Genomic DNA, 55,836 nt, shown 5'->3' with positions numbered 1-55,836 from the left:
GCAGGCCAGCGTCATGGACGACGTGGACTGGTATGGCGCCAACGACCAGTCCGACCCCATCGCGGCCCTGCTGCGCAGCAAGGGCGCCCAGCCGACGGCCAGGAAACCCCAATCCGCCCGGGAAGACGCCGCGCAGACGCCTACGGGACTGGTCAGCACGGCCATGACGCTGCTGGGCATCCGGTACCGCTACGGCGGCAACACCCCCGACGAAGGCTTCGATTGCAGCGGCCTCGTCACCTACGCCTTCCAGCAGTCGCTGGGCATGAAACTGCCCCGCAATGCCGCCGAGATGGCCCGCCTGGGCAACCAGATCGACCGCGGCGACCTGAAGGCCGGCGACCTCGTGTTCTTCAACACGCTGGGCCGCCGCTATTCGCACGTGGGCATCTACGTCGGCGACAACAGCTTCGTCCACTCCCCCAGCTCGGGCGGCGTGGTGCGCGTGGAAAACATGGACATGCGCTATTGGAAGAAGCGCTATAACGGCGCGCGGCGCCTGGAGCCGGGCCTGCTGGCCTCGCGCTGATTCCCGGCCCTTCCCCCAGGCAACACCCAAAACAAAAACGGCGCACCATGAACTGACCCCCGAAAGTTGGACGAAATCCAATCTTCGGGGGTTTTTGCATGGCGAAGTACGACGAGCAGTTCAAGCTCAGGGTAGTCAGGCGGTATTTATCGGGCTCAGCGGGAGCCAAGACGGTCGGTGCTGAGCAGGGTCTTGGCCATGCGACGGTCAGACGCTGGGTGCAGAGCTACCGGGAGCATGGCCTGTCCGGGTTGCGCCGCAAGGGGGCAAGCTATGACGCAGCCTTCAAGCTGCAGGTGCTCAGGCGAATGCGGCAGGAGCACTGGTCACAGGCCCAGACGGCGGCCGCGTTCAACATTCGCTGTGCGACTCACATTGGCAAGTGGGCACGCCAGTATGATGCGGGAGGACTGGGCGCATTGGCGCCCAAACGTAGAGGTCGACCTCCGATGCCCCACAAGCCCCCGCCCGCGCCAATTCCCACGGACATGACTGCCGAGCAGATGCGCGAGGAGCTGGCCTATCTGCGCGCGGAGAATGATTATCTAAAAAAATTGAAGGCCTTGATCGAAGCGGAACGGACCGAAGCGCTGGTGAAAAAGCGCAAATTGTCCAAGGATTGAGGCCGACACATCCGCTGTCGCTATTGCTGCGGGCGGCCAAGCTCTCGCGCAGCACGTTCTACTACCATCTGAAGGCGCAGGGTGCGGTCGATCAGTACGCCGCGCTCAAGGCCAAGATCCGTGCTATCTACACACGTCACAAGGGCCGCTACGGCTACCGGCGCATCACGGCCGCGCTGCGCCAGGCCGGCCAGTGCGTGAACCACAAGACGGTGCAGAAGCTGATGCGGGCGTTGGGACTGAAGTCCTTGGTGCGACCGAAGAGGTATCGCTCGTACCGAGGCGAGGTAGGCCGCGTGGCGCCGAACGTGCTGGCGCGCCAGTTCGAGGCCGACCGTCCGAACCAGAAGTGGGTCACCGACGTGACGGAGTTCAACGTGCGCGGCCAGAAGCTGTATCTGTCGCCGGTGATGGACCTGTACAACGGTGAGATCGTGGCCTACGAGACCAGCGAACGCCCGCTGTTCGGGCTGGTGGGCAACATGCTCAAGAAGGCGATGCGCCGCCTGTCGCCGGGCGACCAACCGCTGCTGCACTCGGACCAGGGCTGGCAGTACCAGCAGCCCAGCTACCGGCGCATGCTGGCCGATCGTGGCCTCACGCAAAGCATGTCGCGCAAGGGCAACTGCCTGGACAACGCCGCCATGGAGAGCTGGTTCGCCACGCTCAAGACCGAGTGCTTCTACCTGCGCCGCTACGACAGCATCGAGCAGCTTCAAAAGGCCATCGGCCAGTTCATCCACTACTACAACCACCAGCGTATCCGGCTCAAACTAAAAGGCCTGAGCCCGGTGCAATACCGAACTCAGGCCTTGGCCGCCTGATCTTTTAAACTGTCCAACTTCTGGGGGTCAGTTCACCAGGCGCCGTTTTTGCTTTTCCCCCGCCGACCGTCAGTGCTGCGTGCGGGCACACGAATTCGCGTTGGGGCACAGGCCGCATTGCGTCAGCGCCTGCTGCATGCTGCACACCGAACGGCGGCATGCCACCACACGGATGCCGCCACGCTGCGCGGCGTTGCGGAAGGTCTTCATCACGTTGTGGCCCAGGAAGTCCGTGAGCAGGATGACCAGCTCGGTGCCCGAGGGCAGTTGCAGCGTCTTCTTCTGGTGCGAAGGATCACGTCCACTGATGTGGTGCGTGATGGAAATGTTGTGGCCCTTGAGGAGCTCAGGGATGTTGCCCAGGCGGTCCGCGCCTACCACTACTGCGCTCATCGATTGCGTCATGATGCCCTCGTTTGGGGTCGTTTGCGATAGATGAAATGATAATGATTCCTGTTTGAAGATCAACCGAAAATGGGAGCTATTCTCATTTGAATTTTTTAATCAAATGATCCGACCCCATAGTTCCAAGCTTCATGCCACCCTTGCCCCTGACGCAAAACGCCCCGCGCAGAGCCGATCCACGCGGGGCGCCGGGGCAAACCACGGAGAGGGGTCAGGCGTCCTTCGCGCCCTGCACCGCTTCCGCCACCGCCTTGCGGGTCAGCGTCGGCGTCAGCATTTCCAGGAAGGTATAGACATAGTCCCGCAGGAACACGCCCTCCTTGATGCCGACACGCGTCGTGTGCGTGCCGAACAGGCGGCCCACCGGCAGGCCGATCAGGCCCTGGTCGCGGCGCGGGTCATACGCCACGCCGGCAATGATGCCGATGCCCAGGCCGACGTCCACGTAGGTCTTGATGACGTCGGCGTCGATGGCCTCGAGCACGATGTCCGGATGGATGCTTTGCGCGGAGAACGCCTCGTCGATGGCCGTCCGGCCCGAGAAGGCGCGGTCATACGTCACGATGGGATACTCGGCCAGTTGCGCCAGCGTCAGCTTCTTGGCGGCGCTGGAAGTCAGCTCGGCCAGCGGATGATCCGGCCGCACCACCACCGTGTGCTCCCAGGTGTAGCAAGGCAAGGTGGCAAGGCCTGGCGTCAAGGCCAGCGACTCGGTGGCAATGGCCAGGTCGGCCTGCTCGTGCAGCACCATTTCGGCCAGTTGCGTGGGACTGCCTTCTGCCAGCGACACGCGGACCTTGGGAAACTGCTTGCGGAAGCCGGGAATCACGCCGGGCAGCAGGTAACGCGCCTGGGTGTGCGTGCAGGCGATCACCAGTCCGCCTTCGTCGCGGCGCGCGAACTCGTCGCTGACCTTCTTCAGGTTGTCGACCTCGCGCATGATGCGGTCGATCACCTGCGACACGGCTTGGCCGGGCTTGGTCAGGCCCTTGATGCGCTTGCCATGGCGCTCGAAGATCTTCACCCCCAGTTCATCCTCGAACTCGATGATGGCCTTGGAGACGCCAGGCTGCGAGGTGTAGAGCATTCTCGCCGCTTCGGTCAGGTTGAAATCGCGGCGGATCGTTTCCCGCACGAAGCGGAATTGTTGAAGGTTCATTATTTACCCCAATGTTTCAACCGAATTATAGGTAATAAGGAACCCTCCATATATTCAATATAGATATAAGCATTTACTCATTTCCCCAGGTCGTGGCGCCTGGCTGAAGGCCATTCGGCCGCGTCAGATTTCTTGCGCGAAGGCATCCAGGAACGCCAGCATGCTGGCGTGCCGCAACCCTGCCAGGCGGGCGCCTTCCGGGGTCTGGAAGTTGTCCGCCAGCATGAGCAGCTTCTTGGGAAAATGATCCAGCGCGTAGTGCGCATCGTCCAGCGGCCGCGCCTGCGCCTGCGGATCGGCCGGATGATAAAGCTGCGACCTCATGCGGCCCGCCACATAGAAACACCGCGCAACGCCCAGCATGCCGATGGCGTCCAGGCGGTCGGAGTCCTGCAGGATGCGGGCTTCCAGCGTGCGCGGCGCAATGGCGGCGGTGAAGCTGTGCGCCTCGATGATGTGCGCCACCTGCCCGATACGTGCGTCATCCCAGCCCAATCCTCGCAATATCTCGGACGCCTTGGCCGCCGACAGGCGCGATGCCTGGGCGCGCAAGGGGGAATTCTTCTCGACGGCCACGCAGTCGTGCAGCAGCGTCGCGGCCAGCAGGAGCTCGGTGTCCCCGCCTTCGCACGCGTGGATCGCGCGGGCGTTCTTCCAGACGCGCTGCAGGTGGGACAAGTCATGGGCGCCGTCGTCGCCGCCGGTCACGGCGGGCAGCAGCAAGGCGGCGAGTTGCGGATAGGGATCGAAGTCGGCATGCATCGCCGGCATGCTACCAAACGGCGCGGGGCCGCGGCTGGCGGCCCCGGCCTCCTCACGCAGACATCACTTCATCGTGATCGTGGTGTTCACGCCCGAGCCATGCGCCGACCAGCGCGCGGTCACGGTCTTGGTCTGGGTCCAGAACTGCACGGCCTGCTTGCCGTTGGGCCCCAGGTCCCCCAGCTTGGAGCCGCGCGACCCCGTGAAGCTGAACCAGGCCACCGGCACCGGAATGGGGATGTTGATGCCCACCTGTCCCACGTCGATGTTGTTCTGGAAATAGCGCGCGGCGCCGCCGTCCTGCGTGAAGATCGCCACGCCGTTGCCGTTGGGATTGCCGTTGATGAATGCCACCGCCTCTTCCAGCGTCTCGGCCTCCACCACGCACAGCACCGGCCCGAAGATCTCCTCCTGGTAGATGCGCATCTTGGCCGTCACGCCGCCGAACACCGTCGGGCCGACGAAATTGCCCTGCTCATAGCCCTTGACCGTCAGGCCACGGCCATCCAGCAGCAGCGTCGCGCCCTCTTTCTCGCCGGCCGCGATCAGGCTCTCCACGCGCTGCTTGGCGGCGGGCGATACCAGCGGGCCCAGGTCGGCGCTGCGGTCGGTGCCCGTGTTCACCTTCAGCTTGCGCGAGCGCTCGACGAAATCGGGCAGCCACTCGCGCGACTTGCCGACGAACACCGCCACCGAGGCCGCCATGCAGCGCTGGCCCGCCGCGCCGAAAGCCGCGCCGATCAGGTGATTCAAGGCCACTTCGCGATCGGCGTCGGGCAGGATCACGCAGTGGTTCTTCGCGCCCATCATGGCCTGGCAGCGCTTGCCCGCGTCCGAGGCACGCCGGTAGATCTCGGTGCCCACGCGCGTCGAGCCGATGAAGGACACGGCCTTGACGTCCGGGTGCTCGCACAGCCCGTTGGCGATGTCCGGCCCGCCATGCACCACGTTCAGCACGCCCGGCGGCAGGCCCGCTTCCAGCGCCAGCTGCGCCAGGAACAGGGTGGCGGTGGGGTCCTGCTCGGACGGCTTCAGCACGAAGGTGTTGCCGCAGGACACGGCGATCGGGAACATGAAGCAGGGCAGCATCACGGGGAAGTTGAAGGCGGTGATGCCCGCGCACACCCCCAGCGGCTGGACCAGCGTATAGACATCGATGCCGCCCGCCGCGTTCTCGGCATACTCGCCCAGTTGCAGGCTGGCGATGCTGCAGGCGTGCTCGACCACCTCCAGGCCGCGGCCCACCTCGCCCTGCGCATCCGGCAAGGTCTTGCCATGCTCGCGGGTGATCATCTCGGCGAGCTTATCGGTGTTGTCGCGCAGCAGTTGCTGGAACTTCAGCATGACGCGCATGCGCGCGCCCTGCCCCGTGTTGCGCCAGGTGGCATAGGCCTCGCGGGCATTGGCCACGGCCTGGTCCAGCTCTTCGCGCGTGCCGAAAGGCACGCGGGCCACCACCTCCTGCGTCGCGGGATTCACCACGTCGCGCCACTCCTTCGACGTCGACTCGACCAGCTTGCCGCCGATCAGGTGGGCCAGGCGGGGAATGTCTTTGCTCATGCGTCTTGACTCCAGGATCGATAAAGAAAACCAGGGAAGGCAATCAGGGTTTGGCCTGCTGCACCAGCGGGCAGGTCGATTGCGCAAGCGGCTGGAATGCCTGCTCCGCCGGGATCGTCGCCACCAGGCGCGAGTAGTCCCACTCGCCCTTGGACTCGTCCGGCTTCTTGACCTCGTACAGGTACATGTCGTGGATCACGCGGCCGTCCGGACGGATCGATGCATTGCGCATGATCGGGTCCTTGATCGGCAGCTTGCGCATGGCCTCGGCCACCACGTCGCCCTGCGTCGAGCCGGTCTGGGCGGCCGCGCGCAGGTAATGCAGCACGCTGGAATAGACGCCCGCATGCGTCATCGTGGGCTTCAGGCCCTTGTAGGCCTTCTCGAAGCGGCCTGCCCACGCCCGTGCGTCGTCATCGAAGTCCCAATAGAAGCCATCCACGTAGGACAGGCCCTGCGCATTGGGCAGGCCCAGCGCGCGCAGGTCGGACAGGAAAATCAGCAGGGACACGAGGCGCTGCCCGCCTTCGACGATGCCGAACTCGCGCGCCTGCTTGACCGCGTTGACCGTGTCCTGGCCGCCGTTGGCCAGCGCCACGACCTGCGCTTTCGACGCCTGCGCCTGCAGCATGAAGGACGCGAAGTCGGCGACGTTCAGGGGGTGCCGCACGCTGCCCACCACCTTGCCGCCCAGCGACTGCACCATCTTGGCGGTGTCGGCCTCCAGCGAATGACCGAAGGCGTAGTCCACCGTCACGAAATACCAGGATTTGCCGCCCGTCTCGACCGTGGCGCGCGCGCCGCCGGCGGACTGCGAATAGGTGTCGAACATCCAGTGAAAACCCACCGGCGAACACTGCGCGTTGGTCAGCGCGGTGGTGGCCGGCCCCGAGAACATCACGACCCGGTTCTTTTCCTTGGCGATGCCCTGCACGGCAATCGCCACGGCGGAATTGGTCAGGTCGGCAATCGCCGAGACGCCTTCCCGGTCGAACCATTCGCGCGCGCGCGCCGCGCCCACGTCGGCCTTGTTCTGGTGATCGGCCGACACCAGCGAAATCTGCATGCCCTTGCATTCGGCCTTCAGGCAGTCGTCGATGGCCAGTTGCGCGGCGGCCACCGAACCGGGTCCGCCCATGCCGGCATAGGTGCCGGACATGTCGCCCAGGATGCCGATCTTGATCGGCGGCTTGTCGGCCGCGGCGGCAGCCCCTCCCATTCCCAACCCCAGGCAAAGCAGCGCGGTTCCCAGACCGCGTGTACGTGTCGTCGCCATGCTTGTCTCCTCGTTGTGTGGGCTTGCCATCTGCGGGCAATGCCAGGCCAGTGTAGGTGTGTGAAAATGAACCAACAAGACTAGAAATGCACACTGCTTGTGCATTCATGCACACAGGAGACGGCCATGCCGGACTGGGACAGCTTGCGGTATTTCCTCGAAGTCGCCCGCACCCAGCGCGTCAGCGCGGCCGCCCGCCGCCTGGGGGTGGAGCACACCACGGTCTCGCGCAGGGTCAAGGCGCTGGAAGCCAGTCTGGACACCGTGCTCTTCGAGAAATCCCGCAGCGCGGGCTTCGTGCTGACGGCCGACGGCCAGCGCCTGTTCGTGCGCGCCGAACAGATGGAAAACACCCTGCAGTCCGCGCGCGAGGAATTGTCCGGCATCGGCGAGGCGATCTCTGGACACGTCCGGCTGGGCGCCACCGAGGGTTTCGGCACCTATGTGCTGACGCCGCTGCTGATGGACTTCCATCGCCGCTACCCGCACGTGACGCTGGACGTCCTGCCCGTGCCGCGCTTCGTCAGCCTGTCCAAGCGCGAAGCCGACCTCGCCATCACCATCGAACGGCCGCAACGCGGTCCCTATGTGTGCAGCAAGCTGTGCGACTACACCCTGCGCCTGTACGGCACGCCCGCGTATCTGCATGCGCACGCGCCCATCACGCGGCGCGCGGACCTCGCCGACCACACCTTCATCGGCTACGTGGACGAACTGCTCTTCAGCGACCGGCTGCGTTACCTGGAGGACGAGCTGCCGGGCAGCAACGTGGTCCTTCGCAGCACCAGCGTCATCGCGCAGTACCACGCCGCGTTGCAGGGCCAGGCGCTTGCCGTGCTGCCCTGCTTCATCGCGTCACAGGACAGCCGCCTGACGCCGGTATTGGCCGACGACGTGCGGATCATGCGAAGCTTCTGGATCTATTGCCACGAAGACGCGCGCAGGCTCAAGCGCGTGGCGGCGTTGTGGGAATTCCTGCGGCAGGCGGTGACGGCCAACCAGACCTTGCTGCAGGGCCGCGGCGGCCCCTTGCGGCGCGGCGCCTGACGGCAGGCGTGCCGCCAGGCATTGCGGCAGTTGGCCGCGGCGCTCAGGCAGCGGCCGGCGCGGGCGCGGACGGCCCGGCATCCTTCGGCGCCTTCACGCGCAGGCGGCGATACATCAGGTAGGCCGTCAGCAGGCCGAAGATGGCATGTACCGCCCAGACCCCGACGCCGAAGCCGACCGCCCCGCTGCTGATCCAGCCGCGCGACAGGTTGATGAGGTTCATGTAGAGCAAGGCCACCAGGCCGGCGATCAACAGGTCGCCCGAGCGGCCCAGGCGCGGATTGACCGCCCCCAGCGGAATGGCCAGCAAGGCCAGGTTCAAGGCCGCGATGGGCAAGGCGATGCGCCACATGATCTGGGCCCGCGAGCTGTCGGTGTCGTCCGTGATCAGTTGGCCCGTGGGACGCGCCTTGCTGCTGCGCTCCGCTGCCGCGCGGGCTTCGGCCAGCTGGTCTTCGCCACGGCTTTCCAGGCGCACGCCATATCGCTGGAAGTCGGCCAGGCGGAACTCGGCGGACCCCGGCTTCAGGTCATAGCGATGGCCTGCGCCCAACACCAGGAAACGGTCGCCGTTGGCTTCGTTCTGGATCCTTGCGTTGGTGGCGGTGACGACCGTCAGCCACTCGGGATCCTGCACGCGCACGAACACGCTGCCCAACTCATCGCCCACGATCGAGGGCTCTTCGGCGAAGAACACGCGTTCGCCGCCGCTGGCCTCCGCGAACTGGCCGGCGGTGACCTTGGACAGGTCCGAGCGCTGTTCATAACGCTCGCGGTATTCGGCGATCTGCCGGTACGCCCAGGGCGATGCAGCCAGCGTCAGCACGGCGATGAGCATGGCGATGGGGATGGCCAGGCGCAGCACGGGCCGCAGCCAATCAGCCAGCGACAGGCCGCTGGCGAACCACACGACCATTTCGGACTCGCGGTAGTTGCGCGTGACGGTGGTGAGCACCGCGATGAAGAGCGACACCGACAGGATGGTGGGCAGCGCGGTGATGGTGGAGAACGTGGCGAGGCCGAGCACGACGTCGGCGCCGATGGTGCCGCCTGCCGCCTCGCCCAGAAGGCGAACCAGCAGCACGCTGAGCCACACGATCACCAGTGTGGAGAAGACGACGCCTGCATGGCTGGAGATTTCCGCTGCGACCGAGCGTTTGAATAGTGACATGGGAGAATATGCGGGATAATCGTTGCATCCACTGACGCACACGGGGAAACCCTCATGGAATTTAGCACACACACCACCGCTTCCCTTCACCAAACCAAAACGGCCGCACTGGCCGTTGGCGTTTATGGAGATGGCGTGCTGACGCCCGCCGCCGACATCATCGATCGTGCCAGCGAAGGCCAATTGCGCGCCGTCGTGAAGGCCGAGTTCTCCGGCAAGGCTGGCGCCACGCTGGTGCTGCGCGCCCTGCCCGGCGTCACCGCGCAACGCGTGGTGCTGGTCGGCCTGGGCAAGGAAGACGACTACGCCCCGGCCGTGCACGCCGCCGCCGAGCGCGCCTTCGCCGCCGCCTGCGTGCAGGCGCAAGCGGCCGATGCCGTGTCCACGCTGGCCGCGAACAAATGCGAAGGCGCGACGCTGCGCGTGCGCGCGCGCAATGCCGCCATCGCCGCCGGCCAGGCCACGTATCACTACGACCGCACGTTCGGCAAGGCTGATCCGGCCGCGCGTCCCAAGCTGAAGAAGTTCGCCGTCTCGGTGGCGCGCGCGGACACCGCGCAGGCGCAGGCGGGCTTGCGCGAAGGCGGCGGCATCGCCAACGGCATGGACCTCGCCCGCACGCTGGGCAACCTGCCCGGCAACCTCTGCACCCCGGCCTACCTGGCGGACACGGCACGCAGCCTGGCCGCTGAATTCAAGGGCACGCTCAAGGCCGAGATCCTCGAACGCAAGCAGATCGAGGCGCTGAAGATGGGCTCGTTCCTGTCGGTGGCGCGCGGCTCCGATGAAGCGCCGCGCTTCATCGTGCTGAAGTACACGGCGAAGGAATCGGCAAAGGCAGCGGCCAAGTCCAAGGCCAAGGCGCGCGCGCCCATCGTGCTGGTGGGCAAGGGCATCACCTTCGATTCGGGCGGCATCTCGATCAAGCCCGCCGCCACCATGGACGAAATGAAGTACGACATGTGCGGCGCGGCCAGCGTGCTGGGCACCTTGCGCGCAGTCGCCGAGATCGAACTGGCGCACGATGTCATCGGCCTCATCCCCGCGTGCGAGAACATGCCCAGCGGCCGCGCCAACAAGCCGGGCGACGTCGTCACCAGCATGTCGGGCCAGACCATCGAGATCCTGAACACCGACGCCGAAGGCCGTCTGGTGCTGTGCGACGCACTGACCTACGCCGAACGCTTCAAGCCCGCCGCCGTGATCGACATCGCCACCCTGACCGGCGCCTGCGTCGTGGCCCTGGGCCACGTCAACACAGGCCTGTTCTCCAAGGACGATGCCCTGGCCGACGCGCTGCTGGCCGCCGGCCGCGACACGCTCGACACGGCATGGCGCATGCCCATGGACGACGCCTACCAGGAACAGCTGAAGTCCAACTTCGCCGACATCGCCAACATCGGCGGCCCCCCCGCAGGGTCAGTCACCGCCGCCTGCTTCCTGTCGCGCTTCACCAAGGCCTATCCCTGGGCCCACCTGGACATCGCCGGCACCGCCTGGCGTGGCGGCAAGGACAAGGGCGCCACCGGCCGTCCGGTGCCCCTGCTGGTGCAGTACCTGCTCGGGCAGGCGCAGAAGGCGTGAGCGGTCCAGGCCCGGCCGCGTCCGCCGTGACGCGCATCGACTTCGCCTTCGGCGCGCCCGACCGCCTGCCGATGGCCTGCCAGGTTGCCGGCAAGCGCTACCGCGCGGGCCAGCGCCTGGTCGTCTACTGCAGCGACGCGACGCGGCTGGCGGCCTTCGACAAACTGCTCTGGACGTTCGAGGACATCTCCTTCCTTCCCCATGTCCTCGCCAACGATCCGCTGGCCGCGAGCAGCCCCATCGTACTGACTGCGCAGGCGCCCGCCGCGCCCGTGGCCGACGCAGGCGGCGAACTGCCCTGGCTGATGAATCTAGACGACGATTGCCCGCCCGGCTATGCGCAGTTCGCCCGGGTGCTGGAGATCGTCTCGGGCGAACCTGCCGATCGCCAGACCGCGCGCCAACGCTGGCGCACCTATCAAGAGGCCGGCCACGACCTGCATGCCCACGACCTGAGCAAACCGGCAGGCGGCGCCTGAGGCGCCCTGCCCACGCCTGGAGAGCGCCGTGAACGATCCCCGCAACGACCCCGATATCCCGACCCTGACCGAAAGGTCCGACCTGCCCGCCCCCGATACGGCGGCCGCCTTCCGCCCGGTGTCCGTGGAAACCGCCACGGTGGAAGCCCTGGCGCGCGAAGCCGCCGCGGCCATTCCCGCCCCCCTGGCCGCGCCGTCCCCCCTGCCCCCGGCCGCCGGCACGGCAACGGCGTCCGCGGGCGACACCCAGGACGACGACATCTGGCGCGCCCAGGTCCGCCAGGAAATCGAACGCGCGCTGCGTCCCGCCGTGGACGCGGCGCTCGATAGCCTGCGCCGCCGCCTGGAACGCGAACTGCCGGCCCTCGTGGCCGCCGCCGTCGCGCAGCACGCCAGGAAGAAATAGGTCCTGCGACAGGCCCCTTCGGCCTGCCGCCCTGCACGGGCCAGCCCTTTCCCCTGGGGCAAATTGCCCTCTCCCTGTATTTTCAGGGAACTGTAAGGTATCCTGACGGTCTGAAGCCTGTCGCGCTTCGCCATGGGTGCGCGTCCCGCGTGCCCGCGAGCGGCTGCGACATCCCTTGCTTGCCTAGGAGCCTCCAACATGAACGATTTTCGTCAATCGCCCCTGGCCCGCACCGGCCCCTATACCGGCGCTGCGGGCGAAGTCGTGCGCAACCGCGTGTTGCGCAACACCTACTGGCTGCTGGCCCTGTCGCTGATCCCGACGGTGCTGGGCGCCGCCGTGGGCCTCTACACCGGCCTGAACCAGGTCATGGCGCTGAGCCCCGGCCTCAGCACCATCCTGTTCCTGGCTGGCGCATTCGGCCTCATGTACCTGATCCAGCGCAATCGCGACAGCTCGGTTGGCGTAGCGCTGCTGCTGGCCTTCACGTTCTTCATGGGCATCATGCTGTCGCGCCTGCTGGGCTTCGTGCTCGGCATGTCCAATGGCTCGCAACTGATCATGACGGCCTTCGGCGGCACGGCAGTGGTCTTCGCCAGCATGGCCACCCTGGCCTCCACCATCAAGCGTGACCTGTCGGGCATGCAGAAGTGGCTCTTCATCGGCGCCGTCGTCATCCTGGTCGCCGCGCTGGCCAACATCTTCCTGCAACTGCCCGCGCTCATGCTGACCGTGTCGGTGCTGGCGGTCGTCATCTTCTCGGCCTTCATACTGGTGGATATGCAGCGCGTCATCAACGGCGGAGAAACCAACTACGTTTCGGCCACGCTGTCCATCTACCTGAGCGTCTACAACGTCTTCGCCAACCTGCTGATGCTGCTGGGCATCTTCGGCGGCGACCGCGAATAAGCGGTTCTCAACAGTACCCCTCCTGCCCGGTGCGCACTTGCCGGGCAGCTGAACCCGCCGCAAGGCGGGTTTTTTTGACCGACGGGCCGCCCCAAGGCAAAAACGGCCCCCCTGGGGGGCAGCAAGCCGAAGGCGCGGCGTGGGGGCTTTTTTTATGCCTCGGATTGCTAGAATCGTCGATGTCATCTGCCATGCCCGCCAGGAGACCCTCATGACCGTCAGCCCTGCTTCCGTGGTCCTGCCCGATGGCCGCAGCGTGTGTGCGCTCGGCCAGGGAACGTGGTTCATGGGAGAGTCGCCGGACCGCGCGCAGGATGAAATCCGCAGCCTGCAAGCCGGGCTGGATGCGGGCCTGGCCCTGATCGACACGGCCGAGATGTACGCCGATGGCGGGGCCGAGGAAATCGTGGGGCGGGCCATCGCCGGCCGCCGCGACGAGGTCTTTCTCGTCAGCAAGGTGTTGCCCGAGCATGCCTCGCGCCACGGCACCGCGGCCGCCTGCGAGGACAGCCTGCGGCGCCTGAAGACCGATACGCTGGATCTGTACCTGCTGCACTGGCGCGGCCGCCATCGCCTGAGCGACACGGTCGAGGCAATGGAGGCGCTGCAGCGCGAGGGCAAGATCCGCGCCTGGGGCGTCAGCAACCTCGACATGAACGACATGCAGGAACTGCTGGGCGTGCCGGGCGGCAGCCAGGTGCAGGTGAACCAGGTGCTCTACAACCTGGGCCGGCGCGGCATCGAATTCGACCTCCAGCCCTGGTGCGCCCAACGCGGCGTGGCGATCATGGCGTATTCGCCGCTGGAACAGGGGCGGCTGCTGGACTCGCCAGCCTTGAACACTGTGGCGCAACGCCATGGCGTGACGCCTGCCGCCGTGGCGCTGGCCTGGACGATGCGCCTGCCCGGCGTGATCTCGATTCCCAAGACGGCATCCCTTGCCCGCCTGCGGGACAACCTGGCCAGCCTGACCCTGACGCTGAGCCCGGAAGACCTGGGCACGCTGGACGCGGCCTTCCCCGCCCCCACGCGCAGCCAGCCGCTGGAAATACTGTAGGCGGCACTGCCCCGGCTACAGGCGCTGCAATTCCATCAGCACCCGCCGCGTCGCCAGCGGCCTGCCGGCCAGTTGGTCGGCCAGACGCTCCCGCAGGCTGGCGCGCAGGGCAGGTTCGCGCTGGGCGTCGCCGAAATCTGGCTCTTCCTCGTCCACGCCATAGCCCGTCTCGCGCAGCAGCATCCATTCAAAGCGACGCAGGGCCGCCGCCGCGCGCTGGCCACCCGCCAGCTGGCGCAAGGCCTCGACATAGGCGTCGTACAGCACGGGATGGGGATCTTCGCGCGGCAGGAGCCGCAGCAGCAGTTCATTCATGTACCAGGCCGACATCAACGCGCCGCCTGCCAGCGCATGAATGCCGGCGCTTTCCGCGCGCGTCAGCGTCTTGACCTCGCCCATGCCCGTCCACGACAGCAGCAAGGGCTGGAAAGCGTTCAAGACGGGGCGCAAGGTGGAATAAGGGCGCTTCGCGCCCTTGGCGACCAAGGCCACGCAACCGTGTTCACGGGAAAAGGCCTGGACCACCAGGGAGGTTTCTCGCCACGGGGTGGCGTGCAGCATGTAACCGGCGGCGTCCTGGACGCGCGCGCCGCGTCTACTCATAGCCCAGGTCGCGCAGCGCGCTCTCGCGGTCGGACCAGCCCTTGCGCACCTTGATGTAGACCTCCAGGTGCACGGGCTTGTCCAGCAGCTTGGCGATGTCCTGGCGAGCCTCGGTGGCGATGCGCTTCATGTGCATGCCGCCGGTGCCCAGCAAAATGGGCTTGTGGCTGTCGCGCTCGACCACCACGCAGGCCGCGATGCGGGCGCCCTGCTCGGTTTCATCCCATTGCTCGATCACCACGGTGCTGCCGTAGGGCAGTTCGTCGCCGACCAGGCGGAAGATCTTCTCGCGGATCAACTCGGCGGCGATGAAACGCATCGGCCTGTCGGTCAGCGTGTCGGCCTCGAACATGGCTTCGCCGACGGGCAGGCGCTGGGCAATTTCGCCCAGCAGCACGTCCAGCTGCTTGTCCTTGGCCGCGCTGACGGGCACCACGGCGGCAAAGGGATGCAGCGCCATGATCCTGGAAACGTAGGCGAACAGGTCGTTGCGCTGCTTCAGCAGGTCGACCTTGTTCACCGCAAGGATGGTGCGCTCGGGCGCGGGCAGCAAGGGCAGCAGCTTCGCGTCGCCCTCGGACCACTTGCCGGCCTCGACCACGTGCACCACCACGTCGACGTCGGCCAACGCCTGCGTGACGACGCGGTTCATCATGCGGTTCATGGCGCCGCCATGGCGGGTCTGGAAGCCCGGCGTGTCGACGAAGACGAATTGCTCGGTGTCGCGGGTGAGCACGCCCTGGATGCGATGGCGCGTGGTCTGCGCCTTGCGCGACACGATGGAAAGCTTGGTGCCGACCAGCGCGTTGGTCAGCGTGGACTTGCCGACGTTGGGTCGGCCGACGATGGCGACGAAGCCGCAGCGGAAATCCTGGGTCATTTGGTGTCTTGCGCCACTGCCACGGGCAGGGTCAGTTGCGTGGTCTTGCGCGCCTTGCCGGCGCGGCGCTTCAGGGGAGTGGGGCTGGCGGCCTCGGCAGCCTCCAGCGCCAGCTTGGCGGCGGACTGCTCGGCCGCGCGGCGGCTGCTGCCGGGCGCCACGACCTTGATCTCGAATGCGGGAATGGCGCACTCGACCTCGAATTGCTGGCTGTGCGCCGCGCCGTGCGTGGCAATGACGGTATAGATGGGCAAGGCCATCTTGCGCCCCTGCAGGAACTCCTGCAGCAAGGTCTTGGCGTCCTTGCCCAGGGTCTGCGGATCGACGTTGGCCAGGATGGGCTGGTATTGGCGCACGATGACGCGGCGGGCCTGGTCGAAACCGCCATCCAGGAACACCGCGCCGAAAATGGCCTCGAGGGTGTCGGCGAGGATGGAGGGCCGACGGAATCCGCCGCTTTTCAGCTCGCCCTCGCCCAGGCGCAGGTATTGGGACAGGTCCAGCTTCTGGGCGATGTCCGCCAGGGAAGCCTGCTTGACCAGATTGGCGCGCAGGCGCGACAGGTCGCCTTCATCGATGCGGGCATAGCGCTCGAAGAGCATGGCAGCCACGACGAAGTTCAGGACCGAATCACCCAGGAATTCCAGCCGCTCGTTGTGTCGCGCGCCGTGGCTGCGATGCGTGAGCGCCTGCTCGAGCAGGCCGGCATCGGCGAATTGGTAGTCCAGGCGGTTTGCAAGCGTTGCAAGCGACATCGTCAATGAACCCTGCCTATGCGGCCCAGGTCGCCGAAATTCATCCAGATCATGAAGGTCTTGCCCACGATGTTGGCATCGGGCACGAATCCCCAGTACCGGCTATCAAGGCTGTTGTCCCGATTATCGCCCATCACGAAGTACTGGCCTTCCGGCACGGTACAACGGATTCCATTGCGTTCATACTGGCAGTTCTGACGGTTGGGATACGTCCAGGTGGGGCCGATATCCTGGAAAGAGCGCTCATCCACCAGGATCTTGTGCTCAACGTCGCCGATTTTTTCATCAAATTTCGCGGTGTAGGACACCCGATCCGGTTCGAAGTAGTCGCCGTCGCGCGCACGGGCCACTTCCTGGCCGTTCAGGTAGAGCTTCTTGTCCAGGTAGGCGATCTGGTCGCCGGGCAGGCCGATCACGCGCTTGACGTAATCCACCTGCGGCTCCACGGGGTAACGGAAGACCATGATGTCGCCCCGCTTCGGACTGCCGGTATCGATGACCTTGCGATCCAGGACCGGCAGGCGAATGCCGTAGCTGAACTTGTTGACCAGGATCAGGTCGCCGGACTCAAGCGTGGGCAGCATCGATCCCGAGGGGATGCGGAACGGCTCCACCACGAAGGAGCGCAGCAGGAACACGAACAGGATCACCGGGAAGAAGCTGACCGCGTATTCCAGCCACCAGGACATGCGCCCCGCCTCCTGGGCAGCCTGCTGGCGCCGCTCGGCGACATGCTCGGAGCTGGCGCCCGCGGTTTCCAGGTCGGCCCGGGCAACCGCCTCGGCGATGCGGGCACGGCGGCGCGAACGCAGCCAGATACGATCCACCAACCAGATGCCGCCGGTCAACACCAGCAGCAGGAAAAGGATCAGGGCGAAATTCCAACTCATGCGTCTTTCCTCTTTCCTTCTTTCTTACTTGTCTTCAACCTGCAGGATGGCCAGGAAGGCCTCTTGCGGGATCTCCACGCTGCCGACCTGCTTCATGCGCTTCTTGCCGGCCTTCTGCTTTTCCAGCAGCTTCTTCTTGCGGCTGATGTCGCCGCCATAGCACTTGGCCAGCACGTTCTTGCGCAGGGCCTTGACGTTCTCGCGGGCGATGACCTCGGCGCCGATGGCGGCCTGGATGGCCACGTCGTACATCTGGCGCGGGATCAGCTCGCGCATGCGCGAGACCACTTCGCGGCCGCGGTAGCGGGCATTGCTGCGGTGGACGATCATGGCCAGCGCATCGACGCGGTCGCTGTTGATGAGCAGGTCCACGCGCACCACGTCGGCCGAACGGTATTCCAGGAACTCGTAGTCCATCGAGGCATAGCCGCGCGACACCGACTTCAGCTTGTCGAAGAAGTCGAGCACGATCTCGGCCAGCGGGATTTCATAGACCAGGTGCACCTGGCGGCCGTGGTAGCTCATGTTGATCTGGGCGCCGCGCTTGTTGTTGCACAGCGTCATGACCGGCCCCACGTATTCCTGGGGCATGAACAGCGTGACCTTCACGATCGGCTCACGGATGTCCATGATGTGGCCGACCTCGGGCATGCGCGAGGGGCTTTCCACCGTGATCACCGAGCCATCGCGCTGCTGGACCTCGTACACCACCGACGGCGCGGTGGTGATGATGTCCATGTCGAACTCGCGCTCGAGGCGTTCCTGCACGATTTCCATGTGCAGCAGGCCCAGGAAGCCGCAGCGGAAACCGAAGCCCAGCGCCTGCGACACCTCGGGTTCGAACATCAGCGCGGCATCGTTGAGCTTGAGCTTTTCCAGCGAGTCGCGCAGCTGGTCGTATTCGCTGCTTTCCACCGGATACAGGCCCGCGAACACCTGGGGCTGGACTTCCTTGAAGCCGGGCAGCGGTTCGGTCGCGGCCTTGCCGGCCAGCGTGATCGTGTCGCCCACCTTGGCGTGCGCCAGGTCCTTGATGCCCGCGATGATGAAGCCCACGTCGCCGGCCGACAGTTGCGGACGAGGCTGCGACTTGGGCGTGAAGACGCCGATCTGTTCGCACAGGTGCGTGGCCTGCGAGGCCATGAAGAGCAGCTTGTCCTTGGGCTTGACCACGCCGTTGACGATGCGCACCAGCATGACCACGCCCACGTAGTTGTCGAACCACGAATCGATGATGAGCGCCTGCAGCGGCGCGTCCGGATCGCCCTTGGGCGGCGGCACGCGCGCAACCACGGTTTCCAGGATCTCGTCGATGCCCATGCCCGTCTTCGCGCTGGCCTGGACCGCGTCGGTGGCATCGATGCCGATGACGTCCTCGATCTCCTGGCGCGCGCCGTCGGGATTCGCCTGGGGCAGGTCCATCTTGTTCAGCACGGGCACCACTTCCACGCCCAGCTCGATGGCGGTATAGCAGTTGGCCACGGTCTGGGCTTCCACGCCCTGCGAGGCATCGACCACCAGCAGCGCGCCTTCGCAGGCGGACAGCGAGCGGCTGACTTCATAGGAGAAGTCGACGTGTCCCGGCGTGTCGATGAGGTTCAGCGCATAGACCTTGCCGTCGGCTGCCTTGTATTGCAGCGCGGCGGTCTGGGCCTTGATCGTGATGCCCCGTTCACGCTCGATTTCCATGGAGTCCAGCACCTGCGCGGACATTTCGCGGTCGGCCAGGCCGCCGCAACGCTGGATGAGACGGTCGGCGAGCGTGGATTTGCCGTGGTCGATGTGGGCAATGATCGAGAAATTGCGGATGTGCTGCATAAACCGGGCGGGGGAACTCGCAGGAAGGGGTGGATGGCCGGGACGCCGCGCCTGTTACAGGCGTCGCGGCGGCGCGGCTGGGAAGGCAAGCAGCGGCACGGCGCAACAGACGGCGGCGCGGCGGACACGCCGCGCCCTCTGGCCTTGACAAACAGAGGGGGCGCCATGCGCCCCCTCCTTTTGCGGCAACCAGCTATTTTAGCCGGTCTTGGACTATTTGGCCGGACGCACGGCCACCCACTGGGTCAGATCGCCTCGGCGCACCAGCAGGCCGACCGCCCGCTCCTTGTCCACCTTGGCTGCCAGCTTGGCGAATTGCTCGGGGCTGGTCACGTCGGTGTCGTTGATCGCCAACACCACGTCGCCCTGGGTGAGGCCCGCCGCGGCGCTGACGCCCTCGGCCGACTGCACCAGCACACCGCCCTTGATGCGCAGCTTGCGCTGCATCTCGGCGGGCACGGCCGTCACCGCCAGGCCCAGCGCATTGCTGGCCTTGGCCTGGCTTTCTTCCTTGGCCGCCGCCGCGGCGCCGCCCTTGGCCTCCATCTCGGTGACCTTGACCTTCAGCGTCTGGTTCTTGCCCTTGCGCCAGACTTCCATCGCCACGTCGGAACCCGGCTTGGTCTCGCCGACGATGCGCGGCAAATCGGACCAGCGGTTGATGGCCTGGCCGTTGAAGCGCTGGATGACGTCGCCCGGCTGCACGCCGGCCGCATCGGCGGGGCCTTCCGGCTGCACGCCGCTCACCAGTGCGCCTTCGGCCTTGGGCAGGCCGATGGCATCGGCCACATCCTTGCTGACTTCGCCGATCTGCACGCCGATCAGGCCGCGCGTCACGCGCCCGGAAGCCTTCAGCTGCTCGACCACCCGCATGACCTCGTCGATGGGGATGGCCAGCGAGATGCCCATGAAACCGCCGCTGCGCGACACGATCTGGGAATTGATGCCCACCACCTCGCCGCCCAGGTTGAGCAGCGGACCGCCCGAATTGCCTGGGTTGACGGCCACGTCGGTCTGGATGAACGGCAGGTATTCGCCGGTGTCGCGGCCGATGGCGCTGACGATGCCGGAGGTGACGGTGGAGTCCAGGCCGAAGGGCGAACCGATGGCCAGCACCCACTGCCCCTTCTTCAGGGCCTTCACATCGCCGATGGGCAGCGTCGCCATGCCCTTGGCATCGACCTTGATGAGCGCCACGTCGGTGCGCTCATCGGTGCCGATGACCTTGGCCTTGAACTCGCGTCCATCGGTCAGGGTGACGAAGATCTCGTTGGCGTCGGCCACCACATGGTTGTTGGTGAGGATGTAGCCGTCATCGGAAATGAAGAAGCCCGACCCCAGGCCACGCGGCACCGAACGCTCGGCGGGCGGCGTCTGGTCGCGCGGCGGCGCCTGGCGCGGCGCGCCCGGCATGCCCGGCGGCTGGAAGTCGGGGCCGAAGAAGAAGCGGAACAGCTCGTAGGGATCGTTGCCGCCGCCAGGGCCGCGGCGCACAGGCACCGTGGCCGTGGTGCGGATGTTCACCACCGCCGGATCAGCCTTCTCGACGATGGTGGTGAAATCAGGCAGGGCCGCCGCCGTAGGCGCCGCCACCGCGGGGGCTGAAGCGGCGGCGGGCGCCGCTTGCGCCGCCACCGGTGCGTGGTGCAGCAGCACGCCGCCAGACACCAGCGCCAGGGCCAGCGCGGTGGCCTGAAGCCGGCGCAGAGAGGGTTGGGTCAGGGTTTGGAATCGCATGAATAACGCTCCAGTGCGCCCAGGCATGGGCAAGATACGCAGGCGGACGCCTTTACCTTATTGAGGCGCCGCCAGTGGGACGTACTCCGTCGCCTCGGCCAGCTGCTGGAGCGTGGCAGGCGGGACTTCGCCCAGGAAAACCACCCAGAAATCGGCGATCCGGGTGCCATAGACATTGATGGGGCCGCTACGCACCAGCCCGCGCGGCTGCTCGGATTGGTGGGCGTTGTTGTAAGGCTCGATGAAGACCGAGATGGCCGCCAGGCCGTCGGTCAGCACCAGCTGGCTGACCGCCTCGCGCTTGCCCATGAGGCGCGCCACCTGCATCTTGATGTCGAAGCCGGGCGGGGCGGGGATGCGCCAGCCCTTGGCGGCCAGGTCGACGGTCTTCAGGTCCGGTTCGATCACGGTCCAGTCGCGCGTCGCCCACTCCGTCTTGAGCAGGGCCGGCTGCACGTCGGCGCCCAGGCGCAGCGACGTGAAGGCCACCTGTTCGACAACGCCGCGGTCGGTGCTGAGCGTCTGCGCCTTCAGCAGCAGATGCGTCCTGGTGTCGGCGCAGAGCTTGTAGCCATAACGGCGGTCGTCGCGCGGCTCGATGCGCACGAGCTGACATTCACGGCCCGCCACGCGATGCAGCTTGTCCTCGGCGCGGATGTCGTAGTGCGCCGTCAAGGCGGCGGGGTCGCCCAGCAGAAGGCCCGGGAAGCGATCGCCACGGCGGCGCTCCAGCAACACGGTCTTCTTTTCGGGGATGAGGCACTGCACCTCGTCGTTATGGCGCAGGTATTCGCGCGGCTGGCCGTCCAGCACTTCCAGGCGCTCGCGTTCGCCGGTGCCGTCGATGACGTGCGTGACGCGCGAGGACTGGATGAATTCGCCTTGCTGATAGGTGAAGACGCCGCTGTAGTCGAGCGTGCGCGCGGCATCCTGGATGCGCGCCAACAGCATGACCGATTCGTCTTGCGACGCCGCGCCCGTTGCATCGGCGGCCAGCGCTTCGTGATGCGCGGCGGTCAACGCAGCCAGCAGGGCAATGAGGGCGGCACCCGAGCCGAAGCGGCGGCGCGTGGGGCGCCAGAGGAATGCGCGGGCGGGCCCGGAGGAAGTCTCCCGGGCTCGAACGATCATGCCCATCAACGCATGGCTCCGGGCTCGAACGACACCTGGCGAACGGCGCTGGGGCCGGCGACTTCGCGATGGGCTTCCAGATAGGCGCCCAGGGCCGGCGACGATGCGCCCGCGCCGGGTGTGGCTTCGGCAAGCACCTGCACGGAGCCGGGCTCCTGGTTGAGATAAGGTTGCGCCACCCACACCACCGAAGCCACGGCGGCGGCCACGGCCAGGCCGGACAGGCCCACGCGCAGGTGCCTGCGGCGCGGTGCGGCCACGATGGGCATTTCGTCCTCGATGGCACGCGACAGGCGCGTGCTGAAGGCCTGGCTGGGCTGGATCGCGAGTTCGGGATTGCGCAGCACGTCGCCGATCAGGTGGTAGGTGTCCCAGGTCTGGCGCCCCGCGGGGGTATCCAGGTCGACGGGCCAGTTCTCCACCTGCTCGCCGTCCAGGTAGGCGGAAAGCGTCTCCCCCCAATGGGTATTGGAAGCGGATTCGATGGGTTGTCTGGTTGCGGTCTGCATAACGTTGGACTCCTTACCACTACTCACCAGCGACGGTCTGGATCGCTGTCTAGCAAAGGACGCAGCCGGGCTGCGATCGCTTCTCGGGCGCGGAAAATCCGCGACCTGACGGTTCCGATGGGGCAGTCCATGCTCTGCGCGATATCTTCATAGCTCATGCCTTCGATCTCACGCAGGACGATCGCGGTGCGCAGTTCCTCGGGGAGGTCCTGGATCGCCGCATTGACCGTCTGGGCTATTTCCCGACTGGCCACCACCGATTCCGGGGTGCTGATGTCGCTTAGGCTGTCGGTTTCGTTAAAAGTTTCACCATCTTCCAACTCGATCGCATTGGGCGCGCTGGGACGGCGGCCGGACGAGGCCATCCAGTTGCGGGCCGTGTTGACCGCGATGCGGTAGAGCCAGGTATAGAACGCGCTCTCGCCGCGGAACTGCGGCAGCGCCCGGTAAGCCTTGATGAAGGCTTCCTGGGCCACGTCCTCGATATCGGAGGGGTCGCGGATCATGCGCGACAGCAGGCGCATGATCTTGCGCTGGTACTTCAGGACCAGCAGGTCGAAAGCTTTCTTGTCGCCGCGCTGCACGCGCGCGACGAGTTCGGCATCGGCGTCGCGTTCGCTCACGTCGCCCTCCCCGAGGCAGGGCGCGCCAGGGCGGCCGATGCTGCGGCGCACAAACGACGCCAGGCGCCAGGCGCCATGCCATGGCGCCAGATCACGAGATGCTCTGCCTGTTGCAGGCCTGCCCCGTCGAGCCTGAGCGTGAGCCAGGCTGGTCCGCGCCAGGCGCCAACCAGCCGCGCCGAGCGCCAGCCCTGGCCTGCCCGGCCAAGATGCCAGTCAGGTCCACGGCTGGCCACGGCCAGGCTCGTCACGTCAGTGGATCCGCCTCGACGCAGGGCCGCCACGGCAAACAAGCCGATGGCCAGCATGGCAACGCCCCAGGGCCAGGCGCCGCCTTGCAGCAGCAACCCGGCCGGCAGGGAGGCGCCCGCCAGGCACGTCGCGCCAGCCAGCGCCCGCCAAGGGCGAGGCGTGCCTAACGGCACGTGCAGACGCCACGGCGCGCGGCCCGCAGCGCTCACGCTCAAACCTTGCGAACGGCCATCGAGCCGTTGGTGCCGCCGAACCCGAAGGAGTTCGACAGCGCAACGTCGATCTTCATCTGCCGCGCCTCGTTGGCGCAGTAGTCCAGGTCGCACTCCGGATCCTGGTTGAAGATGTTGATGGTGGGCGGCGAGACCTGGTTGTGCACGGCCAGCGTCGTGAAGACCGCTTCGATGCCGCCCGCGGCGCCCAGCAAGTGGCCCGTCATGGACTTGGTCGAATTCACCACCAGTTTCCTGGCATGGTCGCCGAAGGCCAGCTTGAGCGCCTCGGATTCGTTCTTGTCGCCCAGCGGCGTGGACGTGCCATGCGCGTTGACGTACTGGACGTCTTCGGGATTCAGGCCGCCATTGCGCAGGGCGTTGAGCACGCCGCGACGCGGACCGTCACGGTCGGGCGCGGTGATGTGATGCGCGTCCGAGCTCATGCCGTAGCCGACGAACTCGCCATAGATGCGCGCGCCGCGCTTCTTGGCATGTTCGTATTCTTCCAGCACCAGCACGCCGGCGCCTTCGCCCAGCACGAAGCCGTCGCGGTCACGGTCCCAGGGGCGCGAGGCCGTCTTGGGATCGTCATTGCGGGTCGACAGCGCGCGCATCGCGGCAAAGCCGCCGATGCCCAGGGGCGAGACGGTGGATTCGGCGCCGCCGGCCACCATCACGTCGGCGTCGCCATACTCGATCAGGCGAGCCGCATCGCCCAGGCAGTGCAGGCCCGTCGTGCACGCGGACACCACCGCGTAGCTGGGACCCTTCATGCCGTAGCGGATGGAGAGCTGGCCCGAGATCAGGTTGATCAGCGAGGCAGGCACGAAGAACGGCGAAATGCGGCGGGGGCCCTTCTCGAGATAATCGGTCTGGGTTTCTTCGATGCGCGGCAGGCCGCCAATGCCCGAACCGACGATCACGCCGATACGGTCGGCATTGGCCTCGGTGACTTCCAGGCCGCAGTCCTGCCAGGCCTGCACGCCGGCGGCCACGCCGTAATGAATGAAGGTGTCCATCTGACGCGCTTCCTTCGCCGGCATGACTTGCGTCACGTCGAAGCCCTTGACCTCGCCTGCGATGTGGGTGGTCATGGCGGACGGATCGAAGCGGCTGATGCGGTCGATACCGGAACGTCCGTTGACGATATTGTCCCAGGCAGTGGAAACGTCATTGCCTACGGGGCTGACGATACCCAGGCCGGTGATGACGACGCGTCGCTTCACGGAAGACTCCTAACTCTGAGAAAAAAAGGTCCCATGCCGCAAGCGGACCCGAGGGTTCCGCGCATGACGGCAAAAAAAGGCGGCTCAAAGGAGTCGAGGCTAGCACAGGGAAACGCCCACAAGGCCGGAAGGCTTGCGGGCAACCGTGACCCTGCGCGTCACGCGGCGAACTTCTCGGAACCGCCTCGCAGCCGGGCATGACACGCCCAGCCGGGGATGCATGCGCCAGCTTACTGCTTGGCGTGCGAATTGATGTAGTCGACGGCCTGTTGAACGGTCGTGATCTTTTCGGCCTCTTCGTCGGGGATCTCGGTCTCGAATTCGTCTTCGAGGGCCATGACCAGCTCGACCATGTCGAGCGAATCGGCACCGAGGTCGTCAAGGAAGGAGGACTCGTTCTTGATCTCGGCTTCGTTCACGCCAAGTTGTTCAGCGACGATCTTCTTGACGCGCTGTTCGATGCTTTCCATGCAGATCTCCAAATGGGAAAAATCCCGCGAATTATAGCCAAGCGTAAAGGAATACACGCGTTGACGATGACAAAAACACAGACATCAATGCCGGCAGGTCGAAAGGACGCTGCGTGCGGCATGGAGTCTACCCATGCACGGCGACAAGCCGCCAGTTACTGCATTCATAATCACCGCAATTGCGGCTTACTGCATGTACATGCCGCCATTCACATGCAGCTCGGTTCCGGTAATGTAACCCGCTTGCGGGCCAGCCAGGAACGCCACGGCATGCGCCACGTCGGCGGGCGCGCCCAGGCGGCCCAGCGGAATCTGGCCCAGCAGCGCGGCCGTCTGATCGTCGTCAAGCGCGCGCGTCATGTCGGTTTCGATGAAACCCGGCGCCACGCAGTTGACCGTGATGCCACGGCTGCCCAGTTCGCGCGCCAGCGCACGGGACATGCCTGCCACGCCCGCCTTGGCGGCGGCGTAGTTGGCCTGGCCAGCGTTGCCGCTGGCGCCCACCACCGAGGTAATGTTGATGATACGGCCCCAGCGCGCCTTCATCATGTTGCGCAGCACAGCGCGCGACAGGCGGAACACGGCGGCCAGGTTGGTGTCGATGACAGCGCCCCAATCGTCGTCCTTCATGCGCATCGCAAGCGTATCGCGCGTGATGCCGGCGTTGTTGACCAGGATGTGCGGACCACCGCCTTCCTTGCCCAGCACGTCGATCAGCGCATTGCAGGCCTCGACGTCGGTGACGTCGAGGACCACGCCACGGCCGCCTTGCGGCGCGAGCGCTTCGGTAATGGCCTGTGCGCCGGCCTCGGAGGTGGCCGTGCCCACGACGGTCGCGCCCAGCGCGGCCAGTTCCTGGGCGATGGCCTTGCCGATGCCGCGCGTGGCGCCCGTCACCAGGGCGACTTTACCTTGCAGTTCCATAACTCGATTCACTCTCACTTGCTGCCGGCGATGGCCGGCTCGATTATCAGGACCGGGACTGGAACCGGGATCAGGCTTGCGCCAACGCCGCCAGCGTCGCATCCAGCGAGGCCGGATCGGTGATCGCCAGGCCGGTGAGCTCGGGATCGATGCGCTTGGTGAGGCCTGCCAGCACCTTGCCGGGACCGCATTCCACGACGTGGGTCACGCCCTGGGCCTTCATGGCCCGCAGCGTCTCGACCCAGCGCACGGCGTGCCAGGCCTGGCGCACCAGTGCGTCGCGAATGCCCGCGGGCTCGGACACCACGGCCACGTCGACGTTGTTGATCACGGGGATGGCGGGCGCGGCAACATCCACCTGCGCCAGGGCACCGGCCAGGACATCGGCGGCGGGCTTGAGCAGGCTGGAGTGGAACGGCGCGGACACCGGCAGGACCAGCGCGCGCTTGGCGCCCGCGGCCTTGGCGCCTTCGCAGGCGCGCTCGACCGCGGCCTTGTGGCCGGCGATGACGACCTGTGCGGGCGCATTGAAATTGACGGCTTCGACGATTTCGGCCTGGGCAGCTTCGACGCAAACGCGGCGCACCGTGTCGTCATCCAGGCCCAGGATGGCAGCCATGCCACCCGTGCCCACGGGCACGGCAGCCTGCATGGCATCGGCCCGCACGCGCACCAGGCGCACCGCGTCGGCCAGCGCCAGCGAGCCCGCCGCGGTCAGCGCGGTGTACTCGCCCAAGCTGTGGCCCGCCACGATGGCCGGGGCTGAGCCGCCCGCCGCGATCCAGGCGCGATAGATGGCAGCGCCTGCCGCCAGCATGACGGGCTGGGTGTTGGTCGTGAGATTGAGCTGCTCGGCCGGGCCCTGCGCGATCAGCGCAGCCAGGTCCTGGCCCAGCGCCTGCGATGCCTCGGCCAGCGCGTCGGCGACGGCCGCATTGCCCTGCCAGGCATCGAGCATACCGACCGATTGCGACCCCTGGCCGGGAAAGACGAAAGCGATTTTCATGGATGGCAGCCTATGACATGCGGGCCAGCACCGAGCCCCAGGTGAAACCGCCGCCCACGCCCTGCATCAGCACGACGTGGCCGGACTTGATACGGCCATCGCGGCGCGCGGCGTCCAGCGCCAGCGGCACGCTGGCGGCCGAGGTATTGGCGTGCCTGTCGAGCGTGACCACGACCTTGTCGAGGGAGACGTCGAGCTTGCGCGCCAGCATATTCAGGATGCGCACGTTGGCCTGGTGCGGGACCAGCCAGTCCACGTCGGCCAGCGTCAGGCCGGCGTCGGCGCAGACCTGGCGCGCGGACTTCTCCAGCACATTCACGGCCTGCTTGAAGACCGCCTGGCCGTCCATGCGCAGGAAGGGATCGCCGGTGACTTCGCCATAGGCGACGTTGCCGGCGGCACAGAGGATGTTCATCTGGCTGCCGTCGGCATGCAGCTCGGCGGCAAGGATGCCGGGTGCGTCGGCGGCCTTCAGCACCACCGCGCCCGCGCCGTCGCCAAACAGCACGCAGGTGCCGCGGTCGTTCCAGTCGAGGATACGCGAGAAGACTTCGGCGCCGATCACCAGCGCGCAGCGTGCGCGGCCGGCGCGCACGAAGGCGTCCGCCGTGGACATGGCGTAGACGAAGCCGCTGCAGACGGCCTGCACGTCGAAGGCTGCCGCGCCCTTGTTGCCCAGCTTGGCCTGCACCAGGCAAGCCGTGCTGGGGAACACGAAATCGGGCGTGGACGTGGCGACGATGATGAGGTCGAGCTCATCGGCCTGGACACCCGCATCCGCCAGGGCGCGCCGCGCGGCTTCGGTCGCGAGGTCGCTGGTGGCCACGCCGCGTTCGGCGAGGTGGCGCTGGCGGATACCGGTACGTTCGGTGATCCAGGTGTCGGAAGTTTCGATGCCACGGGTGGCAAGCTCCGCGGCGAGGTCGTCATTGGTGACGATGCGCTCGGGCAGGAAGCTGCCGGTACCGGCGATCGCGGCGGCGCGAAGCGCGGTCTGCGTCATAGGGAGGACTCTCCAATCGGACCGGCCCCGTCAGTGGCGGGGTCGTTGCGAGCGGCCGTCATCTGCGCGATGCTGGCCGTGGTGCGGGCAAGCAGCCCGCTTGCCACGGCTTCATGGGCACGCTGCAGGGCGAAACCGAAAGCATAGGCGTCGGCGGAACCGTGGCTCTTGATGACCACGCCACGCAGGCCCAGCAGGGCCGCGCCGTTGTAACGGCGGTTGTCGACGCGCTGGCGGAATTTATTGAGGACCGGCTTGGCGATGGCGCCCGACAGCAGCGTGTAGGCGTTGCGCTGGAACTCCTCGCGGATCATGCTGCCCAGCATCTTGGCCAGGCCTTCCACGGATTTCAGCACGACGTTGCCCACGAAGCCGTCACAGACGATGACGTCCACGGTGCCCTTGAAGATGTCGTCACCTTCCACGTTGCCGTAGAAGTTCAAGGGACTGGCGCGCAACAGCTCCGCGGCCTGCTTGACCACGTCATTGCCCTTGATGACCTCTTCGCCGATGTTGAGCAGCCCCACCGAGGGGCGCTCGCGCTGCTCGGTGACCTGCGCCAGCGCCGCACCCATGATGCCGAACTGCAGCAGGTGCTCCGCCGTGCAGTCGACGTTCGCCCCCAGGTCCAGCATGGTGGTGGCACCGCCGGTCTGGTTCGGAATGGACGTGGCGATCGCGGGACGATCGATGCCGTCCAGCGTCTTCAGCACATAGCGCGAAATGGCCATCCACGCGCCGGTGTTGCCGGCGGAGATGCAGGCGTCGGCGCGCCCGTCCTTGACGGACTGGGCAGCCAGCCGCATGGAAGACTCTTTCTTGCGGCGCAGGGCGACCTCGACCGAGTCGTCCATCGTGACGACTTCGGCCGCATGCAGCACCTCGATGCGCTCGCGCGGGACGTCACGCTGCGCGTCCAGGCACGCGTTGATCGCGTCGGACAGGCCAACCAGGACCAGATGCGTATCGGGACGGGTCCGCGCGAATTCGAGCGCGGCCGGCACGGTCACCGGCAAGCCGGCGTCACCGCCCATACAGTCGATGGCAATACGTATCACGGATGCCAGGATTCAGCGCGCAGGCAGCAGGCTTGCGGCTTTATTCGTCGTTCTTGGTCTTGAGGACCTTGCGGCCACGGTAGACACCGTTGGGGCTGATGTGGTGGCGCAGGTGCGCTTCACCGGTGGTCGGCTCGACGGCGGTCGGGGGATTCACGAGAAAGTCGTGGGCGCGATGCATGCCGCGCTTGGAGGGACTCTTTTTGTTTTGCTGAACAGCCATGATGACTCCTAGAAACGGGGCGCATTGTACGACAAGCGGCCCGGTGTTTGCTTGCGGTGAGACACCGCGGTTGATCCATTCCTGCCGGACTACTCGTCGGCAGGGTCCTTGCGTTGCAACTGCGCCAACACCCCGAAGGGCGAAGGACGCTTCGGCGCCGGCGCATCTTCTGCATCGTCGCCACCACGGCCATCCGGACATACCGGGTGCCGCGGCACATAGGGAATGCTCAAAATCAATTCGTCCTCGATCTGCGCGAGCAGATCGAAACGGCGCGACCCCAACACCCTTTCGGGCAGGTCCGCGTCGACATCCTCTTCTTCTTGCGGCAGGTCCTGGTCCAGCTCGGCTTCGTTGAGCACGGGCTGCAGCAGGACCTCGGCGTCCACGGGCCAGGCGAATGCACCCAGGCATCGCTGGCAGGTGACCCGGGGCGCAGCCTGGATACGCAGGCGCAGCAACTGCTCGCCACGCGCACCGCGCTCGCCCTGAGCCTCCCACGAGACTTCGCCTTGCTCGCCCGCAGGCTGCTCAGGCAGGTCCTGCATCAGCCGCAGGAACCTTCCCAGTCCCACGCGGCCCTGCGCCAGACGCCCCAGCCGCATGAATTCGAAGACATCCATGCTGCTCGGGTTGATGCCGGGGCCTGTGCCGTCGCGTCGGTTGCCACCATCGCTGCCGCCATCATTCTGGTGTTCGTCCATGACAGGATTGCTCATTCTTGCCTCCTGGCCTTGCCCTGGCGCGCTGCTTGGCCCTGGTCCGGCACATTCCACCCGCCTTTTCAGCCAGGGGAATGCTCAACGGAAAACCTTGGGCGCGGGCGCCGTGGGGACGCTGCAAAACCGTCGCAAAACGGGCGATAATACTGTGTTTCAGCTGACCACGTCAACGGAGCCCCTCTCTGCCATGAGCCTCCCCTCTGCCGGCACACGGACCGCCCCCGCGCTCATCCTTGCCTCCACGTCGATCTACCGCCGGGAATTGCTGTCGCGCCTGCGCCTGCCCTTTGTTGCGGAGCCGCCACACGTGGACGAAACGCCGCGGCCGGGCGAGGCGCCCGCAGCCCTGGCCCTGCGCCTGGCGCTCGCGAAGGCCCGCGCGGTATCGGCGCAACACCCCGGCGCGCTCGTGATCGGTTCGGACCAGGTGGCCACCCTCGGCGGCGAGCCCATCGGCAAGCCTGGCGGCTTCGAACAGGCCCACGCCCAGTTGCGGCAGCTGTCGGGGCAGGAAGTCGCCTTCCACAGCGCCCTGGCCGTCACCGACGGCAGCCGCGACGACGTCCGCGACGTGATCACCCTGTGCCGCTTCCGCACGCTGACGGATGCGGCCATCACGCGCTACCTGCGGACGGAACGCCCCTACGATACCGCCGGCAGCGCCAAGGCGGAAAGCCTGGGCATCGCGCTGATGGCGGAAATGCGCAGCGATGACCCGACGGCCATCATCGGCCTGCCGCTCATCGCGCTCACCGACATGCTGACGGCCTTCGGCCTGGATCCGCTGGACCAGCTGGAGCAGGCATGAGCGCGCCGAACAGCCCGATGAGCAGGCAGAGCGGCACCCTGCACCTGATTCCCGTCGGCCTGGGCGACGCACCGGTCGACAGCTGGCTGCCCGCCGATGCGCGGGCGCTGGCGGCGCGCCTGGACACCTACATCGCCGAGAACGCCAAGACGGCGCGCGCCTTCCTGAAACAGGTGGGCGCCGTGCGCCCCATCCAGGAAATCACCATCCATACGCTGGAGGCGCGCACCGATATCTCGCAACTGCGTGAATGGATCAAGCCGCTGAAGGCCGGCGCCGAGATCGGCCTGGTGTCCGAGGCGGGCTGCCCCGCGGTGGCCGACCCCGGCGCGCGCGTGGTCGAACTGGCGCACGCAGGCGGCCACACGGTCAAGCCCTGGGTGGGGCCCTCCTCCATCCTGCTGGGCCTCATGGCCAGCGGCCTGGACGGCCAGCGCTTCGCTTTCCACGGTTATGCCCCGGTCAATCCCGAGGAACGCGCCCACCAGCTGAAAACCTGGGAACAACAGTCGGCCCGCGCCAATCAGACGCAGATGCTGATCGAAACCCCCTACCGCAACGGCGCCATGTTCGGCACGCTGCTGGCCAGCCTGCGTGGCGACACGCGGCTATGCATCGCGCGTTCGCTGACCACGCCCACCGAGTGGATCCGCACGCAGACCATCGCCCAGTGGAAGCAGGGCCCGGCCCCGGACCTGGACAAGCAGGCCACGCTGTTCCTGTTCCTGGCGGCCTGATGCAAGCGGCGGCCCGCCCCCTGCGCGCGCTTGCCTGCCTGGCGGCGCTGGCCGTCCTGGCGGGCTGCGCAAGCGGCCCGCGCTATCCCATTGACACCAGCCACACGGCGGTCTCGCAGAACAGCCGCGTGCGCTTCGTGGTGCTGCACTACACCACGGCCAGCACCGAGCGCTCGCTCTCCATCCTGACTCGGGGCCGCGTCAGCAGCCACTATCTCGTCACCGACGATGCGCCCGCCCGCATCCTGCAACTGGTCGACGAGAACCGCAGCGCCTGGCACGCCGGCGACAGCGCCTGGCACGGACGCACCTGGCTCAACAACAGCAGCATCGGCATCGAGATCGTGAATCCGGGCTGGGAACGCGACGCGGCGGGCGTCCTGCACTGGCGCACGCCCTACTCGCCCTCGCAGATCGAGGCGCTGACCGAACTGCTGCGCGGCATCGTCCGGCGCCACGGCATCGCGCCCGGGAACATCGTGGCCCACAGCGATATCGCGCCGGGGCGCAAGCTGGACCCGGGCCCGCTCTTCCCCTGGCGGGCGCTGGCCCAGGCCGGCCTGGGGCGCTGGTATGACGAAGCGGCCGCCGCCGAACGCCAGGCGCGCTACCAGCGTGAGGGCGTGCCGGATGTCGCCTGGTTCCAGGCGCAACTGGCGCGCGTCGGGTATGCGCCATCACGTCACGGGCAGGCCGACGAGGACACGCTGCGCGCGCTGAAGGCCTTCCAGCTGCATTACCGCCCGTCGGATTTCGACGGCGCCTTCGACGCCGAAAGCGCCGCCATCCTGGAAAGCCTGCCGGATTGAGGCCGCCAGGCCCTGCGCAGGCCTGGACTCAGGCGCGGCGCGCGCGCAGCACGAGCAGCGTCAGCACGCCGCCCACCAGTCCCCAGAACGCCGAACCGATGCCGCCCAGCGTCACGCCCGAGGCGGTGATGAGGAAGGTGATCATGGCCGGCTCGCGCTGCGTCTCGTCGCGCATGGCGGTGGCCAGGCCGCTGCCGATGGTGTTGATGAGCGCGATGCCTGCAATGGCGATCACCAGCTCGCGCGGAAACGCCGCCAGCAGCGACACCAGCGTCGCGCCGAACACCCCGGCCAGCAGATAGACGCCGCCCGCGCAGATGGCCGCGGTATAGCGCTTGTTGCGGTCCTCGTGCGCATCGGGGCCCATGCAGATGGCAGCCGTGATCGCGGCCAGGTTCACGCTGAAGCCGCCGAAAGGCGCCAGCACCGTCGTGGCGGCGCCGCAACAGGAAATCAGCGGCGAGATGGGGGCGTTGTAGCCTGCGGCGCGCAGGGTCGCCACGCCCGGCACGTTCTGCGAGGCCATCGTGACGATGAAAAGCGGCAGGGCCACGCCCACCATGACGTCCCAGGAGAACTCGGGCATCGTGAACACCGGCACCGCCACGGCGATGCGCACGTCGCCCCAATGCAGCAGGCCCTGCGCGCCGGCCACGCCCAGGCCGACGAGCAGCGCGCCCAGGACGGCATAGCGCGGCCAGGCGCGGCGGCCGACGAGGTAGGCCACGCACATGCCCAGGACCAGCGCCTGGCGCGTCTGCATGGCGACGAAGACATCCAGGCCGAAGCGCAGCAGCACACCCGCCAGCATGGCCGAGGCCATGGGCAGGGGAATGCGCGAGATCGCGCGCTCGAACCCCTTGGTGATGCCGCACAGGAAGACCAGCGCCCCCACCGCCAGGAAGGCGCCGGTGGCCTGCGGCAAGGTTGCGCCCATGGCGCCCGCCGCGATCAGGGCCGCGCCCGGCGTGGACCATGCCGTGACGATGGGCTGTCGGTAACGCAAGGACAGCCCGATGGAGGTGAGCCCGCAGCCGATGCCCAGCGCCCAGATCCACGAGGCGGTTTCCGCCGGCCCGGCGCCGCTGGCCTGCGCGGCCTGGAAGACGATGACGATGGAGCTGGTGAACCCCACCAGCACGCAGATGAAGCCAGCCACCATCGAGGACAGGGAAAAATCCGCCAATCGCAGGGGCGGCAGCGCGGCATCCTGGTCCCGCGGGGCGGGGCCGGACCCAGACGGGGTGGCCATGACCGAACTCTCGATAACGATCCCCGCCGCGCGAGGACGCCACGCGGCCGCCGGGAAGGGGGCAAGCTTAACGCAAAGGACCGTCCCCGGCCCATGCAATGGGCCGCCCGGCGATCAGGCGGCAGCCAGCCGCCGCGCGCGCCACCACGCCACCAGCCGCCATCCCAGCAGCGCCGCCAGCAGGCCGCCATAGATCACCACCTCGGCGTAATCGTTCTTGCCCGCCTTGTGCAGCCAGTAATGGACGATGGCCAGCACGCCGATGGGATAGATGGCGCGATGCAGGCGCTGCCAGTTGCCGCCCAGGCGCCGCATCCAGCCACGCGTGGACGTCAGCGCCAGCAGGCTCATCAGGAAAAAGGCCGCCAGCCCCACCGCCACGAAGGGGCGCTGCAGGGTGTCAGCCACCATGCCTGCCAGGTCGAAGCCCTGGTCCCACCAGGCCCAGGTCAGCAGATGCAGGGTGGCATAGAAGAAGGTGTACAGCCCGCACATCCGCCGCCACCGCAACAGCGCGGGCATGCCCAGCAGGCGGCGCAAGGGCGTGATCGCCAGCGTCACCATCAGGCACACCAGCGTCCAGGTGCCCGCGGAACGGGTCAGGAACTCGATGGGATTCGCCGTCAACTGGTCGGTGACACCCAGCCAGACCCAGCGCGCCAGCGGGAACAGCCCCAGCACGAACAGCAGGGGCTTGCAGCGGTCTACCTGGCGGGCATCCATGCGGGCGGGCCTCTCATTGCCGCGCGCGGCCAGGCACAGGAGGGCGGGCGGTCAATAGTTGGCCCTCAGGTCCATGCCCTGGTACAGGCTGGCAACCTGCTCGGCGTAACCATTGAACGGCAAGGTCTTGCGCTTGGGCGCGAAGAACCCGCCCTCGCCGATGCGGCGCTCGGTGGCCTGGCTCCAGCGCGGATGCGGCACATCGGGATTCACGTTCGCATAGAAGCCGTACTCGTGGGGCGCGGCGCGCATCCAGCTGCTGGCGGGCTGCTTCTCGACCAGCCGGATCGCCACCAGGGACTTGCCCGACTTGAAGCCATATTTCCACGGCACGGCCAGCCGCAAGGGCGCGCCATTCTGGTTGGGCAGCGTCTTGCCATAGACACCGAAGACCAGCATGGTCAGCGGGTGCATGGCCTCGTCGATGCGCAGGACTTCCACATAGGGCCAATCCAGCACGCCCGAGGACAGGCCCCGCATGTTGCCGGGCTGCCTGGCGGTGACGAACTCGACGTACTTGGCCCGCGAGGTGGGATCGACCTGCTTCAGCAGCGCCGACAGCGAATACCCCACCCAGGGAATGACCATGGACCAGCCCTCGACACAGCGCAGGCGGTACACGCGCTCCTCCATGGGGGCGAGCTTCAGCAGGTCTTCGATGGCGAAGGTGCGCGGCTTGCCCGCTTCGCCCTCGACGCTGAGCTGCCAGGGATGCGTCTGCAGCGCACCCGCGTAGCGGGCGGGATCGCCCTTGCCGGTGCCGAACTCGTAGTAATTGTTGTAGGTGGTGACGTCGGACTCGGGCGTGGTGGCATCCATCAGCGCGAACTGGGGATTGGCCTTGCCCGGCAACGCCAGGCCTGCCGCGGACTGGGCGAATGCCTGCCGGTGGCTCCAGCCCGCGAGACCCAGGCCCGCCGCGACCAGGCCCGCCTGGGCGACGAAGCGGCGCCGCTCGCGCCAGACGGCCTCGTCGGTGATCTCGGAGGCGGGGACGCTGGGGGTCTTGAAAACAGCAGACTTGGATCTGGGCATGGCAGGCTCCCGTAATGTCCGGCGGCAGATGCCTGGCCGGACCGGCGGCACGACGACAGGTCAGGATACCGCCACACGCATGACCCGGGGCTGAATCAGACCTTCCTGCGCCCGGGCGCCGCGCGCCGTCCGCTTGGACAGGCCCGCCGCCCCGGGGTTCCTTGCCCTGGGGCGACTAGCGCACGCGCGCCAGCAGCCAGTCGCGCAAGGCCGGCACGTCGCCGACCACGCCCTGCGGGCCGCAACGCACCAGATCATCCAGCGTGTGCGCGCCATAGGTCACGCCCAGGCCATGCACGCCGGCATTGACGGCCATCTGCAGGTCATGCGAAGTGTCGCCCACCATCAGCACCTGATCAGGCGCCACGTCCAGCTCGTCCATGATCTCGTGCAGCATGGCCGGGTGCGGCTTGCTGAAGCTTTCATCGGCGCAGCGGGTGGTTTCGAAGCGCGGCCCCAGGCCCGTGGTGGCCAGCACCCGGTCCAGTCCCACCCGGCTCTTGCCGGTGGCAACCGCCAGCCGCACCTCGCGCCCGGCCAGGTCGTCCAGCAGCCCGGGGATGCCTTCGAACAGGCGCAGCTCGGGATCGCGCGTCAGGTAGTGGATGCGATAGCGCTCGAGGAAACGCGGCATGAGTGCCGCGGTGAGATCCGGCACCGCGCGGCGCAAGGCCGTTTCCAGGGACAGGCCGATCACCCAGCTGGCCGAGGACACCGAGGGCACGGGCAGGTCGAGATCCCGGCAGGCGCCCTGGATGGCGGCGACGATGCTGTGGGTGGAGTCCATCAGCGTGCCGTCCCAGTCGAAAACGATCAGGCTGTATTGCATCAGGCCTCCTGGGCCGAAAAACGGATGGAAGGATGGAACACGGACATCTATTCGGTCTCCAGTCGCTTGAGAACCGCCTGGCAGGCTGGCGGCAACGGCGCCTCGAGCTGCAGCGTCTCGCCGCTGACGGGGTGCGGCAGCGCCAGCGAGCGGGCATGCAGGAACATGCGCGCGAAGCCCGCGCGGGCGAATGCCTCGCGGGTCTCGTCGCGCCCGTATTTGTCGTCGCCCACGATGGGAAAGCCGCTGGCGGCCAGGTGGACACGGATCTGGTGGGTGCGGCCGGTGCGCAGTTCGGCGTCGACCAGGCTGTAGCGCCCGCCATAGCGCTGCACGCGCGAGACGATGGTGTGGGCCTGCTGGCCGGTGGCATCCACCTTCACGCGGCGCTCGCCGCTTTTGGTGGTCCATTTCAGCAGCGGCAGCTTCACGTGCTGGCGGTCGTTGACCCAGTCGCCCTCCACCAGCGCGTAATAGTGCTTGCGGCTGCCGCCCTCGCGCAGCATCTCGTGCAGCGCCAGCAGCGCCTTGCGGGTCTTGGCGATCATGAGCAGGCCCGAGGTTTCGCGGTCCAGCCGGTGCACCAGCTCCAGGAACCGGGCGTCGGGCCGCGCCGCGCGCAACTGCTCGATGACGCCGAAGGACACGCCGCTGCCGCCGTGCACCGCCACGCCCGCGGGCTTGTCCACCACGAGCAGGGCGTCGTCTTCATGGATGATGGGGAATTCCGTGCCCGGCACCGGCCGGGGCGCGCCCGGCTCGGGCAGGCGCAGCGGCGGAATGCGGACCGTGTCCCCCGCGGACAGGCGGGTATCGGCCGAGGCGCGGCCCTTGTTGACCCGCACTTCCCCGCCACGGATGGCCTTGTAGAGGTGGCTCTTGGGCACGCCCTTGCACAGGCGCAGCAGGAAATTGTCCAGGCGCTGGCCGTCGTACTCCGCCTCCACTTCGACCATGCGGACAGCATAAATGGGGGCGGAAGGTGGGTTTTCTTTGCGCATTGCGGAAAGCGGCATATAATCCGTCCAGCCTGAAGGGGCTGGATTTAGCCGCCCGGCGTAGAGATGCATGAATTAGCGTCTCCGACCGGAGCGCGGGCCATATTGTAGCGCCAGCCAATCCAGTCCCGGGGGTACTTGGTCGTCGGTCTCAACCGCGGCTGCCAGTGGCGATGACGCAACATGCCCGCCACTATTAGCAGCCCCCGTTGCGTAGCCGATCGCGGCTCTGGAATCAAAGCAAGAAAACCGTCGTCTACGAATGCAGCAGGTGCGTGCGCTTTTCATCCCGCACCTGTGTTCACCCAGCAAGCAACTTGTCGCCACTCACACTGTGCCACCGACCCCCCTGCTGACAGAACCTCGCGCCAATCGGCGCATCGTGCCCGCCTGACCTCGTGCAGGCTGCGGGCAACCGCATCCTGTCCTTCTTGCATTGTTCCCGCCCCGCAGACCGGGTGACCCCGAGGCGGCACGTCGATTTCGACGTGCCATGACCACGGAGATCGTCACTCATGAAGCGCATGCTGTTCAATGCAACGCACCAGGAAGAACTGCGCGTTGCCATCGTCGATGGGCAGAAACTCATCGACCTCGACATCGAGACCGCCGGCCGCGAACAGCGCAAAGGCAACATCTACAAAGGCGTCATCACCCGTATCGAACCCGGCCTCGAAGCCTGCTTCGTCAACTACGGGGAAGACCGCCACGGCTTCCTGCCCTTCAAGGAAGTCGCCCGCAGCTACTTCAAGGAAGGCATCGATGTGCGCAGCGCGCGCATCCAGGACGCCCTGCGCGAAGGCCAGGAACTCATCGTCCAGGTCGAAAAGGAAGAGCGCGGCAACAAGGGCGCCGCCCTGACCACCTTCATCTCGCTGGCAGGCCGCTACCTGGTCCTGATGCCCAACAATCCGCGTGGCGGCGGCGTGTCGCGCCGCGTCGAGGGCGAGGACCGCCAGGAACTGCGCGAGACGATGGACCAGCTCGAAGTGCCCGCGGGCATGAGCATCATCGCCCGCACCGCCGGCATCGGCCGCAACGTCGAGGAACTGCAGTGGGACCTGTCCTACCTGATGCAGCTCTGGACCGCGATCGACGGCGCCGCCCGCGACAACGCCGCGCCCATCCTGATCTACCTGGAGTCGAGCCTGGTCATCCGGGCCATCCGTGACTACTTCTCGCCGGAAATCGGTGAAATCCTGATCGACACGGACGATATCGCCGACCAGGCGATCGCGTTCATGAGCGTGGTGATGCCGGACAACGTCCAGCGCGTCAAACGCTACCGCGACGACATCCCCCTCTTCTCGCGCTTCCAGATCGAACACCAGATCGAGACGGCCTATGCCCGCACGGTGGACCTGCCCTCGGGCGGCGCCGTGGTCATCGACCACACCGAAGCCCTGGTGGCCGTCGACGTGAACTCCGCACGCTCGACGCGCGGCGCCGACATCGAGGAAACCGCCCTGCGCACCAACCTGGAAGCCGCCGACGAAGTGGCTCGCCAGTTGCGCCTGCGCGACCTGGGCGGTCTCATCGTGATCGACTTCATCGACATGGAGGACAGCAAGAACCAGCGCGCGGTGGAAAACCGCCTGCGCGACGCGCTGCACTTCGACCGCGCCCGCGTGCAGATGGGCAAGATCTCCCGTTTCGGCCTGATGGAACTGTCGCGCCAGCGCCTGCGTCCGGCGCTGAACGAGGGCTCGCACATCACCTGCCCGCGCTGCAACGGCACCGGCGTGATCCGCGACGCGGAATCCAGCGCCCTGCACGTCCTGCGCCTGATCCAGGAAGAGTCCATGAAGGAAAACACCGCGGCGGTCCACGCCCAGGTGCCGGTCGAAGTGGCCACCTTCCTGCTGAACGAAAAGCGCGCCGACATCGCCAAGATGGAAGCCCGCCTGAAGGTCAACGTCGTGCTGATCCCCAACAAGCACCTCGAGACCCCGCACCACCACATCGAGCGCCTGCGCCACGACGATCCGCGCCTGGAAGAAACCAAGGCAAGCTTCGAGCTGGCCGAGTCGCCCGCCACCAACGTGGCCTGGCAGCCGCGCGAACACGAGGTCAAGGCCAAGCCGGAAGCGCTGGTCAAGGGCATCACCCCCGCCCAGCCCGCCCCCATCGTGACGCCCGCCCCTGCCGCGGCGGCGCCTGCCCCCGTGGCAGCCGCGCCCGCCGCCGGCGGCCTGTTCAAGCGCATCCTGAGCTGGTTCTCCTCGCCCGCCCCCGAGCAGACCGCAGCCACCCCCGCCGCTGCACCCGCCCCCGCCGCCCGCGAGAAGTCGCGCCGTGACGGCCAGGGTGGCCGTGGCGATGGCCAGCGTGGCGATCGCTCGCGCAACCGCCGTGGCGAACGTGGCGGTGACCGTGGCGAACGCCGCGCCGACGCCCCCGAAGCCGGCACGCCGGCCAACGAGGAAAACCGCCGTGGCGGCCGCGGCCGTTCTGGCGGCCAACGCGGTGACGCAGCCGAACGCGATGCCGCGCCCAGCCGCCTGCCCGCCGCCCCGGTCGAGCCGCAAGCCGCCGTCATGACCGAAGCCGGTGAAACCGCTGGCCGTTCGGGCCGCGGGCGCCGTGGCCGTGGCCGTGGCCGCCGTGACGAAGCCGGCACGCAGCAGGACGTCGCGCTGAACAACCAGGAAGACATGGTCGCCGCCCTGGCCCTGAGCATCGAGGACGCCGTTTCGCCGGCGCCCGCCCAGGCCCAGGCGCCCGCGCCCCAGGCTGTCGCCCAGGCCGATGCCGCCGATGCCGAAGGCACCGATGGCGTCCTGGCAGGCGAAGGCGCCGATGGCGAACAGGCCGATCCGGAACGCAAGCGCCGCCGCCGCCGCAGCCGTCGTGGCCGTCGTGGTTCGGATGAAACCGGCGCCACGCAACTGGAAGACGGCGCATCCGCCGCGGACGACGACACCGGCGCCCTGGCCGACCTGTCCGCCGATGCCCCCGACGCCCAGCACGTGCCGCAACAGCCCGCGCAGACCATCCCCACCTACGTGCCCGCCGTGTCGGCCGAGCCGGTCGCCGCTGCAACGGCGCCCGCTGCCGTCGCACCTGCCGAAGTCGCGCCCGCCGCCCCCGTCGAGACGGCTCCCGCCGTCAGCAACGAGGAAGCCCCGGCATCGCTGACGGCAGCGGACGAAGCCCCGCAGGCCGGCGTGCTCGGGACCTCCGCGCCGGTCGGACCGGCGCCGGTCGTGGCCGAGACGCAGGATCCGCTGGCTGACAGCACCCGTTCGCCCGCCCCTGCCCTGGTCGACGACGCACCGGCAACGACGGCCCAGGCCGTCGAACCCGTCGCGCCGGTCGAGCCCGTGCCCGCCCCCGCCGCACAGCCCGTGGCCGAACCCGTCGTCCAGGCCCAGCCTGTCGAGCCCAAGCCGGCTGCGCCCGCGCCTGCCCCCACAGCCGCGCCTGCCGCGTCGACGGCCGACCTGAACGCGGTGGTCGCTGCCGCCGGCATGCAGTGGGTGGAAACCCGCTCGGGCGCAGCACAGCCCCAGGCCGACGTGCCAGCCCCCAAGCTGGGCCGCGCCCGCAAGCCCGTGCAAGCCGTGGCCAGCACCCCGCTGGTGCAGGTCGAGACGGAATAAGCAAGACAGCCGTCCTGCGGCGTCCGTGGAAACTCCCGGACGCCGCAACACAAAACCGCCAGTGCTCGGACGAGCCTGGCGGTTTTTTTTTCAAGACATCCACGCAAACAAAAAGGCATGCCGCTGGCATGCCTTTCGGATCCCTTCACGCCAGGCCGACAGGCCAGGCGGCAAGATGATCAATACAGGTACGTATACGTCAGCTGCACCACGTCCAGGCCAGGGTTCGGCTTCTTGATGCTGGCGTTGGAGAAGTGCGAAAGACGCAGGCCGATGCGGTTCGAATCGTTGATCAGGAAACCCGCGCCGATATGGTCACCGAACTGGAAGGCGGTGCTGATGTTCTTGTCCGCGAAGCGCGTGCTGGTGAAGGCAGTGGCGCCCACGCCGGCTTCCAGGTAGAAGCGTTCGCCGGTCCACCAGCGGAACATGGGGATCGCATTGAACTGCCAGACATTGCCCGGATCACGCGAACCGTTGGCCTTCCAGTAGGCAGCGCCGAGTTCACCGACCAGTTCCAGGCGGCCCCAGTTGCCACCGAATTGGTAATCCCACAAAGCAGGCGATTGCCAGTTGATTTCCAGGCGCTGGTAGTGGTCGCCCACGCCAGCGGTCACGCCAATGCCCTGTGCGCTGGCAGGCGCCGCGGCGAGCAGGGGGGACAGGCCAGCCGACAGGATCAGGGCGGCGGCAATCTTGTTCTTCTTGAAGGCGTGCATGATCAATGCTTACTCCGGCAACTCTGCCTTGAAACGAGAGCGCCAGCGGCCGGCCCGGACTGACGGCAGGTGAAACCCGGACCTGGCAGCACGAGACTGCGGGGCGGCTGGCGCGAACCATGTGGAAGCGGCGCGGGCAGTCAGCAGCGAACCCGGCCCTGCATGGGCAGCAGAAGGCGGTGAATGTCAACCACGACGCGCCGTGTTGCTGACCGTTGGCTTACTGCCTGGTCAGCGTTTGACAGCATGAAGTCAAGGTATCAGAAAACCGCCTCGCCGCCCAGCTTGCCCATCAAGCCGAAACGGCTTCCAAAGGCTGATTGGTAAGCAATGCCAACAGGCGGGCGATTTCATCGCGCAGCTGGCGGCGATCCACCACCATGTCCACGGCGCCCTTCTGCAGCAGGAACTCGGAACGCTGGAAGCCTTCCGGCAGCTTCTCGCGCACCGTCTGCTCGATGACGCGCGGACCGGCGAAACCGATCAGCGCCTTGGGTTCGGCAATCACCACGTCGCCCATGAAGGCGAAGCTGGCCGACACGCCGCCCATGGTGGGATCGGTCAGGACGCTGATGAATGGCAGCCCTTCGGCCGACAGACGCGTGAGCATGGCATTGGTCTTGGCCATCTGCATCAGCGACAGCAGGCTTTCCTGCATGCGCGCGCCACCCGAGGCCGCCACGCAGATGAAGGGGGTTTTGTTCGCCAGCGCGGCCTCGACGCCGCGCGCGAAACGCTCGCCCACCACCGACCCCATCGAGCCGCCCATGAATTGGAATTCGAAACATGCGAGTGTTGCGGCCAAGCCACGAATGCTGCCGCTCACGACGATCAGGGCGTCGGTTTCGTCCGTCTGCTTGGTGGCTTCGGCCAGGCGCTCGGGGTACTTGCGCGAATCCTTGAACTTCAGCGAGTCGACCGAACGGGTGGTTTCGCCGATTTCCTGGCGGCCTTCGACGTCCAGCAGCGAATCGATGCGCGCACGCGCGCCGATGCGCATGTGGTGATCGCACTTGGGGCAGACGTGCAGGTTGGTGGCCAGGTCTTCGTTGTAGAGCACGGCCTCGCAGGACGGGCATTTGACCCACAGACCCTCAGGCACGCGGCGCGCCGCGGCGTCGTTGGCGGAGGTCTTGTTGATCCGGGGGGGAAGAAGTTTCTCGATCCAGCTCATGGCGGTGGGTGCTCGGTGATGTTGTTTGTCGTGGGACGGCGCGCCGGGTCAGGCGGGCGCGCCCGTCTTGCGGGCGCCATCCAGCGCCTGGCGTATGCCCGCCAGCCAATCGCCGGCGGCACGCACGGCCAGGTCGGCCTGCTGATCGGCGCCGGCGCCCTTGACGGCGGTTTCCATGGTTTCGATGAGCTTGCTGCCGATGACCACGGCGTCGGCGACGCGCGCGATGCGGCTGGCGGTGTCGGCGTCACGGATGCCGAAGCCCACGCCCAGCGGAATGGAGATGTGGCGGCGGATGTCCTGCAGGCGGCGCGCGACGTCGTCGGTGTCGACCGTGCCGGTGCCCGTCACGCCCTTGAGCGAGACGTAATAGACATAGCCGCGCGCGACCTTGGCCATGGCCTGGATGCGCGCCTCGGTGGAGGTCGGCGCGAGCAGGAAGATGGGGGCGATGCCGCGCGCATCCAGCAGGGCGGCGAACTCGTCGATTTCCTCGGGCGGATAGTCCACGGACAGCACGCCGTCGACACCCGCCGCCTGCGCGGCGTCGGCGAAAGCGGCCTGGCCCATGCGCTCGATCGGATTGGCATAGCCCATGAGCACGACGGGCGTGTCGGCGTCCTGGCGGCGGAACTCGGCCACCATGGCCAGCACGTTGCGCAAGCCCACGCCCTGGGCGATGGCGCGCTCGGCGGCGCGCTGGATCACCGGACCGTCGGCCATCGGGTCCGAGAACGGCACGCCCAGTTCCAGGATGTCGGCGCCCGCCTCGACGAGCGCATGCATGAGCGGCACGGTGGCGGCCGGCGAGGGATCGCCCGCGGCGATGTAGGGAATCAGCGCTGCCCGGCCGGCTTCCTGGGCAAGGGCAAAGCGCTTGGCGATACGGTCGTTGGGGTGTGTCATCCCTGCTTCGCTTTAGAGTTCGATGCCGGCGCGCTCGGCGACGGTATGCATGTCCTTGTCACCCCGGCCCGACAGGTTGACGAGGATGATCTTGTCCTTGGGCAACGTGGGCGCCAGGCGCACGGCGTGGGCGATGGCATGGGCCGATTCCAGCGCGGGCATGATGCCTTCGATGCGGCAGCACTGATGGAAGGCCTTCAGCGCTTCATCGTCGGTCACGCCGACGTATTCGGCGCGCTGGCTGTCGTTCAGCCAGGCATGCTCGGGACCCACGCCCGGATAATCCAGGCCGGCCGAGACCGAATGGGTTTCCTGCACTTGTCCGTTCTCGTCCTGCATGACGTAGGTGCGGTTGCCGTGCAGCACGCCGACCATGCCGGCGCGGATGGAGGCGGCGTGACGGCCGGAATCCATGCCCTCGCCCGCGGCCTCGACCCCCACCAGCTTCACGCCTTCCTGGCTGAGATAGGGATGGAAGATGCCCATGGCGTTGGAGCCCCCGCCCACGGCGGCGATGACCACGTCGGGCTGGCGGCCGGCGGACTCGGGCATCTGGACGATGCTTTCCTTGCCGATGATGGACTGGAAGTCGCGCACCATCATGGGATAGGGGTGCGGGCCTGCCACGGTGCCGATGATGTAGAAGGTGTTCTCGATGTGGGTGACCCAGTCGCGCATGGCTTCGTTCAGCGCGTCCTTCAGGGTGCGCGAGCCCGAATCGACCGGCACGACCTTGGCGCCCAGCAGCTTCATGCGATAGACGTTCGAGGCCTGGCGGCGCACGTCCTCGCTGCCCATGTAGACCACGCACTCCATGCCGTAGCGGGCGGCCACCGTGGCCGTGGCCACGCCGTGCTGGCCGGCGCCGGTTTCGGCGATGACGCGGCGCTTGCCCATGCGGCGGGCAAGCAGCGCCTGGCCGATGCAGTTGTTCACCTTGTGCGCGCCGGTGTGGTTCAGGTCTTCGCGCTTGAACCAGATCTGCGCCCCGCCCAGCTCCTGCGACCAGCGGCGGGCGTGATAGACCGGCGTGGGACGGCCGACGAAATGCTTGAGCTCATGGGCGAACTCTTGCTGGAATTCCGGATCGGCGCTGTAGCGGGCATAGGCCTCGCGCAGCTCGTCGAGCGCGTGCATCAGGGTTTCGGCGACGAAAACGCCGCCATACGGACCGAAATGGCCGTGCGCATCGGGAAAATCGTAGGGTTTCAAGGCGGGGGGCTCCCACAGTGCCGCCAGGGCGCGCGATGATCGCGGCGCACCGGCCAGCGGTATGCAACAGGGCATTTTAGCAGTCACGGGCCCGTGCCACATCCCGCGGCCGGGCGGGAGGCCAGGGGCGGCGCCGGACGCGCGCTAGCGCCGCTCCACCGACTCCACGCCAGGCACTTCGCCCAGTGCCGTCAGGGCGCGGGCAAGCTGGGAACCGTCACGGATCTCGACCGTGAACACCATGTGGGCCAGCGACTGGCGGCTCTGGGTGTTGACGCCCACCACGTTCAGGCGCAGCCGGGCGAAGACCTCGGACAGGTCGCGCAAGAGGCCGGAACGGTCATGGGCGCGCACGCTGAGGTCCACGGGATAGACGGCGTCGCCCGTCGCCCCCCAGTCCACGTCGATCACCCGCTCGGGGTGGCGCTGCGCCAGCGCGGCGTAGCTGTGGCAATCGACCCGGTGCACGGACACGCCCCGCCCCCGCGTGACGAACCCCGCGATGGCATCGGGCGGCGCAGGCCGGCAGCAGCGCGCCAGCTGCGTCATCAGCGAGCCGACCCCGACCACCAGGACACCGCTCTTGGCCGGTCCGGCGTCGCTGCGCGCGGTCGGGACGCGCGCGGGCTCAGGCTCGGCGGCGTCGGCGGGCGCGAGGAAATAGGCATCCACCAGCCGCAGGCTGAACTCGTCCTTGGCCACGGCCACGTACAGGTCGTCTGCCCGCGCGAAGCCCAGGTCCTGGGCCAGTTGTTCGAGCTTGACCGCGGTCTTGCCCAGGCGCTGCAACTCCTTCTCGACCAGGGCCTGGCCCTGGTTGATGCGCTGCTGCAGCTCGATGGCGTTGAACCACAGCCGCACCTTGGCGCGCGCCCTCGGACTGGCCAGGAAGCCCAGTTGCGGGTTGAGCCAGTCGCGCGAGGGCCCGCCCGCCTTGGCCGCGATGATTTCCACCGTCTGCCCGGTGGCCAGTTGCGTGTGCAACGGCACCATCTGGCCATCGACCTTGGCGCCCCGGCAGCGGTGGCCCAGGTCGGTGTGCAGGTGATACGCGAAATCCACCGGCGTGGCGCCTTGCGGCAGGTCGAGCACGCGGGCTTGCGGCGTCAGCACATAGATGCGCTCGTCCTCGTGGGTGGCCGCGGGGGCCTGCCCGCCGACGTCGGTGTTCCACGCCAGCAACTGGCGCAGCCAGGACAGCTGCTTGTCGTAGCCGCTGCTCGCCCTGGTCTGGCCGCCAAGCTTGCCGGACTCCTTGTAGCGCCAGTGCGCCGCCATGCCGTACTCGGCATGCTGGTGCATCTGCTCGGTGCGGATCTGCACCTCGAAGGGCCGGCCATCGGCATCCGCCACCACGGTGTGCAGCGAACGATAGCCGTTGGGCTTGGGCCGCGAGATGTAGTCGTCGAACTCATCGCCTACCGGCATCCACATTTCATGGACGAGCCCCAGCGCGGCATAGCAGGCGCGCTCGTCGGGCACGATGACGCGCAGCGCCCGCAGGTCGTAGAGCTCGGAGAAGTCCAGCCGCTTGACCCGCATCTTGTTCCAGATGCTGTAGATGTGCTTGGGCCGGCCGCTGACATCGCCCTCGATGCCCGCGGCATCCAGCGCGGCCTTGAGGTGCGCGATGGCCTGCGCGATGAACGCTTCGCGCTCGACGCGCTTTTCCTCGAGCAGCTTGGCGATTTCCTTGTACTTGGCCGGATGCAGGAAACGGAAGGCCAGGTCTTCCATTTCCCACTTGACCTGCCAGATGCCCAGCCGGTTGGCGAGCGGCGCATACAGGTCCAGGGTTTCCTGGGCGAAGGCCGGATCGCAAGGCTGCTTGGACTGGGCATACCAGCGCAGTGTCTGCAGCCGCGAGGCCAGGCGCATCAGCACGATGCGCAGGTCGGCGGCCATGGCCAGCAGCATCTTGCGCAGCATTTCCTTCTGGCTGCCGGTGTCGGCCGCGCTGTCGCTGGACTGGCGCGTGGTCACGCCCAGGCGCACCAGCGCCCGGCTGCCCTGCACCAGCCGGGCGATCTCGGCATCGAAGGCCGCGGCGACGGGGTCATTGCGCGACGGGGCGCCTTCACTGGACAGGACCGCGATCAGTGCCGCCGCGCGCGTGGGCGCATCGGTGCGCAGGTCGGCCAGGATGCGCAGGGTGCCGGCGGCATGGCCCGCCAGCGTTTCGCCGGTGGACGCGACCTGGCCGGCCAATTGGGGCACGGCCCAGTCACGCGCCCGGGACACCAGCGCCCTGCCCTCGTCGTCCAGCCCCGCGCAGGCCGCCTCGCGCCAGGCGTCATCGAAGATCGCTGGCGCGTTCAGGTCGGCGGGAATGACGTCTGGCGAAACCATGGGACCGGGAAGGCAAGGGCCGCTTGCGCAGCGCGCGCGGGCGGGCGGGCGGGCGGAAAACGATGTTCCACACTCTACACTAAGGCTTCATCACGATGACAGGAATGCATATGCTGCGCTGGCTCAGGGGCGCGGGCGCCGGACGCGCCGAAACCGCAAGCGTCGAGGCGCGCATCAGCGACACGCTCTGGACCGACGTGCTGCGGGCCCATCCCTTTCTCGACGGCCTCTCGGCCGACGAGGACGCCGCGCTGCGCAAGCGTTGCGCCTGGCTGCTGGCCAGCAAGACGCTCAACGGGGCGCGCGGGCTGGTTCCCACCGACTTCATGCGCCTGTCCATCGCGGTGCAGGCCTGCCTGCCCATCCTGCACCTGGCCCCCACGCTCTATGACGGCTGGAACGAGATCATCGTCTACCCGGGCGGCTTCCTGATCCCGCGCCGCCAGCAGGACGACGCCGGCGTGGTGCACGAATACGTGGAAGAGGCCGCGGGCGAAGCCTGGGAAGGCGGCCCCATCGTGCTGTCGTGGGAGGCGCCGGACGCCCTGGCCGAGCCCGGCCAGCATGCGTTCAACGTGGTGATCCACGAGTTCGCGCACAAGCTGGACCTGCATGCCGGAGACGCCGACGGCATGCCCGCCCTGCATGCGCATGCCGATATCTCGCCCCGCCATTGGCGGGCCGTGCTGGCGCGCAGCTACGACGCCTTCGTGACGGCGCTGGAAGAGATCGAGGCGGCCATTCCGCCCGACGTGGATCCGGAGGGGCCCGACGCGGCCCCCTGGTACGGGCAATTGCCGCTGGACCCGTATGCGGCCACCGACGAAGCGGAGTTCTTCGCGGTCAGCTCGGAAAGCTTTTTCGTGGATCCGTGGCCCCTGGCCGAGACATTGCCCGATTGGTACGGGCTCCTGGCGGCGTACTACCGCCAGGACCCGCTGCATCGCCTGCGCGCGGCGGACGATGCAGCGTGGGGGTCTTAGCCGACGGCCGCCGTCACGACGATCTCGACCTTGTAGTCGGGATTGGCCAGGCGGGCTTCGATGGTGGCGCGGGGCGGCGCGTTGCCGTCGGCGACCCACTCGTCCCAGGCGGCGTTCATGCCGGGGAATTCGGCGATGTTGGCCACGAAGATCTGGGCCATCAGGATGCGGCTCTTGTCGGTGCCGGCTTCGGCCAGCAGGCGGTCGATGGTGGCCAGGACCTGGGCCGTCTGGCCCTTGATGTCCAGCGTGCTGTCATCGGGCACCTGACCGGCCAGGTAGGCCACACCGTTGTAGACGGCCATGTCGGACAGACGCTTGCCCACGTTGGTGCGCTTGATGCTGCTCATTGCGAGACTCCTTTAGGCTGTTGCAAGTAGGAATGAAAAACGGTGCTGGAGACTTTCCAGCCGGGGCGCCGCGGAGCCGGCTTCGCCGGTCCGCCAGCGCCGCCCCCTTGAGGGGGAGGCGCGCAGCGCCTCGGGGGTGGGCTTTCACGCTGGCGGCAGCTGGAAGACCTGCCGCAGGTAAGCGAGATAGGCGGGATCGTCGCACATCGTCTTCTCGGGCGAGTCCGAGACCTTGGCGACGGGCTGGCCATTGCAGCGGACCATCTTCATGACGATCTGCAGCGGCTGGTGGCCGAAATCATTGGTGAGGTTGGTGCCGATGCCGAAGGACACCTTGCAGCGCCCCGCGAAGCGACGGGTCAGCTCGATGGCCAGCGGGAAGGTCAGCGCGTCCGAGAACACCAGCGTCTTGTTGCGCGAGTCGGTACGGTTGGCCTGGTAGTGCGCCAGCATGCGCTCGCCCCAGATGAAGGGGTCGCCAGAGTCGTGGCGCGCGCCATCGAAGAGCTTGCAGAAATACATGTCGAAGTCGCGCAGGAAGGCATCGGTGCCATAGACGTCCGACAGCGCGATGCCCAGGTCGCCGCGGTATTCACGCGCCCAGGTTTCCAGCGCGAAGACCTGCGAGTCGCGCAGGCGCGGCCCCAGCGCCTGGCAGGCCTGCAGGTATTCGTGGCCCATGGTGCCCAGCGGCGTCACGCCATGTTCCTTGGCCTGCAGCACGTTGCTGGACCCGGCGAAGTGCGCCCCCATGCACGCCTTCAGCTCGCGCACCACCTCGTCGTGCCAGGCGCGCGACAGGCGCCGGCGCGTGCCGTACTCGGCCACGCGGAAGGCGGACAGGTCCTCGGCTTCCAGCACGAGGTTCATCTTGTCGCGCAGGCGCTTGCGCCCCTCTTCCCAATCAGGCGGCTGGCGGGTGTTGCGGAAATAGACCTCGTTGACGATGGCCAGCACGGGGATCTCGAAGAGGATCGTGTGCAGCCAGGGACCCTTGACCGTGATGGAGATTTCACCGGGCTGCTCGCCCTCGCCCACGAAGATGCTTTTCTCGGGCAAATGGAACAAGCCGAGAAAATCGATGAAATCGCTTTTGATGAAGCGCAAGCCGCCGAGATACTCCAGCTCGGACTCGGTGAAGCGCAAACGGCACAAGGCCTGGATTTCGCTGCGGATCTCGTCGAGATAGGGCACCAGGTTGATGCCCGGCGTGCGGCACTTGTAGCGATATTCGACCTGGGCAGCGGGAAAGTGATGCAGCACCACCTGCATCATGCTGAATTTATACAGATCGGTGTCGAGCAAAGAATTAATAATCATGAGGGCAGCCAGGATTTCGGCAACCATAGCACAGCGCCAGCCGCCTTGTTTCCTGTCAAAAGCGCGCCCGCAAGCCGCAAAAAGGCCTCGCCACTACCTCTTAGAGGGTTATGCGCGGCGCTCTCGCTTGCATTGGGTAAAATGTGGAGTGTTGCCCGGAATTTCCAGCGGGGGTCCGCTGGGTCGCTGGCCGGGCCATTTTCCGCGCTTTGGAGCGTTATCCGCATGACCCACGTCGTTACCGAAAACTGTATCAAGTGCAAGTACACCGATTGCGTCGACGTGTGCCCGGTGGACTGTTTTCGTGAAGGCCCCAACTTCCTCGTGATCGACCCGGACGAGTGCATCGACTGTGCCGTCTGCATTCCCGAGTGCCCCGCCAACGCGATCTATGCCGAGGAAGACGTGCCGCAGGACCAGTTGCAGTTCATCGCCCTGAACGCGGAGCTCTCCCCCGAATTCGCCAGCATCAGCCGCGCCAAGAAGCCGCTGCCCGATGCCGACGACTGGAACGGCAAGGAAGGCAAGCTCGCGCACCTGGAACGCTGAGCGCCGGCCTGATGCACGCCGACGCCCCGCGCCCATGACCGAAGCCACCTACACCTGCCAGACCGTCACCGCGCGCCAGGACTGGGTTCCTGGCAAGCTGTTCTCGCTGCGCGTCACGCGCCCCGCGGGCTTCAGCTTCGAGGCCGGGCAGTTCGCCCGCCTGGGCCTGCCTGAAGAGGATGGCGGCGCGCCCACCCTGTGGCGCGCCTATTCCATGGTGTCCGGCGTGCAGGATCCGTGGCTGGAGTTCTACTCGGTCGTCGTGCCCGATGGCGCGTTCAGCCCGCGGCTGGCCGCGCTGCGCGAAGGCGACAGCCTCTACATCGACAAGACCGTCTTCGGCTTCCTCACGCTCTCGCGCTTCGCCGACGGCGAAGACCTGTGGCTCATCGCCTCCGGCACGGGCCTCTCGGCCTACCTGTCGATGCTGGCCGAGCCGGGTCTCTGGCAGCAGTTCCGCCGCGTGGTGATCGTGCATGGCGTGCGCACGGGCGACGAGCTTGCCTATCGCGCCGAGATCGATGCCTGGCGGGCCCGGGCCGGCGTGCACGAAGGCGCCGAGCGCCTGGTGTACCTGCCCATCGCCAGCCGGGAAAGCTTGCCCGGCAAGCCGCAGGCCCGTCTCACCACGCTGCTGGAAGACGGCAGGCTCGAGGCGCTGGCCGGCATCGCGCTGGATCCGGCCCGCTCGCGCATCATGCTGTGCGGCAATCCGGGCCTGCTCACCGACGCCCGCGCCTTCCTGAAGACGCGCGGCTTCCTGCCGGGCCGCCGCGGCATCCCCGGCAACCTGGCCGTCGAGAATTACTGGTAACACCACCAGCCACGGTAACAACTGTTGGAATCCAGGTCGTTTTTTGGCAACAGATCACGGTCTGGGCCACGTAACAGCCCTTGCTCGGCGTTTGCGCCGGCTACCCCGCGCGCATAATTAGCGCCACGCCCTCCGTGCCCCTGAAGCGCGGCCCGACAGCCGGGGTCCGGCAAGACCTAGGAAACAACCATGCTGTATCAGCTCCACGAGATGCAACGCGCGTTTCTGCAACCCTTCGTCGCCTTCAGCGACGCCAGCGCCCAGTTGCTGTCTCATCCGGCCTACCCCCTTTCCGGCACGCCCCTGGCGCGCCAGCTGTCGGCCGGCTATGAACTCCTGCACCGCCTGGGCAAAGATTACGAAAAGCCCGAATGGCAGCTGCCCACGACCACGGTGGACGGCAAGACGGTCGCCATCCAGGAGGAGATCGTCAAGGCCCTGCCTTTCTGCCGCCTGGTGCATTTCGCCCGCGCCATCACGCCCGCGCGCAACAAGCGCGACCCGCGCATCCTGATCGTGGCGCCGCTGTCGGGCCACCACGCCACGCTGCTGCGCGACACCGTGCGCGCCCTGCTGCCCGACCACGACGTCTACATCACCGATTGGCTGGACGCACGCACCGTGCCGCTGTCCGCCGGCCCCTTCCACCTGGACGACTACGTGCGCTACGTGCAGGATTTCCTGCGCGAGCTGGGGCCGGACGTGCACGTGATCTCGGTCTGCCAGCCCACCGTGCCGGTGCTGGCCGCCATTTCGCTGATGGCCAGCCAGAAGGATCCCTGTCAGCCCCGCAGCATGGTGATGATGGGCGGTCCCATCGACCCGCGCCGTGCGCCCACCCAGGTCAATGAGCTGGCAACCCAGCACTCCTACGAGTGGTTCGAGTCGCAGGTGATCCACACCGTGCCCGCGCCGTATGCCGGCGCCGGCCGCCGCGTGTATCCGGGCTTCCTGCAGCATGCCGGTTTCGTGGCGATGAACCCCAGCCGCCACCTGCGCTCCCACTACGACTTCTACCTGGACCTGCTGCGTGGCGACGACGGCGACGCCCAGGCGCACCGCCGCTTCTACGACGAGTACAACGCCGTGCTGGACATGCCGGCCGAGTACTACCTGGACACCATCCGCACGGTCTTCCAGGAGTTCCGCCTGCCCAACGGCACATGGGAAATCGACGGCCAGCGGGTGCGGCCGGCCGATATCCGCGACGTCGCGCTCTTCACCATCGAGGGCGAGCTGGACGACATCTCGGGCCTGGGCCAGACCCGCGCCGCGCAGACGCTGTGCGCCGGCATCCCCCGCGCCCGCAAGCAGCACTACACAGCCGAAAGCTGCGGCCACTACGGCATTTTCTCGGGCCGCCGCTGGCGCGAAATCATCTGTCCTAAAATTGCGGCTTTCGTGCGCGAGCACGCCTGACACACCCGGCGCGTCGGTCCGCGCGGCGCCGGACCGACTTTTCCGCCATGCCCGCTGTTTCCCTGCTCGCCGAGCGTATCGACGCCCTGCTCCCGCAAACCCAATGCACCCAGTGCGGGTATGCGGGCTGCCGTCCCTACGCGCAAGCCATCGCTGACGACCTCGCCCCCATCAATCGCTGCCCGCCGGGCGGCGAAGACGGGGTGGCCGCGCTGGCCGCGCTGCTGGACCGCCCTGTCCTGCCGCTGGACCCCGCTTGCGGCGAGCCGGGGCCGCTGCGCCTTGCCCGCATCGAGGAGCGCCACTGCATCGGCTGCACCCTCTGCATCGCCGCCTGTCCCGTCGACGCCATCCTGGGCGCCAACAAGCGCATGCACACGGTGCTGGACGACTGGTGCACCGGCTGCGGCCTGTGCGTGCCCGTGTGCCCGGTGGACTGCATCGTGATGGACCCGCCCACCGGCAGGCCCTGGACCGACGACGATGCGACGCGCGCACGCGCCAGGCACCAGCGCCGCAACACCCGCCTGAGCCAGGCCTCGGCCGAGCGCGACGCGCGCCTGGCCGCCGGCGCGCCCGCCGAGCTCAGCCCCCCTTCCACCGCCGAGCCCTGTACGCCGGGGGCGGCGCCCGCCCCCGACGCCCGCAAGCAGGCGGTCATTGCCGACGCGCTGGCCCGTGCCCGCGCCCGCCGGACGAAACCCGCATGAACCCGACCAAGCGCCGCGAGATCTTCCACCGCCTGCAGACCGCCAATCCGACCCCGACGACGGAGCTGGAGTATGAAACCCCATTCCAGCTGCTGATCGCCGTGCTGCTGTCGGCCCAGGCCACCGACAAGTCGGTGAACCTGGCCACGCGCAAGTTCTTTCCCCGACACGGTACGCCCGAAGGGCTGCTGGCCCTGGGCGAGGAAGGCGTGGCCGACTTCATCAAGACCATCGGGCTGTTCCGCACCAAGGCGAAGAACGTCATCGCCACCTGCGAAAAGCTGCTGCGCGAGCACGACGGCCAGGTGCCGCGCGACCGCGAGGCGCTGGAAGCCCTGCCGGGCGTGGGCCGCAAGACCGCCAACGTCGTGCTGAACACGGCCTTCGGCGAGCCCACCATCGCCGTGGACACCCACATCTTCCGCGTCAGCAACCGCACGGGCCTGGCGCCCGGCAAGAACGTGCTGGAGGTGGAGCGCAAGCTGGAGAAGGTCGTCCCCAGGGAATATGCCCTGGACGCGCACCACTGGCTGATCCTGCACGGGCGCTATGTCTGCGTGGCGCGCAAGCCCAAATGCCCGGTGTGCGGCATCGCCGACCTGTGCGAATTCCGCCAGAAAACGCCGGTATCCCAGGCGTAACACACCGATCCGACCACCATCTGTCAGCCTGGGGACACTCTGTCCCTATGACAAACCCGCATAGATATAACCCGCATAGAAAAGCCGTCCGCCCCTCCCGCATACTGCCGGCAAACCAACGAACCGAATGGGATCGGGTGCGGCGTTCATGGACGACATCATTCTGGAGACACGGGGCCTGACGAAGGAGTTTCGCGGCTTTGTCGCGGTCAACAACGTCAACCTCAAGGTCAGGCGCGGACAAATCCATGCGCTCATTGGTCCCAATGGCGCGGGCAAGACCACCTGCTTCAACCTGCTCACGCATTTCCTGCCGTCGACCTCGGGCAGCATTCTCTTCAACGGCCAGGACATCACGCGTGACAAGCCGGCGCAGATCGCGCGCCGCGGCATCGTGCGTTCGTTCCAGATCTCGGCGGTCTTCCCGCACCTGAGCGTGCTGGAGAACGTGCGCATCGGCCTGCAGCGCGCCACCGGCATGTCCTTCCATTTCTGGCGCAGCGAGAAGATCCTGAACCGCCTGAACCCGCAGGCGCTGGCCCTCCTGGAACAGGTGGACCTGCAGCGCTTCGCCAACGAGATCACAGCAAACCTGCCCTACGGCCGCAAGCGGGCGCTGGAAATCGCCACGACGCTGGCCATGGAACCCGAGCTGATGCTGCTGGACGAGCCCACGCAAGGCATGGGCCACGAGGACGTCGAGCGTGTCACCGCGCTCATCAAGCAGGTCGGCGCCGGCCGCACGATCCTCATGGTCGAGCACAACATGGGCGTCGTCTCGTCCATCGCCGACACCATCACCGTGCTCGCGCGCGGCGCGGTCCTGGCCGAAGGCCCTTATTCCACCGTCTCGCGCGACCCCGCCGTCATGCAGGCCTACATGGGCACCACCGATGGCGCCCTCCAAGGAGCGCACGCATGAACACGCAAGTCCATGCCCCCGCCACCGCCGCGCCGCCGCGGCCCCTGCCCGCCGCGTCCGCCGAAGGCGTGGCGCAGACCCGCGCGCCCGCGCTCGACATCTCGGACCTGCACGCCTGGTATGGCGAATCGCACATCCTGCATGGCGTGAACCTGACCGTCGCGCCGGGCGAGGTCGTCACGCTGCTGGGCCGCAACGGCGCCGGACGCACCACCACGCTGCGGGCCATCCTGGGCCTGACCGGCAGCCGAAAGGGCTCGGTGCGCATCCACGGCACCGAATCCATCGACCTGCCGACGTATCGCGTCGCCCACCTGGGCATCGGTTATTGCCCCGAAGAACGCGGCATCTTCGCCAGCCTGTCCTGCGAGGAAAACCTGCTGCTGCCCCCGCCCGTGGCGGGCGTGCCTGGCGGCGGCATGTCGCTGACCGAAATCTACGAGATGTTCCCCAACCTGCTGGAACGCCGCCATTCGCCGGGCACGCGCCTGTCGGGCGGCGAACAGCAGATGCTGGCGGTCGCGCGCATCCTGCGCACCGGCGCCAACCTGCTGCTGCTGGACGAGATCTCCGAAGGCCTCGCGCCCGTCATCGTGCAGACGCTGGCCCGCATGATCACGACACTGAAGGCCAAGGGCTACACCATCGTGATGGTCGAGCAGAACTTCCGCTTCGCCGCGCCGCTCGCGGACCGCTTCTACGTGATGGAGCACGGCCAGATGGTCGAGCACTTCCACGCCAGCGAGCTCGACGCCAAGCAGGAAACGCTCAACCAGCTCCTGGGCGTCTGAGGTCCCACGGCCCCCGCAACGGCTTGCGCACACCGACACCCCATACGCCGGACTGGCCGGCACACCTACGGAAACAAAAAGGGAAGGAGACTCGCCATGAAAATCCGCACTCTGACCGCGGCCATGCTGCTGGCCGGCCTGGGCTTCGGCGCGCATGCGCAGGGCATCAGCGACGACGTGATCCGCATCGGCTTCATCACGGACATGTCGGGCGTGTACTCGGACATCGACGGCCCCGCGGGCGTCGAGGCCATCCGCATGGCCATCGCCGACGCGGGCGGCAACATCGATGGCAAGAAGATCGAACTGGTCTTCGCCGACCACCAGAACAAGGCAGACATCGCCTCG

At 67.3% G+C, this 55,836-nt stretch carries 57 protein-coding genes (2 of these 57 cut by a window edge); 21 read left to right on the top strand and 36 right to left on the bottom strand.

The window, feature by feature from the left end:
• Both ODI_RS07360 and ODI_RS07355 read left to right on the top strand, forming a co-directional pair.
• A protein-coding gene (locus tag ODI_RS07360) for a C40 family peptidase (RefSeq protein WP_408635937.1) crosses the window boundary here: on the top strand, window positions 1-529 show its 3' portion. It extends 53 nt beyond the left edge of the window; the window shows 529 of its 582 coding nt (coding positions 54-582); its start codon lies beyond the left edge, outside the window; its stop codon occupies window positions 527-529.
• A gap of 98 nt (window positions 530-627) precedes the next feature.
• Window positions 628-1,976, top strand: a protein-coding gene (locus ODI_RS07355) for an IS3 family transposase (protein ID WP_098020867.1) whose coding sequence is annotated in 2 segments (ribosomal slippage) — window positions 628-1,114 and window positions 1,114-1,976 — 1,350 coding nt in all. Because the reading frame shifts where the segments join, the coding sequence is not laid out codon by codon here.
• Window positions 1,977-2,045: 69 nt separating this feature from the next.
• Here ODI_RS07355 and ODI_RS07350 read toward each other — a convergent pair.
• The 5 genes from ODI_RS07350 to ODI_RS07330 all read right to left on the bottom strand — a co-directional run bounded on the left by ODI_RS07350 (window position 2,046) and on the right by ODI_RS07330 (window position 7,081).
• Complete coding sequence (locus ODI_RS07350; protein WP_067757089.1) at window positions 2,046-2,381, bottom strand: DUF2325 domain-containing protein; 336 nt, start codon at window positions 2,379-2,381, stop codon at window positions 2,046-2,048.
• Between the two features lie 211 nt (window positions 2,382-2,592).
• Complete coding sequence (locus ODI_RS07345) at window positions 2,593-3,540, bottom strand: CysB family HTH-type transcriptional regulator (protein WP_067757086.1); 948 nt, start codon at window positions 3,538-3,540, stop codon at window positions 2,593-2,595.
• A 123-nt stretch (window positions 3,541-3,663) separates the two neighbouring features.
• The gene (locus ODI_RS07340; protein ID WP_067757083.1) at window positions 3,664-4,302 is read right to left on the bottom strand and encodes an HD domain-containing protein; all 639 of its coding nucleotides are present in this window, start codon (window positions 4,300-4,302) and stop codon (window positions 3,664-3,666) included.
• Between the two features lie 63 nt (window positions 4,303-4,365).
• Window positions 4,366-5,862 (bottom strand): CoA-acylating methylmalonate-semialdehyde dehydrogenase, encoded by a 1,497-nt coding sequence (locus tag ODI_RS07335; RefSeq protein WP_067757080.1) that lies wholly within the window; start codon window positions 5,860-5,862, stop codon window positions 4,366-4,368.
• A gap of 43 nt (window positions 5,863-5,905) precedes the next feature.
• Window positions 5,906-7,081 (bottom strand): ABC transporter substrate-binding protein, encoded by a 1,176-nt coding sequence (locus ODI_RS07330; RefSeq protein ID WP_408635936.1) that lies wholly within the window; start codon window positions 7,079-7,081, stop codon window positions 5,906-5,908.
• Between the two features lie 183 nt (window positions 7,082-7,264).
• On the opposite strand from ODI_RS07330, the gene ODI_RS07325 reads away from it, so the two are divergent.
• A complete protein-coding gene (locus ODI_RS07325) occupies window positions 7,265-8,185 on the top strand; it encodes a LysR family transcriptional regulator (RefSeq protein WP_067757074.1) in 921 nt (306 codons plus the stop codon).
• 43 nt (window positions 8,186-8,228) lie between these two features.
• Here the strand turns inward: ODI_RS07325 and lptF are convergent, their stop codons facing one another.
• On the bottom strand, window positions 8,229-9,356 hold the full coding sequence (lptF, locus tag ODI_RS07320; protein ID WP_067757071.1) for an LPS export ABC transporter permease LptF: 1,128 nt from the start codon (window positions 9,354-9,356) through the stop codon (window positions 8,229-8,231).
• Between the two features lie 54 nt (window positions 9,357-9,410).
• On the opposite strand from lptF, the gene ODI_RS07315 reads away from it, so the two are divergent.
• The 5 genes from ODI_RS07315 (at window position 9,411) to ODI_RS07295 (ending at window position 13,791) form a co-directional block, all read left to right on the top strand.
• Window positions 9,411-10,940, top strand: a complete 1,530-nt coding sequence (locus ODI_RS07315; RefSeq protein ID WP_067757068.1) for a leucyl aminopeptidase — start codon at window positions 9,411-9,413, stop codon at window positions 10,938-10,940.
• 26 nt (window positions 10,941-10,966) lie between these two features.
• Window positions 10,967-11,419: a DNA polymerase III subunit chi gene (locus tag ODI_RS07310; protein WP_067757092.1), complete on the top strand. Its 453-nt coding sequence runs from the start codon at window positions 10,967-10,969 to the stop codon at window positions 11,417-11,419.
• Window positions 11,420-11,447: 28 nt separating this feature from the next.
• Window positions 11,448-11,825, top strand: coding sequence for a hypothetical protein (locus tag ODI_RS07305; RefSeq protein ID WP_098020866.1), 378 nt, complete (start codon window positions 11,448-11,450; stop codon window positions 11,823-11,825).
• Between the two features lie 198 nt (window positions 11,826-12,023).
• Window positions 12,024-12,734 (top strand): Bax inhibitor-1/YccA family protein, encoded by a 711-nt coding sequence (locus tag ODI_RS07300; protein WP_067755780.1) that lies wholly within the window; start codon window positions 12,024-12,026, stop codon window positions 12,732-12,734.
• 211 nt (window positions 12,735-12,945) lie between these two features.
• Window positions 12,946-13,791 carry an aldo/keto reductase gene (locus ODI_RS07295; RefSeq protein ID WP_067755778.1) on the top strand — a complete coding sequence of 282 codons (846 nt, stop codon included), beginning with the start codon at window positions 12,946-12,948 and terminating at the stop codon, window positions 13,789-13,791.
• Between the two features lie 15 nt (window positions 13,792-13,806).
• Here the strand turns inward: ODI_RS07295 and recO are convergent, their stop codons facing one another.
• The 18 genes from recO to ODI_RS07205 form a co-directional block, all read right to left on the bottom strand.
• Window positions 13,807-14,394: a DNA repair protein RecO gene (gene recO / locus ODI_RS07290; protein ID WP_067755775.1), complete on the bottom strand. Its 588-nt coding sequence runs from the start codon at window positions 14,392-14,394 to the stop codon at window positions 13,807-13,809.
• Window positions 14,387-15,274 carry a GTPase Era gene (era, locus tag ODI_RS07285; RefSeq protein ID WP_067755772.1) on the bottom strand — a complete coding sequence of 296 codons (888 nt, stop codon included), beginning with the start codon at window positions 15,272-15,274 and terminating at the stop codon, window positions 14,387-14,389. Before era ends, recO begins: the two co-directional genes overlap by 8 nt.
• The gene (rnc, locus tag ODI_RS07280; protein WP_067755769.1) at window positions 15,271-16,029 is read right to left on the bottom strand and encodes a ribonuclease III; all 759 of its coding nucleotides are present in this window, start codon (window positions 16,027-16,029) and stop codon (window positions 15,271-15,273) included. Before rnc ends, era begins: the two co-directional genes overlap by 4 nt.
• 2 nt (window positions 16,030-16,031) lie before the next feature.
• A complete protein-coding gene (lepB, locus tag ODI_RS07275) occupies window positions 16,032-16,919 on the bottom strand; it encodes a signal peptidase I (RefSeq protein WP_067755766.1) in 888 nt (295 codons plus the stop codon).
• Window positions 16,920-16,943: 24 nt separating this feature from the next.
• Entirely contained in the window at window positions 16,944-18,737 is a 1,794-nt protein-coding gene (gene lepA, locus ODI_RS07270) for a translation elongation factor 4 (protein ID WP_067755763.1), read from the bottom strand.
• A 213-nt stretch (window positions 18,738-18,950) separates the two neighbouring features.
• Window positions 18,951-20,474, bottom strand: coding sequence for a DegQ family serine endoprotease (locus ODI_RS07265; RefSeq protein WP_082985373.1), 1,524 nt, complete (start codon window positions 20,472-20,474; stop codon window positions 18,951-18,953).
• Window positions 20,475-20,531: 57 nt separating this feature from the next.
• Window positions 20,532-21,605, bottom strand: coding sequence for a MucB/RseB C-terminal domain-containing protein (locus ODI_RS07260; protein ID WP_098020989.1), 1,074 nt, complete (start codon window positions 21,603-21,605; stop codon window positions 20,532-20,534).
• A gap of 5 nt (window positions 21,606-21,610) precedes the next feature.
• A complete protein-coding gene (locus ODI_RS07255; protein ID WP_067755757.1) occupies window positions 21,611-22,114 on the bottom strand; it encodes a sigma-E factor negative regulatory protein in 504 nt (167 codons plus the stop codon).
• Between the two features lie 23 nt (window positions 22,115-22,137).
• Window positions 22,138-22,737 (bottom strand): RNA polymerase sigma factor RpoE, encoded by a 600-nt coding sequence (gene rpoE / locus ODI_RS07250; protein ID WP_067755795.1) that lies wholly within the window; start codon window positions 22,735-22,737, stop codon window positions 22,138-22,140.
• Window positions 22,734-23,198: a hypothetical protein gene (locus ODI_RS07245; RefSeq protein WP_157929736.1), complete on the bottom strand. Its 465-nt coding sequence runs from the start codon at window positions 23,196-23,198 to the stop codon at window positions 22,734-22,736. Before ODI_RS07245 ends, rpoE begins: the two co-directional genes overlap by 4 nt.
• 2 nt (window positions 23,199-23,200) lie before the next feature.
• Window positions 23,201-24,430, bottom strand: coding sequence for a beta-ketoacyl-ACP synthase II (gene fabF, locus ODI_RS07240; RefSeq protein WP_067755752.1), 1,230 nt, complete (start codon window positions 24,428-24,430; stop codon window positions 23,201-23,203).
• Window positions 24,431-24,660: 230 nt separating this feature from the next.
• A complete protein-coding gene (gene acpP, locus ODI_RS07235) occupies window positions 24,661-24,900 on the bottom strand; it encodes an acyl carrier protein (protein WP_067755749.1) in 240 nt (79 codons plus the stop codon).
• 186 nt (window positions 24,901-25,086) lie between these two features.
• Window positions 25,087-25,824 (bottom strand): 3-oxoacyl-ACP reductase FabG, encoded by a 738-nt coding sequence (fabG, locus tag ODI_RS07230; RefSeq protein ID WP_067755746.1) that lies wholly within the window; start codon window positions 25,822-25,824, stop codon window positions 25,087-25,089.
• A gap of 70 nt (window positions 25,825-25,894) precedes the next feature.
• Window positions 25,895-26,830 (bottom strand): ACP S-malonyltransferase, encoded by a 936-nt coding sequence (gene fabD, locus ODI_RS07225; protein WP_067755743.1) that lies wholly within the window; start codon window positions 26,828-26,830, stop codon window positions 25,895-25,897.
• A gap of 10 nt (window positions 26,831-26,840) precedes the next feature.
• The gene (locus ODI_RS07220) at window positions 26,841-27,833 is read right to left on the bottom strand and encodes a beta-ketoacyl-ACP synthase III (RefSeq protein WP_067755740.1); all 993 of its coding nucleotides are present in this window, start codon (window positions 27,831-27,833) and stop codon (window positions 26,841-26,843) included.
• Complete coding sequence (gene plsX, locus ODI_RS07215) at window positions 27,830-28,891, bottom strand: phosphate acyltransferase PlsX (protein ID WP_067755737.1); 1,062 nt, start codon at window positions 28,889-28,891, stop codon at window positions 27,830-27,832. Before plsX ends, ODI_RS07220 begins: the two co-directional genes overlap by 4 nt.
• A gap of 40 nt (window positions 28,892-28,931) precedes the next feature.
• A complete protein-coding gene (rpmF, locus tag ODI_RS07210; protein ID WP_067755734.1) occupies window positions 28,932-29,114 on the bottom strand; it encodes a 50S ribosomal protein L32 in 183 nt (60 codons plus the stop codon).
• 89 nt (window positions 29,115-29,203) lie between these two features.
• Window positions 29,204-29,737 carry a YceD family protein gene (locus ODI_RS07205; RefSeq protein ID WP_067755792.1) on the bottom strand — a complete coding sequence of 178 codons (534 nt, stop codon included), beginning with the start codon at window positions 29,735-29,737 and terminating at the stop codon, window positions 29,204-29,206.
• A gap of 286 nt (window positions 29,738-30,023) precedes the next feature.
• Between ODI_RS07205 and ODI_RS07200 the strand changes: the two genes are divergently transcribed.
• The 3 genes from ODI_RS07200 to ODI_RS07190 are packed head-to-tail and all read left to right on the top strand — an operon-like array spanning window position 30,024 to window position 32,190.
• Window positions 30,024-30,644, top strand: coding sequence for a Maf family nucleotide pyrophosphatase (locus ODI_RS07200; RefSeq protein WP_067755731.1), 621 nt, complete (start codon window positions 30,024-30,026; stop codon window positions 30,642-30,644).
• Entirely contained in the window at window positions 30,641-31,381 is a 741-nt protein-coding gene (locus ODI_RS07195) for an SAM-dependent methyltransferase (RefSeq protein ID WP_231968212.1), read from the top strand. The genes ODI_RS07200 and ODI_RS07195 overlap by 4 nt, the downstream gene beginning before the upstream one ends.
• Complete coding sequence (locus tag ODI_RS07190) at window positions 31,381-32,190, top strand: N-acetylmuramoyl-L-alanine amidase (protein WP_082985372.1); 810 nt, start codon at window positions 31,381-31,383, stop codon at window positions 32,188-32,190. Before ODI_RS07195 ends, ODI_RS07190 begins: the two co-directional genes overlap by 1 nt.
• Before the next feature lie 28 nt (window positions 32,191-32,218).
• On the opposite strand, the gene ODI_RS07185 is transcribed toward ODI_RS07190, so the two are convergent.
• The 5 genes from ODI_RS07185 to ODI_RS07165 all read right to left on the bottom strand — a co-directional run bounded on the left by ODI_RS07185 (window position 32,219) and on the right by ODI_RS07165 (window position 37,045).
• On the bottom strand, window positions 32,219-33,442 hold the full coding sequence (locus ODI_RS07185) for a benzoate/H(+) symporter BenE family transporter (RefSeq protein ID WP_082985371.1): 1,224 nt from the start codon (window positions 33,440-33,442) through the stop codon (window positions 32,219-32,221).
• Window positions 33,443-33,556: 114 nt separating this feature from the next.
• A complete protein-coding gene (locus tag ODI_RS07180; RefSeq protein ID WP_067755729.1) occupies window positions 33,557-34,165 on the bottom strand; it encodes a protein-methionine-sulfoxide reductase heme-binding subunit MsrQ in 609 nt (202 codons plus the stop codon).
• A 51-nt stretch (window positions 34,166-34,216) separates the two neighbouring features.
• Window positions 34,217-35,200: a protein-methionine-sulfoxide reductase catalytic subunit MsrP gene (gene msrP, locus ODI_RS07175; protein ID WP_067755726.1), complete on the bottom strand. Its 984-nt coding sequence runs from the start codon at window positions 35,198-35,200 to the stop codon at window positions 34,217-34,219.
• A 175-nt stretch (window positions 35,201-35,375) separates the two neighbouring features.
• Window positions 35,376-36,029 (bottom strand): HAD-IA family hydrolase, encoded by a 654-nt coding sequence (locus ODI_RS07170; protein WP_067755723.1) that lies wholly within the window; start codon window positions 36,027-36,029, stop codon window positions 35,376-35,378.
• 47 nt (window positions 36,030-36,076) lie between these two features.
• Window positions 36,077-37,045 (bottom strand): RluA family pseudouridine synthase, encoded by a 969-nt coding sequence (locus tag ODI_RS07165; protein WP_098020865.1) that lies wholly within the window; start codon window positions 37,043-37,045, stop codon window positions 36,077-36,079.
• Window positions 37,046-37,542: 497 nt separating this feature from the next.
• On the opposite strand from ODI_RS07165, the gene ODI_RS07160 reads away from it, so the two are divergent.
• Window positions 37,543-40,629, top strand: a complete 3,087-nt coding sequence (locus ODI_RS07160; RefSeq protein ID WP_098020864.1) for an Rne/Rng family ribonuclease — start codon at window positions 37,543-37,545, stop codon at window positions 40,627-40,629.
• Between the two features lie 179 nt (window positions 40,630-40,808).
• Here ODI_RS07160 and ODI_RS07155 read toward each other — a convergent pair whose 3' ends face one another.
• The 5 genes from ODI_RS07155 to ODI_RS07135 form a co-directional block, all read right to left on the bottom strand.
• Entirely contained in the window at window positions 40,809-41,348 is a 540-nt protein-coding gene (locus ODI_RS07155) for an acyloxyacyl hydrolase (protein WP_067755461.1), read from the bottom strand.
• Window positions 41,349-41,640: 292 nt separating this feature from the next.
• On the bottom strand, window positions 41,641-42,522 hold the full coding sequence (gene accD, locus ODI_RS07150; protein WP_067755377.1) for an acetyl-CoA carboxylase, carboxyltransferase subunit beta: 882 nt from the start codon (window positions 42,520-42,522) through the stop codon (window positions 41,641-41,643).
• A 48-nt stretch (window positions 42,523-42,570) separates the two neighbouring features.
• Window positions 42,571-43,428 (bottom strand): tryptophan synthase subunit alpha, encoded by an 858-nt coding sequence (gene trpA, locus ODI_RS07145; RefSeq protein WP_067755380.1) that lies wholly within the window; start codon window positions 43,426-43,428, stop codon window positions 42,571-42,573.
• Between the two features lie 12 nt (window positions 43,429-43,440).
• Window positions 43,441-44,640 (bottom strand): tryptophan synthase subunit beta, encoded by a 1,200-nt coding sequence (gene trpB / locus ODI_RS07140; RefSeq protein ID WP_067755382.1) that lies wholly within the window; start codon window positions 44,638-44,640, stop codon window positions 43,441-43,443.
• A 144-nt stretch (window positions 44,641-44,784) separates the two neighbouring features.
• Window positions 44,785-46,989: a RelA/SpoT family protein gene (locus tag ODI_RS07135; protein ID WP_067755383.1), complete on the bottom strand. Its 2,205-nt coding sequence runs from the start codon at window positions 46,987-46,989 to the stop codon at window positions 44,785-44,787.
• Between the two features lie 110 nt (window positions 46,990-47,099).
• On the opposite strand from ODI_RS07135, the gene ODI_RS07130 reads away from it, so the two are divergent.
• Window positions 47,100-47,972, top strand: a complete 873-nt coding sequence (locus tag ODI_RS07130; RefSeq protein WP_067755385.1) for a M90 family metallopeptidase — start codon at window positions 47,100-47,102, stop codon at window positions 47,970-47,972.
• On the opposite strand, the gene ODI_RS07125 is transcribed toward ODI_RS07130, so the two are convergent.
• Window positions 47,969-48,322: a RidA family protein gene (locus ODI_RS07125; RefSeq protein WP_067755387.1), complete on the bottom strand. Its 354-nt coding sequence runs from the start codon at window positions 48,320-48,322 to the stop codon at window positions 47,969-47,971. The genes ODI_RS07130 and ODI_RS07125 overlap by 4 nt on opposite strands.
• A 144-nt stretch (window positions 48,323-48,466) precedes the next feature.
• Window positions 48,467-49,642, bottom strand: coding sequence for a nicotinate phosphoribosyltransferase (gene pncB / locus ODI_RS07120; RefSeq protein WP_067755465.1), 1,176 nt, complete (start codon window positions 49,640-49,642; stop codon window positions 48,467-48,469).
• Between the two features lie 225 nt (window positions 49,643-49,867).
• Between pncB and fdxA the strand changes: the two genes are divergently transcribed.
• The 8 genes from fdxA to ODI_RS07080 all read left to right on the top strand — a co-directional run.
• On the top strand, window positions 49,868-50,191 hold the full coding sequence (gene fdxA, locus ODI_RS07115) for a ferredoxin FdxA (protein ID WP_067755388.1): 324 nt from the start codon (window positions 49,868-49,870) through the stop codon (window positions 50,189-50,191).
• Window positions 50,192-50,225: 34 nt separating this feature from the next.
• Complete coding sequence (locus tag ODI_RS07110; RefSeq protein WP_067755391.1) at window positions 50,226-51,005, top strand: ferredoxin--NADP reductase; 780 nt, start codon at window positions 50,226-50,228, stop codon at window positions 51,003-51,005.
• Window positions 51,006-51,194: 189 nt separating this feature from the next.
• Window positions 51,195-52,424, top strand: coding sequence for a polyhydroxyalkanoate depolymerase (locus tag ODI_RS07105; RefSeq protein WP_067755394.1), 1,230 nt, complete (start codon window positions 51,195-51,197; stop codon window positions 52,422-52,424).
• 47 nt (window positions 52,425-52,471) lie between these two features.
• A complete protein-coding gene (gene rsxB / locus ODI_RS07100; RefSeq protein ID WP_067755397.1) occupies window positions 52,472-53,134 on the top strand; it encodes an electron transport complex subunit RsxB in 663 nt (220 codons plus the stop codon).
• Window positions 53,131-53,775, top strand: coding sequence for an endonuclease III (nth, locus tag ODI_RS07095; protein ID WP_067755402.1), 645 nt, complete (start codon window positions 53,131-53,133; stop codon window positions 53,773-53,775). The genes rsxB and nth overlap by 4 nt, the downstream gene beginning before the upstream one ends.
• Before the next feature lie 148 nt (window positions 53,776-53,923).
• Window positions 53,924-54,697: an ABC transporter ATP-binding protein gene (locus ODI_RS07090; protein ID WP_067755469.1), complete on the top strand. Its 774-nt coding sequence runs from the start codon at window positions 53,924-53,926 to the stop codon at window positions 54,695-54,697.
• Window positions 54,694-55,488, top strand: coding sequence for an ABC transporter ATP-binding protein (locus tag ODI_RS07085; RefSeq protein WP_082985362.1), 795 nt, complete (start codon window positions 54,694-54,696; stop codon window positions 55,486-55,488). The genes ODI_RS07090 and ODI_RS07085 overlap by 4 nt, the downstream gene beginning before the upstream one ends.
• A gap of 96 nt (window positions 55,489-55,584) precedes the next feature.
• Window positions 55,585-55,836 carry the beginning of an ABC transporter substrate-binding protein gene (locus tag ODI_RS07080; protein WP_067755404.1) on the top strand. 954 nt of this gene lie beyond the right edge of the window, so only the first 252 of its 1,206 coding nucleotides appear in the window; the start codon lies at window positions 55,585-55,587; its stop codon lies beyond the right edge, outside the window.

The organism is Orrella dioscoreae (assembly GCF_900089455.2).
In the GTDB taxonomy this organism is placed as follows: Bacteria; Pseudomonadota; Gammaproteobacteria; order Burkholderiales; family Burkholderiaceae_B; genus Orrella; species Orrella dioscoreae.
This window is presented reverse-complemented; position numbering and strand designations above follow the sequence as displayed.

Bases quoted from the DNA above. Each gene is read 5' to 3' on its own strand.
- ODI_RS07350 (WP_067757089.1), bottom strand. From the start codon at position 2,381: ATGACGCAATCGATGAGCGCAGTAGTGGTAGGCGCGGACCGCCTGGGC.
- ODI_RS07345 (WP_067757086.1), bottom strand. From the start codon at position 3,540: ATGAACCTTCAACAATTCCGCTTCGTGCGGGAAACGATCCGCCGCGAT.
- ODI_RS07340 (WP_067757083.1), bottom strand. From the start codon at position 4,302: ATGCATGCCGACTTCGATCCCTATCCGCAACTCGCCGCCTTGCTGCTG.
- ODI_RS07335 (WP_067757080.1), bottom strand. From the start codon at position 5,862: ATGAGCAAAGACATTCCCCGCCTGGCCCACCTGATCGGCGGCAAGCTG.
- ODI_RS07330 (WP_408635936.1), bottom strand. From the start codon at position 7,081: ATGGGAGGGGCTGCCGCCGCGGCCGACAAGCCGCCGATCAAGATCGGC.
- ODI_RS07325 (WP_067757074.1), top strand. From the start codon at position 7,265: ATGCCGGACTGGGACAGCTTGCGGTATTTCCTCGAAGTCGCCCGCACC.
- lptF (WP_067757071.1), bottom strand. From the start codon at position 9,356: ATGTCACTATTCAAACGCTCGGTCGCAGCGGAAATCTCCAGCCATGCA.
- ODI_RS07315 (WP_067757068.1), top strand. From the start codon at position 9,411: ATGGAATTTAGCACACACACCACCGCTTCCCTTCACCAAACCAAAACG.
- ODI_RS07300 (WP_067755780.1), top strand. From the start codon at position 12,024: ATGAACGATTTTCGTCAATCGCCCCTGGCCCGCACCGGCCCCTATACC.
- ODI_RS07295 (WP_067755778.1), top strand. From the start codon at position 12,946: ATGACCGTCAGCCCTGCTTCCGTGGTCCTGCCCGATGGCCGCAGCGTG.
- recO (WP_067755775.1), bottom strand. From the start codon at position 14,394: ATGAGTAGACGCGGCGCGCGCGTCCAGGACGCCGCCGGTTACATGCTG.
- era (WP_067755772.1), bottom strand. From the start codon at position 15,274: ATGACCCAGGATTTCCGCTGCGGCTTCGTCGCCATCGTCGGCCGACCC.
- rnc (WP_067755769.1), bottom strand. From the start codon at position 16,029: ATGTCGCTTGCAACGCTTGCAAACCGCCTGGACTACCAATTCGCCGAT.
- lepB (WP_067755766.1), bottom strand. From the start codon at position 16,919: ATGAGTTGGAATTTCGCCCTGATCCTTTTCCTGCTGCTGGTGTTGACC.
- lepA (WP_067755763.1), bottom strand. From the start codon at position 18,737: ATGCAGCACATCCGCAATTTCTCGATCATTGCCCACATCGACCACGGC.
- ODI_RS07265 (WP_082985373.1), bottom strand. From the start codon at position 20,474: ATGCGATTCCAAACCCTGACCCAACCCTCTCTGCGCCGGCTTCAGGCC.
- ODI_RS07260 (WP_098020989.1), bottom strand. From the start codon at position 21,605: ATGATCGTTCGAGCCCGGGAGACTTCCTCCGGGCCCGCCCGCGCATTC.
- ODI_RS07255 (WP_067755757.1), bottom strand. From the start codon at position 22,114: ATGCAGACCGCAACCAGACAACCCATCGAATCCGCTTCCAATACCCAT.
- acpP (WP_067755749.1), bottom strand. From the start codon at position 24,900: ATGGAAAGCATCGAACAGCGCGTCAAGAAGATCGTCGCTGAACAACTT.
- fabG (WP_067755746.1), bottom strand. From the start codon at position 25,824: ATGGAACTGCAAGGTAAAGTCGCCCTGGTGACGGGCGCCACGCGCGGC.
- fabD (WP_067755743.1), bottom strand. From the start codon at position 26,830: ATGAAAATCGCTTTCGTCTTTCCCGGCCAGGGGTCGCAATCGGTCGGT.
- ODI_RS07220 (WP_067755740.1), bottom strand. From the start codon at position 27,833: ATGACGCAGACCGCGCTTCGCGCCGCCGCGATCGCCGGTACCGGCAGC.
- rpmF (WP_067755734.1), bottom strand. From the start codon at position 29,114: ATGGCTGTTCAGCAAAACAAAAAGAGTCCCTCCAAGCGCGGCATGCAT.
- ODI_RS07205 (WP_067755792.1), bottom strand. From the start codon at position 29,737: ATGGATGTCTTCGAATTCATGCGGCTGGGGCGTCTGGCGCAGGGCCGC.
- ODI_RS07200 (WP_067755731.1), top strand. From the start codon at position 30,024: ATGAGCCTCCCCTCTGCCGGCACACGGACCGCCCCCGCGCTCATCCTT.
- ODI_RS07195 (WP_231968212.1), top strand. From the start codon at position 30,641: ATGAGCGCGCCGAACAGCCCGATGAGCAGGCAGAGCGGCACCCTGCAC.
- ODI_RS07190 (WP_082985372.1), top strand. From the start codon at position 31,381: ATGCAAGCGGCGGCCCGCCCCCTGCGCGCGCTTGCCTGCCTGGCGGCG.
- ODI_RS07185 (WP_082985371.1), bottom strand. From the start codon at position 33,442: ATGGCCACCCCGTCTGGGTCCGGCCCCGCCCCGCGGGACCAGGATGCC.
- ODI_RS07180 (WP_067755729.1), bottom strand. From the start codon at position 34,165: ATGGATGCCCGCCAGGTAGACCGCTGCAAGCCCCTGCTGTTCGTGCTG.
- msrP (WP_067755726.1), bottom strand. From the start codon at position 35,200: ATGCCCAGATCCAAGTCTGCTGTTTTCAAGACCCCCAGCGTCCCCGCC.
- ODI_RS07170 (WP_067755723.1), bottom strand. From the start codon at position 36,029: ATGCAATACAGCCTGATCGTTTTCGACTGGGACGGCACGCTGATGGAC.
- ODI_RS07165 (WP_098020865.1), bottom strand. From the start codon at position 37,045: ATGCCGCTTTCCGCAATGCGCAAAGAAAACCCACCTTCCGCCCCCATT.
- ODI_RS07160 (WP_098020864.1), top strand. From the start codon at position 37,543: ATGAAGCGCATGCTGTTCAATGCAACGCACCAGGAAGAACTGCGCGTT.
- ODI_RS07155 (WP_067755461.1), bottom strand. From the start codon at position 41,348: ATGCACGCCTTCAAGAAGAACAAGATTGCCGCCGCCCTGATCCTGTCG.
- accD (WP_067755377.1), bottom strand. From the start codon at position 42,522: ATGAGCTGGATCGAGAAACTTCTTCCCCCCCGGATCAACAAGACCTCC.
- trpA (WP_067755380.1), bottom strand. From the start codon at position 43,428: ATGACACACCCCAACGACCGTATCGCCAAGCGCTTTGCCCTTGCCCAG.
- ODI_RS07135 (WP_067755383.1), bottom strand. From the start codon at position 46,989: ATGGTTTCGCCAGACGTCATTCCCGCCGACCTGAACGCGCCAGCGATC.
- ODI_RS07130 (WP_067755385.1), top strand. From the start codon at position 47,100: ATGCTGCGCTGGCTCAGGGGCGCGGGCGCCGGACGCGCCGAAACCGCA.
- ODI_RS07125 (WP_067755387.1), bottom strand. From the start codon at position 48,322: ATGAGCAGCATCAAGCGCACCAACGTGGGCAAGCGTCTGTCCGACATG.
- pncB (WP_067755465.1), bottom strand. From the start codon at position 49,642: ATGATTATTAATTCTTTGCTCGACACCGATCTGTATAAATTCAGCATG.
- fdxA (WP_067755388.1), top strand. From the start codon at position 49,868: ATGACCCACGTCGTTACCGAAAACTGTATCAAGTGCAAGTACACCGAT.
- ODI_RS07110 (WP_067755391.1), top strand. From the start codon at position 50,226: ATGACCGAAGCCACCTACACCTGCCAGACCGTCACCGCGCGCCAGGAC.
- ODI_RS07105 (WP_067755394.1), top strand. From the start codon at position 51,195: ATGCTGTATCAGCTCCACGAGATGCAACGCGCGTTTCTGCAACCCTTC.
- rsxB (WP_067755397.1), top strand. From the start codon at position 52,472: ATGCCCGCTGTTTCCCTGCTCGCCGAGCGTATCGACGCCCTGCTCCCG.
- nth (WP_067755402.1), top strand. From the start codon at position 53,131: ATGAACCCGACCAAGCGCCGCGAGATCTTCCACCGCCTGCAGACCGCC.
- ODI_RS07090 (WP_067755469.1), top strand. From the start codon at position 53,924: ATGGACGACATCATTCTGGAGACACGGGGCCTGACGAAGGAGTTTCGC.
- ODI_RS07085 (WP_082985362.1), top strand. From the start codon at position 54,694: ATGAACACGCAAGTCCATGCCCCCGCCACCGCCGCGCCGCCGCGGCCC.